Origin of the sequence: Novosphingobium sp. 18050, assembly GCF_902706195.1 — a bacterium.
Classification (GTDB): domain Bacteria; phylum Pseudomonadota; class Alphaproteobacteria; order Sphingomonadales; family Sphingomonadaceae; genus Novosphingobium.
In genome coordinates, this window is record NZ_CACSJO010000004.1 from 55,460 (window position 1) to 110,555 (window position 55,096).

Annotated in this window: 58 protein-coding genes and 1 tRNA gene (2 of these 59 cut by a window edge); 39 read left to right on the plus strand and 20 right to left on the minus strand. The window is 64.6% G+C overall.

Annotated elements, in window-relative coordinates; all coding sequences use genetic code 11:
- A protein-coding gene (locus GVL61_RS06030; protein WP_159978032.1) for a phosphoenolpyruvate carboxykinase crosses the window boundary here: on the minus strand, nt 1–756 show its beginning. The gene continues 846 nt to the left of window position 1, outside the view; 756 of the gene's 1,602 nt are visible here — the first part of the coding sequence; its start codon is at nt 754–756; its stop codon lies off the left edge, out of view.
- Between the two features lie 281 nt (nt 757–1,037).
- Here GVL61_RS06030 and GVL61_RS06035 point away from each other — a divergent pair, with 281 nt between their 5' ends.
- The 8 genes from GVL61_RS06035 (at nt 1,038) to GVL61_RS06070 (ending at nt 6,954) form a co-directional block, all read left to right on the plus strand.
- The gene (locus GVL61_RS06035; protein WP_235037545.1) at nt 1,038–1,847 is read left to right on the plus strand and encodes a response regulator transcription factor; all 810 of its coding nucleotides are present in this window, start codon (nt 1,038–1,040) and stop codon (nt 1,845–1,847) included.
- Nucleotides 1,840–3,441 carry an ATP-binding protein gene (locus GVL61_RS06040; protein ID WP_159978034.1) on the plus strand — a complete coding sequence of 534 codons (1,602 nt, stop codon included), beginning with the start codon at nt 1,840–1,842 and terminating at the stop codon, nt 3,439–3,441. The genes GVL61_RS06035 and GVL61_RS06040 overlap by 8 nt, the downstream gene beginning before the upstream one ends.
- Nucleotides 3,438–3,878 (plus strand): HPr kinase/phosphorylase, encoded by a 441-nt coding sequence (locus GVL61_RS06045; RefSeq protein ID WP_159978036.1) that lies wholly within the window; start codon nt 3,438–3,440, stop codon nt 3,876–3,878. Before GVL61_RS06040 ends, GVL61_RS06045 begins: the two co-directional genes overlap by 4 nt.
- Before the next feature lie 88 nt (nt 3,879–3,966).
- Complete coding sequence (gene rapZ / locus GVL61_RS06050) at nt 3,967–4,893, plus strand: RNase adapter RapZ (RefSeq protein WP_200844866.1); 927 nt, start codon at nt 3,967–3,969, stop codon at nt 4,891–4,893.
- A 48-nt stretch (nt 4,894–4,941) separates the two neighbouring features.
- On the plus strand, nt 4,942–5,346 hold the full coding sequence (locus GVL61_RS06055) for a PTS sugar transporter subunit IIA (protein WP_159978040.1): 405 nt from the start codon (nt 4,942–4,944) through the stop codon (nt 5,344–5,346).
- Nucleotides 5,343–5,621 (plus strand): HPr family phosphocarrier protein, encoded by a 279-nt coding sequence (locus GVL61_RS06060; protein ID WP_159978042.1) that lies wholly within the window; start codon nt 5,343–5,345, stop codon nt 5,619–5,621. Before GVL61_RS06055 ends, GVL61_RS06060 begins: the two co-directional genes overlap by 4 nt.
- 19 nt (nt 5,622–5,640) lie before the next feature.
- On the plus strand, nt 5,641–6,477 hold the full coding sequence (locus tag GVL61_RS06065) for an RNA methyltransferase (RefSeq protein ID WP_159978044.1): 837 nt from the start codon (nt 5,641–5,643) through the stop codon (nt 6,475–6,477).
- Between the two features lie 66 nt (nt 6,478–6,543).
- Nucleotides 6,544–6,954, plus strand: a complete 411-nt coding sequence (locus GVL61_RS06070) for an META domain-containing protein (protein ID WP_159978046.1) — start codon at nt 6,544–6,546, stop codon at nt 6,952–6,954.
- A 189-nt stretch (nt 6,955–7,143) separates the two neighbouring features.
- Here the strand turns inward: GVL61_RS06070 and rmuC are convergent, their stop codons facing one another.
- From rmuC to recR, 3 genes are all read right to left on the minus strand, one after another.
- On the minus strand, nt 7,144–8,694 hold the full coding sequence (gene rmuC, locus GVL61_RS06075; RefSeq protein WP_159978048.1) for a DNA recombination protein RmuC: 1,551 nt from the start codon (nt 8,692–8,694) through the stop codon (nt 7,144–7,146).
- A gap of 81 nt (nt 8,695–8,775) precedes the next feature.
- The gene (gene def / locus GVL61_RS06080) at nt 8,776–9,345 is read right to left on the minus strand and encodes a peptide deformylase (RefSeq protein ID WP_159978050.1); all 570 of its coding nucleotides are present in this window, start codon (nt 9,343–9,345) and stop codon (nt 8,776–8,778) included.
- A gap of 77 nt (nt 9,346–9,422) precedes the next feature.
- On the minus strand, nt 9,423–10,019 hold the full coding sequence (recR, locus tag GVL61_RS06085; protein ID WP_159978052.1) for a recombination mediator RecR: 597 nt from the start codon (nt 10,017–10,019) through the stop codon (nt 9,423–9,425).
- Between the two features lie 60 nt (nt 10,020–10,079).
- Between recR and fmt the strand changes: the two genes are divergently transcribed.
- Nucleotides 10,080–10,988, plus strand: a complete 909-nt coding sequence (gene fmt, locus GVL61_RS06090; RefSeq protein WP_159978054.1) for a methionyl-tRNA formyltransferase — start codon at nt 10,080–10,082, stop codon at nt 10,986–10,988.
- Between the two features lie 3 nt (nt 10,989–10,991).
- Here the strand turns inward: fmt and GVL61_RS06095 are convergent, their stop codons facing one another.
- Complete coding sequence (locus tag GVL61_RS06095) at nt 10,992–11,516, minus strand: cupin domain-containing protein (RefSeq protein WP_159978056.1); 525 nt, start codon at nt 11,514–11,516, stop codon at nt 10,992–10,994.
- A gap of 100 nt (nt 11,517–11,616) precedes the next feature.
- On the opposite strand from GVL61_RS06095, the gene truA reads away from it, so the two are divergent.
- Entirely contained in the window at nt 11,617–12,363 is a 747-nt protein-coding gene (truA, locus tag GVL61_RS06100) for a tRNA pseudouridine(38-40) synthase TruA (RefSeq protein WP_159978410.1), read from the plus strand.
- Between the two features lie 6 nt (nt 12,364–12,369).
- Here truA and GVL61_RS06105 read toward each other — a convergent pair whose 3' ends face one another.
- The 3 genes from GVL61_RS06105 to GVL61_RS06115 all read right to left on the minus strand — a co-directional run bounded on the left by GVL61_RS06105 (nt 12,370) and on the right by GVL61_RS06115 (nt 16,130).
- Nucleotides 12,370–14,223 (minus strand): PAS domain S-box protein, encoded by a 1,854-nt coding sequence (locus tag GVL61_RS06105; RefSeq protein ID WP_159978058.1) that lies wholly within the window; start codon nt 14,221–14,223, stop codon nt 12,370–12,372.
- A 134-nt stretch (nt 14,224–14,357) separates the two neighbouring features.
- Nucleotides 14,358–15,350, minus strand: coding sequence for a cobaltochelatase subunit CobS (gene cobS / locus GVL61_RS06110; protein ID WP_159978060.1), 993 nt, complete (start codon nt 15,348–15,350; stop codon nt 14,358–14,360).
- Nucleotides 15,351–15,413: 63 nt separating this feature from the next.
- On the minus strand, nt 15,414–16,130 hold the full coding sequence (locus tag GVL61_RS06115) for a winged helix-turn-helix transcriptional regulator (protein ID WP_159978062.1): 717 nt from the start codon (nt 16,128–16,130) through the stop codon (nt 15,414–15,416).
- A 106-nt stretch (nt 16,131–16,236) separates the two neighbouring features.
- Between GVL61_RS06115 and GVL61_RS06120 the strand changes: the two genes are divergently transcribed.
- The 10 genes from GVL61_RS06120 (at nt 16,237) to GVL61_RS06165 (ending at nt 21,775) form a co-directional block, all read left to right on the plus strand.
- Complete coding sequence (locus GVL61_RS06120) at nt 16,237–16,665, plus strand: VOC family protein (RefSeq protein ID WP_159978064.1); 429 nt, start codon at nt 16,237–16,239, stop codon at nt 16,663–16,665.
- 29 nt (nt 16,666–16,694) lie between these two features.
- A complete protein-coding gene (locus tag GVL61_RS06125) occupies nt 16,695–17,393 on the plus strand; it encodes a glutathione S-transferase family protein (protein ID WP_159978066.1) in 699 nt (232 codons plus the stop codon).
- A 2-nt stretch (nt 17,394–17,395) separates the two neighbouring features.
- Nucleotides 17,396–17,767 (plus strand): DUF1428 domain-containing protein, encoded by a 372-nt coding sequence (locus GVL61_RS06130; protein WP_159978068.1) that lies wholly within the window; start codon nt 17,396–17,398, stop codon nt 17,765–17,767.
- A 2-nt stretch (nt 17,768–17,769) separates the two neighbouring features.
- Entirely contained in the window at nt 17,770–18,585 is an 816-nt protein-coding gene (locus tag GVL61_RS06135; protein ID WP_159978070.1) for a VOC family protein, read from the plus strand.
- A gap of 78 nt (nt 18,586–18,663) precedes the next feature.
- Nucleotides 18,664–19,290 carry a glutathione S-transferase family protein gene (locus GVL61_RS06140; RefSeq protein ID WP_159978072.1) on the plus strand — a complete coding sequence of 209 codons (627 nt, stop codon included), beginning with the start codon at nt 18,664–18,666 and terminating at the stop codon, nt 19,288–19,290.
- Nucleotides 19,287–19,781 (plus strand): VOC family protein, encoded by a 495-nt coding sequence (locus GVL61_RS06145; protein ID WP_159978074.1) that lies wholly within the window; start codon nt 19,287–19,289, stop codon nt 19,779–19,781. Before GVL61_RS06140 ends, GVL61_RS06145 begins: the two co-directional genes overlap by 4 nt.
- A gap of 8 nt (nt 19,782–19,789) precedes the next feature.
- Complete coding sequence (locus GVL61_RS06150; protein WP_159978076.1) at nt 19,790–20,188, plus strand: VOC family protein; 399 nt, start codon at nt 19,790–19,792, stop codon at nt 20,186–20,188.
- Entirely contained in the window at nt 20,185–20,838 is a 654-nt protein-coding gene (locus tag GVL61_RS06155) for a glutathione S-transferase family protein (RefSeq protein ID WP_159978078.1), read from the plus strand. The genes GVL61_RS06150 and GVL61_RS06155 overlap by 4 nt, the downstream gene beginning before the upstream one ends.
- Nucleotides 20,839–20,849: 11 nt before the next feature.
- Nucleotides 20,850–21,299, plus strand: coding sequence for an SRPBCC family protein (locus GVL61_RS06160; protein ID WP_159978080.1), 450 nt, complete (start codon nt 20,850–20,852; stop codon nt 21,297–21,299).
- Nucleotides 21,296–21,775 carry a GFA family protein gene (locus GVL61_RS06165; protein ID WP_159978082.1) on the plus strand — a complete coding sequence of 160 codons (480 nt, stop codon included), beginning with the start codon at nt 21,296–21,298 and terminating at the stop codon, nt 21,773–21,775. The genes GVL61_RS06160 and GVL61_RS06165 overlap by 4 nt, the downstream gene beginning before the upstream one ends.
- 1 nt (nt 21,776) lies before the next feature.
- On the opposite strand, the gene GVL61_RS06170 is transcribed toward GVL61_RS06165, so the two are convergent.
- Nucleotides 21,777–22,367, minus strand: a complete 591-nt coding sequence (locus GVL61_RS06170; protein WP_235037547.1) for a J domain-containing protein — start codon at nt 22,365–22,367, stop codon at nt 21,777–21,779.
- 40 nt (nt 22,368–22,407) lie between these two features.
- On the opposite strand from GVL61_RS06170, the gene GVL61_RS06175 reads away from it, so the two are divergent.
- The 8 genes from GVL61_RS06175 (at nt 22,408) to GVL61_RS06210 (ending at nt 31,008) form a co-directional block, all read left to right on the plus strand.
- Nucleotides 22,408–22,680: a BolA family transcriptional regulator gene (locus GVL61_RS06175; protein WP_200844867.1), complete on the plus strand. Its 273-nt coding sequence runs from the start codon at nt 22,408–22,410 to the stop codon at nt 22,678–22,680.
- 215 nt (nt 22,681–22,895) lie between these two features.
- Entirely contained in the window at nt 22,896–23,549 is a 654-nt protein-coding gene (gene hisG, locus GVL61_RS06180; protein ID WP_159978088.1) for an ATP phosphoribosyltransferase, read from the plus strand.
- A complete protein-coding gene (gene hisD, locus GVL61_RS06185) occupies nt 23,549–24,841 on the plus strand; it encodes a histidinol dehydrogenase (RefSeq protein ID WP_159978090.1) in 1,293 nt (430 codons plus the stop codon). Before hisG ends, hisD begins: the two co-directional genes overlap by 1 nt.
- The gene (gene nusB, locus GVL61_RS06190) at nt 24,838–25,293 is read left to right on the plus strand and encodes a transcription antitermination factor NusB (RefSeq protein ID WP_159978092.1); all 456 of its coding nucleotides are present in this window, start codon (nt 24,838–24,840) and stop codon (nt 25,291–25,293) included. Before hisD ends, nusB begins: the two co-directional genes overlap by 4 nt.
- Nucleotides 25,294–25,447: 154 nt before the next feature.
- Nucleotides 25,448–26,407, plus strand: coding sequence for a thiamine-phosphate kinase (gene thiL / locus GVL61_RS06195; protein WP_159978094.1), 960 nt, complete (start codon nt 25,448–25,450; stop codon nt 26,405–26,407).
- A 248-nt stretch (nt 26,408–26,655) separates the two neighbouring features.
- On the plus strand, nt 26,656–28,755 hold the full coding sequence (locus GVL61_RS06200) for a sodium-translocating pyrophosphatase (RefSeq protein WP_159978096.1): 2,100 nt from the start codon (nt 26,656–26,658) through the stop codon (nt 28,753–28,755).
- Nucleotides 28,756–28,951: 196 nt separating this feature from the next.
- A complete protein-coding gene (locus GVL61_RS06205; protein ID WP_235037548.1) occupies nt 28,952–30,148 on the plus strand; it encodes a GNAT family N-acetyltransferase in 1,197 nt (398 codons plus the stop codon).
- Entirely contained in the window at nt 30,145–31,008 is an 864-nt protein-coding gene (locus GVL61_RS06210; RefSeq protein ID WP_159978098.1) for a transcriptional regulator, read from the plus strand. Before GVL61_RS06205 ends, GVL61_RS06210 begins: the two co-directional genes overlap by 4 nt.
- A 4-nt stretch (nt 31,009–31,012) precedes the next feature.
- Here the strand turns inward: GVL61_RS06210 and GVL61_RS06215 are convergent, their stop codons facing one another.
- Together GVL61_RS06215 and GVL61_RS06220 are read right to left on the minus strand one after the other, a co-directional pair.
- Nucleotides 31,013–32,302 carry a cyclopropane-fatty-acyl-phospholipid synthase family protein gene (locus GVL61_RS06215; RefSeq protein WP_159978100.1) on the minus strand — a complete coding sequence of 430 codons (1,290 nt, stop codon included), beginning with the start codon at nt 32,300–32,302 and terminating at the stop codon, nt 31,013–31,015.
- A 57-nt stretch (nt 32,303–32,359) separates the two neighbouring features.
- A complete protein-coding gene (locus GVL61_RS06220) occupies nt 32,360–33,736 on the minus strand; it encodes a deoxyribodipyrimidine photo-lyase (protein ID WP_159978102.1) in 1,377 nt (458 codons plus the stop codon).
- Between the two features lie 41 nt (nt 33,737–33,777).
- On the opposite strand from GVL61_RS06220, the gene GVL61_RS06225 reads away from it, so the two are divergent.
- Entirely contained in the window at nt 33,778–34,533 is a 756-nt protein-coding gene (locus tag GVL61_RS06225) for a phosphatase PAP2 family protein (RefSeq protein ID WP_159978104.1), read from the plus strand.
- Here GVL61_RS06225 and GVL61_RS06230 read toward each other — a convergent pair.
- From GVL61_RS06230 to GVL61_RS06240, 3 genes are all read right to left on the minus strand, one after another.
- A complete protein-coding gene (locus tag GVL61_RS06230; RefSeq protein WP_159978106.1) occupies nt 34,481–35,458 on the minus strand; it encodes a metal-dependent hydrolase in 978 nt (325 codons plus the stop codon). The two genes, GVL61_RS06225 and GVL61_RS06230, sit on opposite strands and share 53 nt — an antisense overlap.
- A 128-nt stretch (nt 35,459–35,586) precedes the next feature.
- Nucleotides 35,587–36,630 (minus strand): 2-oxoacid:ferredoxin oxidoreductase subunit beta, encoded by a 1,044-nt coding sequence (locus tag GVL61_RS06235; RefSeq protein WP_159978108.1) that lies wholly within the window; start codon nt 36,628–36,630, stop codon nt 35,587–35,589.
- A 22-nt stretch (nt 36,631–36,652) separates the two neighbouring features.
- A complete protein-coding gene (locus GVL61_RS06240) occupies nt 36,653–38,632 on the minus strand; it encodes a 2-oxoacid:acceptor oxidoreductase subunit alpha (RefSeq protein WP_159978110.1) in 1,980 nt (659 codons plus the stop codon).
- A 297-nt stretch (nt 38,633–38,929) separates the two neighbouring features.
- Between GVL61_RS06240 and GVL61_RS06245 the strand changes: the two genes are divergently transcribed.
- A complete protein-coding gene (locus GVL61_RS06245; RefSeq protein WP_159978112.1) occupies nt 38,930–39,412 on the plus strand; it encodes an RNA pyrophosphohydrolase in 483 nt (160 codons plus the stop codon).
- 146 nt (nt 39,413–39,558) lie between these two features.
- Here the strand turns inward: GVL61_RS06245 and GVL61_RS06250 are convergent, their stop codons facing one another.
- From GVL61_RS06250 to GVL61_RS06265, 4 genes are all read right to left on the minus strand, one after another.
- Nucleotides 39,559–40,101, minus strand: a complete 543-nt coding sequence (locus GVL61_RS06250) for a hypothetical protein (RefSeq protein WP_159978114.1) — start codon at nt 40,099–40,101, stop codon at nt 39,559–39,561.
- Nucleotides 40,102–40,115: 14 nt separating this feature from the next.
- A complete protein-coding gene (locus GVL61_RS06255) occupies nt 40,116–41,288 on the minus strand; it encodes an RsmB/NOP family class I SAM-dependent RNA methyltransferase (protein ID WP_159978116.1) in 1,173 nt (390 codons plus the stop codon).
- Between the two features lie 126 nt (nt 41,289–41,414).
- Nucleotides 41,415–42,872, minus strand: a complete 1,458-nt coding sequence (gene guaB, locus GVL61_RS06260) for an IMP dehydrogenase (protein ID WP_159978118.1) — start codon at nt 42,870–42,872, stop codon at nt 41,415–41,417.
- A 74-nt stretch (nt 42,873–42,946) separates the two neighbouring features.
- On the minus strand, nt 42,947–44,410 hold the full coding sequence (locus tag GVL61_RS06265; protein WP_235037549.1) for a M28 family peptidase: 1,464 nt from the start codon (nt 44,408–44,410) through the stop codon (nt 42,947–42,949).
- Nucleotides 44,411–44,707: 297 nt separating this feature from the next.
- Between GVL61_RS06265 and GVL61_RS06270 the strand changes: the two genes are divergently transcribed.
- From GVL61_RS06270 to GVL61_RS06280, 3 genes are all read left to right on the plus strand, one after another.
- Nucleotides 44,708–45,583 carry a neutral zinc metallopeptidase gene (locus tag GVL61_RS06270; RefSeq protein WP_159978122.1) on the plus strand — a complete coding sequence of 292 codons (876 nt, stop codon included), beginning with the start codon at nt 44,708–44,710 and terminating at the stop codon, nt 45,581–45,583.
- A 101-nt stretch (nt 45,584–45,684) separates the two neighbouring features.
- A complete protein-coding gene (locus tag GVL61_RS06275) occupies nt 45,685–46,326 on the plus strand; it encodes a hypothetical protein (RefSeq protein WP_159978124.1) in 642 nt (213 codons plus the stop codon).
- A gap of 108 nt (nt 46,327–46,434) precedes the next feature.
- Entirely contained in the window at nt 46,435–47,211 is a 777-nt protein-coding gene (locus tag GVL61_RS06280; protein WP_200844868.1) for a hypothetical protein, read from the plus strand.
- A 12-nt stretch (nt 47,212–47,223) separates the two neighbouring features.
- Here GVL61_RS06280 and uvrC read toward each other — a convergent pair whose 3' ends face one another.
- Nucleotides 47,224–49,185, minus strand: a complete 1,962-nt coding sequence (uvrC, locus tag GVL61_RS06285) for an excinuclease ABC subunit UvrC (RefSeq protein WP_159978126.1) — start codon at nt 49,183–49,185, stop codon at nt 47,224–47,226.
- Nucleotides 49,186–49,222: 37 nt separating this feature from the next.
- Nucleotides 49,223–52,246, minus strand: coding sequence for a TonB-dependent receptor (locus tag GVL61_RS06290; RefSeq protein WP_235037550.1), 3,024 nt, complete (start codon nt 52,244–52,246; stop codon nt 49,223–49,225).
- A gap of 424 nt (nt 52,247–52,670) precedes the next feature.
- On the opposite strand from GVL61_RS06290, the gene infA reads away from it, so the two are divergent.
- From infA to GVL61_RS06320, 6 genes are all read left to right on the plus strand, one after another.
- Entirely contained in the window at nt 52,671–52,922 is a 252-nt protein-coding gene (gene infA / locus GVL61_RS06295) for a translation initiation factor IF-1 (RefSeq protein ID WP_059150355.1), read from the plus strand.
- 58 nt (nt 52,923–52,980) lie between these two features.
- Entirely contained in the window at nt 52,981–53,550 is a 570-nt protein-coding gene (locus GVL61_RS06300) for a nucleoside triphosphate pyrophosphatase (protein WP_235037551.1), read from the plus strand.
- Nucleotides 53,543–54,517 carry a ribonuclease gene (locus GVL61_RS06305; RefSeq protein ID WP_159978132.1) on the plus strand — a complete coding sequence of 325 codons (975 nt, stop codon included), beginning with the start codon at nt 53,543–53,545 and terminating at the stop codon, nt 54,515–54,517. Before GVL61_RS06300 ends, GVL61_RS06305 begins: the two co-directional genes overlap by 8 nt.
- Nucleotides 54,514–54,705 carry a DNA gyrase inhibitor YacG gene (locus GVL61_RS06310; protein WP_159978134.1) on the plus strand — a complete coding sequence of 64 codons (192 nt, stop codon included), beginning with the start codon at nt 54,514–54,516 and terminating at the stop codon, nt 54,703–54,705. Before GVL61_RS06305 ends, GVL61_RS06310 begins: the two co-directional genes overlap by 4 nt.
- A 100-nt stretch (nt 54,706–54,805) precedes the next feature.
- Nucleotides 54,806–54,881: transfer RNA gene (locus GVL61_RS06315), tRNA-Phe, on the plus strand.
- A gap of 66 nt (nt 54,882–54,947) precedes the next feature.
- Nucleotides 54,948–55,096 carry the 5' portion of a hypothetical protein gene (locus GVL61_RS06320; protein ID WP_159978136.1) on the plus strand. Its footprint extends 139 nt past the window's final position, so 149 of the gene's 288 nt are visible here — the first part of the coding sequence; the start codon lies at nt 54,948–54,950; its stop codon lies off the right edge, out of view.

Below are 55,096 nucleotides of genomic sequence, written 5' to 3' on the forward strand. Positions count from 1 at the left end.
GATCAGCGTGCGCGAAGCGTCGGCCGAGAGCGTCGTCTTGCCGGTGCCCGACAGGCCGAAGAACACGGCGGTATCGCCGTCCGGGCCGATGTTGGCCGAGCAGTGCATCGGCATCACGCCCTTGACCGGCAGCAGGTAGTTGAGGATGCCGAAAACCGACTTCTTCATTTCGCCCGCATAGGACGTGCCGCCGATCAGGATCAGCTTCTCGGAGAAGTTGACCGCGATCACCGTCTCGCTGCGCGACCCGTGACGCTCAGGATCGGCGCGGAAGCTGGGCAGGTCGATGATGGTATATTCGGGCGCGAAGCCTTCCAGCTCGTCGCTGGTGGGACGAACCAGCAGCGTCTTGATGAACAGGTTGTGCCAGGCGAATTCGTTGATCACGCGCACGTTCACGCGGTGCTCGGGCTGCGAACCGCCATACAGGTCGGCAACGTAGAGCGTGTCCTTCTGCGCGACGGCAGCAAGGAAATCCTCCTTGAGCGCGGCGAAATGCTCAGGCGTCATCGGCACGTTGGTCTTGCCCCACCAAACCGTCGATTCCGTCTCGGCGTCTCGGACGATGAACTTGTCCTTCGCCGAACGTCCGGTGTGCTTGCCGGTGGCGACGACAAACGGACCGTCGGCCGAAAGCACGCCTTCCCCATTCTTCACCGCATGTTCGACCAGGGGGGCCGTGCCGAGATTCGCGAAGATCGTTGCCTTCGTCTGAATGCCCTGTTTGTCGAGCGGATAGCTAAGCGAAGTGGTCAATGTCATCTCCTCCAAAAGATGGCGACCTACGGGTATTCCCGAGGCCGCATTCGCGATTCCTGCGCAAGAATCGGGCCACGAATAGGCAGATGTCTCTTTTCCGTCAATTTGGGGGAAATTGGAACCGTCAAGGTCCTATGCTCGGGAGCTTTATCGCGCAGAAGAAACGGACTGGACGACTTGCAGCGCCGCTGTGATACGCCCGCACCGCAGATTGTCATCCAGGCGCGCAGCCGCTAGGAAAACCACCCCATGCAGCAAAAGGGAAACTGCGCGCGCCCATGGCCGATGCATCCACTCCCCCATCCCCACCCGGCCCTGCGGCAGACGATGCTGCGTTACCTTCGGGCACGTTACCGATCGTCGCTCCGGCTGCCCCGCGCCAGCACACGATCGCGCTGGTCGACGACGATCGCAACATCCTCACCACGCTGTCCATCAGCCTCCACGCCGAAGGGTTCGCCACGCGCGTCTACGCCGATGGAGAGACAGCGCTGAAGGCCCTGCTGGACAACCCGCCGGACCTCGCCATCTTCGATATCAAGATGCCGCGTATGGACGGTCTGCACCTGCTGCAGGCCCTGCGCGCGCATTCGAGCCTGCCGGTGATTTTCCTGACCTCAAAGGACGAAGAGCCCGACGAGGCGCTGGGCCTTGCCATGGGGGCGGACGACTACATCGCCAAGCCCTTCAGCCAGCGCCTTCTCGTCGCCCGCATCCGCGCCATCCTGCGACGCAGCGAACTGGCGCGTACACCGCCCGAAGACGAAGCACCGGCCAACCTCCCGGATCCGGTGATACGAGGACGGCTGATGCTCGATCCCGCGCGCCATCAGGTCACCTGGGACGGCCGCCCGGTCTCGCTCACCGTCACCGAGTTCCTGCTTCTGGAGGCGATGGCAACCCGCCCCGGCGTCGTCAAAAGCCGCAACCAGCTGATGGACGCGGCCTACAGTGAAGACGTCTATGTGGACGACCGCACCATCGACAGCCACATCAAGCGCCTGCGCCGCAAGTTCCGCGCGGTGGACCCGGAATTCGGTGCGATCGACACCCTCTACGGCGCCGGATACTCCTTCGCCGATGGCTGAAAAGTCACGTGCCAAGCCGCGCCCGCGCGTTGCCGTACGTCTCGGCCTGTCGTGGAGCATCTCGCTCACCGCGCGCATTCTGGCGGTAAACGTAATTGCGCTTGCGCTGCTGGCGGGCAGCCTGTTCTACATCGACAGCTATCGCAACGAACTGCTCGCCGAACGCTATCGCCTTGCCAAGTCCGAGGCCGAGATCACCGCCGACGCCCTGGCCGACGAAGACGCGGCCGGCCGCCTCTCCTTGATCGCCCGGATCGGACCCACGCAAGACCTGCGGCTGCGCCTGTTCGATCCCGCCGGCAATCTCTCCGGCGACAGCTTCGTGCTGGCACCGCCCGCCTACCGGCTGATCGACCCCGCCAGCGAGCCCTGGTTCCAGGACGCCGCGCGTATGCTCGACCGGGGCATGGATTTCGTGCTCGGCGCACCGCCCATCCCGGACTACCGCGACCCGGCCCATGCCGGCGCCTCGGCATGGCCGGAAATCGCCGCAGCACTGGCCGGCAGGGAAACCCGGATCAACCACAAGGCAGCACCGGACCGCACCCCCGTGATCATTGCCGCCACCCCGGTGGGCCAGGACGGCTCCGCGCTCCTCGTCACCCGCAACGCGCGCGACATCACTGAGAACGTGCGCATGGCCCGCCAGACGCTGGCGATCATCGTCGGCGGCGCACTGGGCGTCTCGATCCTGCTCTCGCTGTTTCTCGCCCGCACCATCGTCGAACCGCTGCGCAAGCTGGTCCGCGCTGCCGTTCGCGTGCGTCTGGGCCGTGATCGCAGCGTCGTCGTCCCCCGTCTGCCCGACCGCCGGGACGAGATCGGCCTGCTTGCCCGCGCCATCTCCGACATGAGCGGCGCACTGCGCCAGCGCATCGACGAAGTGGAGAGCTTTGCCGCGGATGTCGCCCACGAACTCAAAAACCCGCTGACCTCACTGCGCAGCGCTTTGGAAAGCCTCGAACGCGTGGAGGCGCCGGACCTGCGCCACCAGCTCCTCGGCATCGCCCAGGACGACGTGCGCCGGATCGACTTCCTCGTCACCGAGATCGCAGATGCAAGCCGCATCGACGCGCAGATCAGCCGCACCACCTTCGAACCCTTCGACATGGGCACGCTGGTCCGCGGCCTTGTCGCCGAGCGGGGCCAGCGCGGCGTCAACGGCGGCTGCCCGGTCTCGATCCTGCGCGAAGACGGCGGTGACGGCATTGCAAGCAGCACTGACCTGACCGTTGCCGGGGACGCGCCCCGGCTCGAACGCGTATTGCAGAACCTGCTGGACAACGCCGTCTCCTTCTCACCGCCGGGGAGCCCGATCGAAATCTCGCTCTCACGGGTCGGCAGCCGGGTGAAGATCGCCGTTGCCGATCACGGCCCCGGCATCCCCGCAGCCGCCCGCGAACGCATCTTCGAGCGCTTCCACTCGCTGCGCCCGTCGCGTGAGGAATTCGGCAAGCACAGCGGCCTCGGCCTCGCTATCGCGCGCACTATCGTCGAGGCCCACTTCGGCAAGCTTATCGCGACCGATCGCACCGATGGCGCCCCAGGCGCGCGCCTCGTGTTCTCGCTTCCCGCGTGGCAGAGCGAGGGATGACCCAGACCGCGCCTTCCCCAGGGCAACGCCAATCGACATGCGTCGCCATCGCCGGGCGTGCGGTGCTGATCGAAGGCGCCCCAGGCACCGGCAAGTCCGCCCTCGCCCTCGCCCTCATCGATCGCGGCGCGCAGTTGGTGGGCGATGATTCGGTGCTGCTCCAATCGGACGGCGCGCAGCTTCGGGCCCGCCCGCATCCGAACACGCGCGGAATGCTGGAAGTCCGCAACCTGGGCATTCTGCCCTTTCCCTGCGTCGATGAAGCTCCGGTGGCCCTCGTGCTGGCACTGGACAGCAATGCGCCGCGCTACATCGAAGTGTCCGAAAGTATCACGATCGGCGGAATCGAACTCCCCCTCGTCCGCCTCTGGCCCCAAGGCGGATCGCTGGCACTCAAGGCCGAACTCGCGCTGGGCCGTTACGGATTACCGCGATAGCAGTCCCAACAGGGCACAGCTTCTTTCGCCCTCTTTCCTTTCCCGCCGGCTGCGCGCAGATAGAGCGGCTATGGGGACCGAAGCGGGAATGAGCACCGATCAGCCGTCACGCCAGCGTGTATTGCTGGTGACGGGGATGCTGGGCGCCGGCAAGACCACGGCACTGCGCGTGCTGGAGGATCTTGGCTGGGAAATCGTCGACAATTTTCCGATCCGTATGCTCGACGCCTTGCTCGACGCCGGCTCCGACGGCGCGGACAACGATCCAACCCCGCTCGCAATCGGTTTTGATTCCCGCACCCGCGGCTTCAATCCCGAGCGCATCATCGCGCAGGTGAAGGGCCTGACCGAGCGTCGGGACATCGAACTCACAACCCTGTTCCTCGATTGCGGCAGCAATGAGCTGGAGCGCCGTTACAACGAGACGCGTCGCCGCCACGTCCTTGCCGGCGATGCGCCTGTCTCCACCGGCATCCGCGCCGAGCGCGAACTGCTCGCGCCCCTGCGCCGCTGGGCCGACCTGCTGATCGACACCACAGAATTCACCTCCAACGACCTGCAACGGGTGATTCGCGAACGCTTCGCCTCCAGCGAACCGGGCGAACTGACCGTCACTGTCTCCAGCTTCGGGTTTTCGCGCGGAATGCCGCCGGTGGCAGACCTCGTCTTCGACATGCGCTTCATCGAGAACCCGCATTGGGATCCCGTGCTGCGCCCGCAGACCGGGCAGGACCAGGCCGTGGGCGACTACATCCGCAAGGATCCTGCCTACGAAGAGGCATTCACGCGCATCCGCGATCTGCTCCTGCTGCTGCTCCCGCGCTACCGGACGCAGGGCAAGGCCTACGTGCATATTGCATTTGGCTGCACCGGCGGGAGGCACCGCTCTGTATTTACTGCAGAGCAAATGGGAGCAGCCTTGCGTCAAGCAGGATTTTCGCCCACATTGTTGCACCGCAACCTGGGCTCGCGGGCAGCAGACCTTCTCGAAGGAGGGCTGCTACGTGAAAAATGAAAACGGCGCCCGGGCGCGATTGCAGGAATTTCGGAGCGCATTCCCGACATGATCGGCATGATTCTGGTTACTCACGGCAATCTCGCCGAGGAGTTTGTACACGCGATGGAACACGTCGTTGGCGATCAAGCCGACGTCGCGACTATCTGTATCGGCCCGAACGACGACATGGAACAGCGCCGCTCCGAAATCGCCGACGCCATCACCAAGGTCGACAGCGGTGAAGGCGTCATCGTCCTCACCGACCTGTTCGGCGGCACGCCTTCCAACCTCGCGATCTCGCTGATGCAGGCGGGCAAGGTCGAAGTGATCGCCGGCATCAACCTGCCGATGCTGATCCGTCTCGCCAAGGCGCGCAGCTGCATGCCAGTGCGCGAAGCCGTCGCCGCCGCGCGCGATGCGGGCCGTAACTACATCACGATCGCCAGCGAATACCTGGGGCAGGACGCATGATCGACTGCCGCGAGACGGTGCTGATCGTGAACAAGCGCGGCCTCCATGCCCGCGCCAGCGCCAAATTCGTAAACCACGTCGCCGAACTGCCTGACACCGTGAAGGTCAATGTCACCAAGGACGGCGGCAGCGCCGAGGGCGGTTCGATCCTCGGCCTCATGATGCTCGGCGCAGCCAAGGGCGATTCGATCGAGATCGCCTGCTCGGGCGATGGCGCCGAAAACGCTCTCGCTGTGCTGACGGGCCTCGTGCGCGATGGCTTCGGCGAAGAATAATACAGGCGGGCTGAACTAAGTGTCTTCATATGACGAGCCCTGGGACGGCGGTTCACGCCGAACCATCACCGGCTTTTCCAACCCACTGGTCAAGTTCCTGCGTTCGCTCAGGGACAAGAAGCATCGTAAGCGCGAAAAGCGCTTCCTGGCCGAAGGCCTGCGCCTGCTCACCGACGCCCGCGAATGCGGCATTGTCCCGGAAATGCTGGTCATGGCGATCGGCCGCGATCCGCATCCCCTGCTCGATGCTCTCGAAGACGCGGTGGCGGCAGCGGGCGGCGAAGTCGTCGAGATGGACGTCGAAATCCTTGCCAAAGTCACCGGCAAGGACAATCCGCAGGCCGTCGCAGGCGTGTTCGCCGAGTTCGACACCAGTCTCGCCAGCCTGGACCGCGCATCGGCGCCGATCTGGCTGGTGGCGCAGGCACTGCGCGATCCCGGCAATCTGGGCACGATGCTGCGTACCGGCGATGCCGTGGGCGCAGGCGGCCTGATCCTCATCGACGACTGCGCCGACCCATTCTCGGTCGAAGCAGTGCGCGCCAGCATGGGCGCGATCTTTACCCAGAAGCTGGTTATCGCGCGCTGGGACGAATTCATCGCCTGGCTGCGCGCCGGAGAAGGCCAGCTTGTCGCTGCCTCGCTGCGCGACCCGACAGACTACCGCGAGGCACCTTACGCCGATCCGTGCTTCCTCATGGTGGGCAATGAATCGCAAGGACTCCCCGCTGAGTACGAAGATGCCTGCGATCTGCGCGTCACGATCCCGATGCTAGGCCGCGCAGACAGCCTGAACGCCGCCGTTGCCGGTGCAGTTCTTGCTTACGAGGCGCTTGCGCACTTGCGGCGGGCCTGATTCCGTACAACCTGACCCTGCGCGTTCATCCGATCCTCACATCCGCCATGGCAGGGTGTACGGACAATGCGTCGAATCAGTATTTTCCTGATAGCCCCGGCCCTTTTGGCCGGATGCTCCGAAAGCGGTAACCGCTCGCGCCTTGCCGAGAGCAGCTGGCGCTTTGACCGTATCGACGGCGAACGCCCCATGTCCCAAGCCTCGGGAATTACCTTCGAAGACGGCAAGATCGGCATCGAAGTAGGGTGCAGCAGCCTCGGCGGCCCTTGGCGCATGGATGCCGACCGCCTTGTCGCCGGCCCGCTCGATCAAAACGAAACGACCTGCCCCGACCCATCATGGCATCAAAGCAGTGCAGTCAACGCCCTGCTCGTCGCCACGCCGCGCGTGGCAGTGGAAGGGAACCGGATGACCCTGCAATCGAGCGGGCACACGGCGGAACTGGTGCGGGTCGACAATCAGGTATTTCATCGTTGATTTGAAGGGAAGATCTGGGGCCATTGCCCCAGACCCCGATAATGTCGAGGTCACGCGCGCAGCCTCGTTTGGCGCCCACGGTGAGTTGGAAGCCTTGATAGCCTACGGCAGCAAGGGGTCCGTGATGCAGCTACGTGCACAACGATGACAGTAAAGGGGTCTGGGGCGATGGCCCCAGGTCTTCCCTATCTATTCCGCCACTTCCACCTGTTCGCCCAAGATATCCTCGACCTGCCCCGCAGTGTCCGAAAAACGCGGTGCAGACTCCACCAGCGGCACTTCGTCGGAAATTTCGCGTTTGCCGATCTTGATGTGCTTTTCACTCAGGCGCCGTGCCCGGCTCATCACATTTCCCTCATAAGTCCGCGCGAAGTCGTTGAAACTGTTGACTGCGCGTCCGAGATGCACGCCCACCTTGCCGAGATCGTCCTGCGTCTTGGCAATGCTGTCGTAGAGGTCGCTGCCCAGCTTGCCGATCTCCCGCGCTTCACGGGCAAGGCCTTCCTGCTGCCATACCTGCGCGATGGTGCGTGCGATGGCAACGAGGTTGGTCGGGCTGGCCAGCAGCACCCGGCGATCAAAGGCGTAGTCCCACAAGCCCGAATCGTGGTCGAGGGCAGCGGCAATGAAATGTTCGCCGGGTACGAACATGATAACGTAGTCCGGCGCGTTTTCGAACTGGCTCTGGTAGCTTTTGGTGCCCAGTGTCTGGATGTGATTGCGCATCGAGGCTGCGTGCGCGTCGAGGAAGGCCGCGCGCTTTGTTTCATCCTCGGCCTCGAAGGAATCCTGATAGGCGTTGAGCGATACCTTGGCGTCGATCACCAACTGCTTGTTGCCCGGGATACGCACGATTGCATCGGGGCGTAGACGCCCTTCTTCCGTATTGACGGACTGCTCGGTAACGAAGTCCGTGTGTTCGGTCAGCCCGCATTGTTCGAGGACGTTCTTGAGTTGCTGCTCGCCCCAGCGACCCCGCGCCTTCGGGGCATTACGCAGTGAATTGCCGAGACGCACGGCTTCTGCCCGCACCTGTTCCTGCCCCACGCGCAGCGCTTCGATCTGGCCGCCCAACTGGCCGAACGCATCGATCCGCTTGGCCTCCAGCGCCGAGACCTGCTCTTCGTAGCTCTTGAGCCGTGCGCCGACAGGAGCGAGCAGCGTGGCTATGCGCTCTGCGTTGGTCTTTTCGCTCTGCTCGAAGCGGGCGCTGGCGCGGTTGAGGAATGCCTCTTGCGCACCGGCGAGCACTTTAGCTCCGGCATTTTCGAATTCCTTACGCAAGGCTTCCTGCGCCTGGATCAGAAGTCGCTTCTGTTCGTCAAAATTTGCCGACTTTTCGCGCAATGTCGCCAATTCGGACGCTAGTTCCCGCTGTTCGCGGCGCAAAGCATCGACCTGTGCGGCATTGTCGGCGCGGGTTCTGTCAAGAATCGCTGACATTTCACCGCGCGCACGGTCGAGCATGGCGGCGCCGTGCTGCCGCAATCGTTCGCTTACGACTTCATGCTCGCTGCGGGCGCGGTCCAGTTCCTGGGCGAGAGCATCGGCCCGGCTTGCCCGTTCGCGCGCTGCTTCGAGATCGGCGAAGGCGCGCAAATACTTCGCATCGCCTTCGCGCACCTCACGCTCACGCCCCTCGGCCTGCGCCCGCCACTGCGCGGCGGGGCGCGAACCGAAAAACCAACCGGCAGCAAGGCCGATGACGAGGGCGAGAATCGCGGCGACAGCAAGGTCCATCGCCTGAGACTAAACAGAACGTTTAGAGAACACCAGCCCCGCAGGCCAGATTTTCGCACCCCGTATCACCGGGGCGCGAGATCACGCCGCGCGGCGCAGTTTTTCCAGCTTCTTGAGCGCCATCTGGCGCTTGAGGCGCGAAAGGTGGTCGATGAACAGTACGCCTTCGAGGTGGTCCATCTCGTGCTGGAGGCAGATCGCCATCAGGCCTTCCATCTCTTCTTCATGGGCAGTGCCGTCAAGGTCCTGCCAGCGCGCACGGATGCTCGAAGGGCGTTCGACATCGGCAAAGATATCGGGAACCGAGAGGCAGCCTTCCTGATAGGCGATGAAATCGTCCGAAGGGTCCAGAATCTCGGGGTTGATGAAAACCCGCGGTTCCTTCTTCGTGGGCTGATGCGTGTGATGGTGATCGCCGTGCGCGGTGCAGGCCTCAGGCTCGGCATCCTCGTCGTCGGGCTGGAGATCGATCACCAGCACGCGCAGCGGAACACCGACCTGAATCGCTGCCAGGCCGATGCCGGGTGCGTCGTACATCGTCTCGAACATGTCGGCGACGAGGGTACGCAAATCGTCGTCGAACTTGTCGACGGGGACCGATATCTGCTTGAGGCGCGCATCGGGAACTTCGAGGATTTCAAGAATAGCCATGTCGGGCAGATAATCCCGATGGAGCGATTTCGCAAGAATGCGCGCGTCGATCAGTCTGATCGATACATAGCGCTGTTTCAGCCGACCGGGCGGCGAGCCCGGATCGCCTGCGCCAAGGTGCCTTCATCGAGGTAGTCCAGTTCTCCGCCGACCGGCAGGCCGTGGGCCAGCTGGGTGACGCGCACCGGGAAAGTTTCAAGCCGCTCGGCGATGTAGTGGGCCGTCGTCTGCCCTTCGAGGGTGGCGTTCATGGCCAGCACGATTTCGTCGATGCCGCCCTCGCCGACCCTGCGCAGCAGGCTATCGATAGCCAGATCCTCGGGCCGCACGCCGTCCAGCGCCGAAAGCCGGCCGCCCAGCACGTGATAATGCCCGGTGAACAATCGCGCGCGGTCCAGGGCCCAGAGGTCGGCCACCTCCTCCACCACGCAGATCGAGCGGGCGTCGCGGCGGGTGTCGACACAGATGCCGCAGGGGTTGGTTGTATCAATGTTTCCGCAGGTCTCGCACTCGACAAGGGCTTCGCGCACCTCACCCAGCGCGTCGAGCAGTTGGACAAGCGCCGTCTCGCGCCGCTTGATAAGCCACAACACGGCGCGCCGCGCCGAGCGCGGGCCAAGGCCGGGCAGGCGTGACAGGGCTGCGGTCAGCGTCTCGATCTCTTGCGATGCCATGGATGGGGAGATAGGGCCTGCGCCTGTCCTTAGGAAGCCCGTCGGAGAGTTCCCCACATCATGCGCATCATCTTCATGGGAACGCCCGATTTCGCCGTCCCCGCGCTCGTCGCGCTGATCGAGGCGGGTCACGAAGTCGTGGCCGCCTATTCGCAGCCTCCCCGGCCCGGTGGCAGGCGCGGCAAAGAGCTGACGCCCTCGCCCGTTCACCTCGAAGCGCAGGCGCGCGGGATCGAGGTGCGCCATCCGGTTTCGCTCAAGGGCGCCGAGGAGCAGGCCGCCTTTGCCGCGCTGGAAGCCGACATCGCAGTTGTCGCCGCCTACGGACTAATCCTGCCGCAAGCGGTGCTGGACGCACCACGTCTGGGGTGCCTGAACATCCACGCCTCGATCCTGCCGCGCTGGCGCGGGGCGGCGCCGATCCAGCGAGCGATCCTGGCCGGTGATCCAACGACGGGAATCACCATCATGCAGATGGAGGCCGGGCTCGATACCGGACCGATGCTGGCGACACTGCGCACGGTGATCGAACGCAAGACCGCCGGCGAACTCACTGCCGAGTTGGCCGATCGCGGCGCACAGTTGCTGATCGGCACCTTGCGCGACCTTGCCGTGCACCGCGCGGTCCGGCAGCCCGAGGACGGCGTCACGTATGCGAAGAAGATCGACAAAGCCGAGGCCCGGCTCGACTTCACGCAAAGCTCCGAAGCGGCCGAACGACAGGTGCGCGCTTTCATGCCCGCGCCGGGCGCCTTCTTCGAGCTGGAGGGCGAGCGCTACAAGGTGCTGGCTGCGGACGTGGTCGAGGGCAGCGGCGAGGCCGGTGCGACACTCGACGATTCGCTGACCGTCGCCTGCGGTTCCGGCGCCTTGCGGATCACCCGCATCCAGCGCGCAGGCAAGCCGGCGATGGCGAGCGGCGACCTGCTGCGCGGGCGGCCCGTTCCGGCCGGGACGCGGCTGGGCTGAACCTCAGGCCTTCTCGGGCATCCGGCGTACCGGCGGCTGCTCGTCGGCCCAGCGGGCGTGGCCTTCTCGCAAGGTGCCTGCCAGCTTCTCCCAGGCTGGGACGGGCTTGTCCCTGACCTTGATGTTGAAGCTGTCTGTGGTGCGAAATTCTAGCACTTCGGCGCCTTCGGGGCCTGCGGTATAGGCATAGGGCACTTCGCTGCCGACGAAGAATCCGTCACCTGCCGCGAGCGTTTCGGTGCCCATGCGGATCGAGCCCGCGACGATGTAGTAAAGGCAGTCGCAGTCGTGGCTGTGCAGGGGTAACGGAAAGCCGCTTTTCACCCACAGGCGCGCCAGGCTCATGCCCTCGCGTCGATAGGGAACGTCGGCATATTCGCCGCGCACCTGCATCGCGTCCGCCAGCTGCGACTGGGCGGCGACCAGGTTAGGCGTCTCGCCTTCGTAGGTCATGCAGGCGCAGTCGTCGAGCGTGGGGGCATCGGCGCCGCGGAATATCTCGAAGCGGGGTGGCTGCGTTTCGGCCATTTTCGGCTCCTTTCCCGATCAGGAATGGATGATGCCACCAGCGCCGGTCGCCGCCAAGCCCATTGCATGGCCGCGCCAGTCCTGTATCGGCGGGGCGAATATGACACGCTTTGCGCTTACCCTGGAATTCGACGGCGGCCCCTACATGGGGCTGCAACGCCAGTCTCACGGCCCCTCGGTTCAGCAGGCGGTCGAGGATGCCGCCTTTGCCGTTACAGGCGAAAAGGTCATCATGTATGCGGCCGGGCGCACCGACGCCGGGGTCCATGCGCTGGGGATGCGGGCGCACATCGAGGTCGAGAAGCCCCTGGCCCCGTTCCGGCTGATGGAAGCGCTCAACGCCCTCCTCCGCCCGGCGCCGATCGCGGTTCTGGACTGCAAGGTCGTGACCGAGGACTGGCACGCCCGCTTCTCATGTCTGGGCCGCGCCTATATCTACCGCATCGCCAATCGCCGCGCACCGCTGACGCTGGAGCGGGGCAAGGCGTGGCAGGTTACCAAGCCGCTCGATGCTGAAGCGATGCACCGCGCCGCGCAGGTTCTGGTCGGGCTGCACGATTTCACGACGTTTCGCTCGACACACTGCCAGTCGGCATCGCCGCTCAAAACGCTGGACCGGCTTACCGTGCGCCGCGAAGGCGAGATGGTGCTGATCGAAACCGAAGCGCGCAGCTTCCTGCACCATCAGGTCCGCTCGATGGTGGGCTGCCTCGCGCTCGTCGGCATGGGGCGCTGGCGAGAGGAAGACGTAGTCGCAGCGCTGGCAGCAAGGGACCGGCAGGCACTGGGCCTCAATGCGCCGCCAGACGGTCTGTATTTCGTGCGGGCGATCTACCCGGAAACCTGAGCTACCTCAGGCTTCTTCGATGACGCTGCGGTCCGCCTGCAGGGTCCAGCGAACGCCGTCCGAAAGATAGGACAACACGCCCTCCCCGCCCAGATCCGAACGCAGGCCATTGGTCATCAGGCGAGTGCCGAAACCCTCCCGGGTCGGCTTGGATACCATCGGGCCGCCTACTTCCTGCCAGACGACTTCGACGACCGGACGTCCTTCGGCGTCGCCATAGGCCCAGCGCATATCGACATACCCCTGGTCTTTCGACAGCGCGCCGTACTTGATAGCGTTTGTAGTCAGCTCATGCAGCGCCATCGCCAGCGCCAGCGCAGCACGCGGCTTGAGCGCAACATCCGGGCCCGAGAGGTGAACCCGGCCCTTATGTGCCCCGGCGACGGCGACCGCGCCCTCGACGATCGAGACCATCGGTGCGGCGATCCAGCTTGTCTGGGTGAGCAGATCATGCGCCCGGGCCAGCGAGGCCAGCCGGTCGCCGATGGCGTCGCGCGCCTGCATCGGTGTAGCGGCCGTACGCAGCGACTGGCTGACGATGCCCTGTACCACCGCCAGAGTGTTCTTGACCCGGTGCTGAAGCTCGTTGGTGAGCATCTCCCGGTGCTCTTCCGCCTGCGCGCGCGCGGTTACGTCACGCACGGTGCCGACCAGACGGGCGGGCTGGCCGTCACTCTCGATCAGTCGTCCCCGCGCGTGGATGCTGCGGAACTTGCCGCCTGGGGCGAAGACCCGGTATTCGATGTCGAGCCGGTTGTCCGCACCCTCTTCGAGGGCATAGGCGACGGCGGCCGCAACGCCGCCCCGGTCGTCAGGATGGATGACTTCCGTGAAGGACTTGCCGAATTCGAGCGGATGGTCGGTCCCTACGCCGAGAAGTTCGCGCGTGCGCGCATCCCATTCCAGCTGACGCAGCGCGGGCACGGCCTCCCAGGTGCCCAGTTCCGCCGCCTCCACAGCCAGTTCGAAGCGCCGCTCCGTGGATTCCAGCTTCTCGCGGCTCAAACGCTGCTCGGTCCGGTCACGCAGGATTTTCAGGAAACCGACGGGAATGCCGTCGTCGTCCACCAGCGGCATCATTTCGCCGTTGGCCCAGAAACGCTCGCCATCCTTGCGCAAGTGCCAGCGTTCGTCGGTGCCGAAGCCAGAGCGCAGCGCAGCGCCCATTTCCTTGGCAGGCTGGCCCGCCTCACGGTCCTCGGGCGTGAAGAATTCGTCGCAGAGGCGGCCGCACATCTCTTCCTCGGCCCACTGCAGGATGCGGCGGGCGCCTTCGTTCCAGCTGGTGATGCGGCCCGAAAGATCCATGGTGACGATGGCGTAGTCGATCGCGCTGTGCAGAATCTGGCGATGGCGCGCCTCATCGGCCTGCTGCTGGGCCAGCAACCGGCGATGCTCCATTTGCGTCATGACCTGGCGGGCCAGCGCCAGCAGCGCGGAACGCTGGTCTTCGGTTAGTTGATGGGGCTTGCTGTCCAGTACGCACAGGGTGCCCAGGGGAAAACCGTCAGGCGTTTCCAGCGGCGCACCGGCGTAGAACCGAAGGGAGGGATCGCTGGTGACCAGCGGGTTTTCCGCGAACCGGGGATCGCGCGAAGCGTCCTGCACTTCGAACACACCAAGCTGGTGAATGGCATGGCCGCAGAACGCCCACTCACGGGGGGTCTCACCGGCAGCGAGACCGAGCTTGGCCTTGAACCATTGCCGTTTGTCGTCGAGCAGGCTGACGAGGGCCATCGGAACGCCGCAAATCTGGGCGGCGATGCGCGCGATATCATCGAAATCCGCCTCACTGGGCGTATCCATGATCTTGTAGCGTTCAAGCGCATCCAACCGATCCGCTTCGGTCCAACGCCGCATATTCGCTTCTCTTCGAACCTCTGAATTGTTTTATGCCCGAGGCATAGGGGACAGTCGATGCGATGTCACCAAGCAGTTTTAGCGCCCCGCTGGCGACACATGCGACAGCGGGGAAGCCATAATCTGGAGGCAGCTCAGGCCTTGGCGACGACGCTTTCGGGCAGGTCCTGCCCAAACACGCGCTGGTAGTATTCGGCCACCAGCATCCGCTCGGTCTCGTCGCACTTGTTCAGGAACGAGAGACGGAAGGCGAAGCCCACGTCGTTGAAGATCGAAGTGTTCTGCGCCCAGGTGATCACCGTACGCGGGCTCATCACCGTCGAGATATCGCCGTTCATGAAGCCCTGGCGCGAGAAGTCCGCAACCTTGACCATCTGGGCGATCACGCCGGAGCTGATCTGCGGCACCTTCTTGGCGACGATCGCTGTCTCGGTTTCGGCCGGGAGGTAGTTGAGCGCGACGACCATGTTCCAGCGGTCCATCTGACCCTGGTTGATCTGCTGGGTGCCGTGATAGAGCCCCGAAGTGTCGCCAAGGCCGACCGTGTTGGCGGTGGCGAAAAGGCGGAAATGCTTGTCCGGGCGGATCACGCGGTTCTGATCGAGGAGGGTCAGCTTACCCTCGGTCTCAAGGATGCGCTGGATCACGAACATCACGTCCGGGCGGCCCGCGTCGTATTCGTCGAAGACCAGCGCGACCGGGTGCTGCAGCGCCCAGGGGAGCAGGCCCTCACGGAATTCGGTCACCTGCATGCCGCCGCGCAGGACGATCGCATCGCGTCCGATCAGGTCGATACGGCTGATGTGCGCGTCGAGGTTGATGCGGATGCAAGGCCATTTCAGGCGAGCCGCGACCTGCTCGATGTGGGTCGACTTGCCGGTGCCGTGGTAGCCCTGCACCATGACGCGGCGGTTGTAGGCAAAGCCCGCCAGGATCGCGAGAGTGGTGTCCGGGTCGAACACATAGGTCTCGTCCAGGTCAGGCACGCGCTCGTCCGCGACCGAGAAGGCCGGGACCTTCATGTCGATGTCGATCCCGAAGGTTTCGCGCACATCGACTTCGATATCGGGAGCGGCCAGCACGGTGGCGTCGCGGTTCTCGGCGGTCAGGTTCTTGGATTCTGTCATTGCGGGGTATCGACTAATGGACGCAGGCCTGCATCGCAATAAGGTTTGGACGGGTGGCCCCGCTTAGCTGGCGCATTTGGGAGGTAGGCTGAACAGGTCGATGAACTTTTGCGCCAGAGCCGGGTCGCCTTCGATCCGCAGCCCGGCTGCCTCGGGAGCCCACTTACCATAGAACGCGGCGAGAAACGGGAGGCCGGCCTCGGCGGCAAAACGCAAGTCCGGCATAGGATCGCCATCGCCAGCGGGCCGGATGGCGATTTCCCCGGACTCCAGCCGCGCCGTGAAATGTTTGTCACCCACGTCGAGCGCGGCCGTCACGCGCAGATCGCCGATCCTTTCGGCCACGATCATCGTGCGCATCGAGAGCATCAGCGAGACTGGCGTGATCGGCAGTGTCGGGTCATGCAACGTCGATCGCACTGCCCAGCGCCCCATCTCCTGCATAACCGGCTCCAGCGCCAGACCCCACTCCGTCAGTCGGTAGACCTGCACAGACGCAGGTGGCGGCAGGGTTTCACGGCAGACGATGCCGGTGCCCTCCAGTCTTTCCAGCCGCTCGGTCAGCGTCTTGGCGCTCAGCCCCGGCAGTTCGGCGCGGATTTCACCGAAACGGCGTGCACCCAGCATCATCTCGCGGATGATGGGAATCGCCCAGCGCTCCCCGATGAGTTCCATGGCAAAGGCCGCGCCGCAGGCATCGCCGTACCAGCGGCCATGAGTCCTGGGACTTTCACCATCCACCGCAGATTCAACCCGATTAGTTTCTTTTTGTAACTTCATGGTTGCTTTTAGTTACCACCAGCGTCACCTTCGGGCAAGAGGCGATTCGGGACACCCCCGCCAGCGCCCGGCCAAATAAGTGCCCGATCAAAGGAGAGCTTCTGCGATGACCCGCATGCTGTTCGTGAACTTGCCCGTCACCGACCTGACCCGCGCCAAATCGTTCTATTCCGCGCTCGGCTTCGTGAACGAGCCGCGCTTTTCCGACGATAGCGGTGCCTGCATGGTCTGGTCCGACGCGATCTTCGTGATGATCCTCACCCATGACAAGTGGCGCACATTCACCAGCCGCCCCATCCCCGATACCGGCTCCAGCGAGGTCATGCTGTGCCTTTCGTGCGAGAACCGCGACGAGGTGAACGCGCTGACCGAGGCGGCCGGCAGCAATGCCGGCACTGCCGACATCAATCCTTCGCAGGACTATGGTTTCATGATGAGCCGCAGCTTCGCCGACCCGGACGGGCATGTCTGGGAAGTGATGTGGATGGACCCGGCGGCCGTTTCGGGCGAAGCTCCCAGCCAAGAGACGGCCTGAGCCGCCTAACAAGACAAGCGAGAGAGACGATGCCGATCGATCCGAACGCCGCCCTTGAAATCACCGCTTTCGAATGGGTGCCACCCTTCGCGCAAGGGATGGTCCGCGACTTGCGCCCGCGCTGGGCCTGCGAGGAATATGGCCTGCCCTACAAGGTACGCCTCATCAACGCGGTGGAGCGGCCCACCTGGTACTTCCAGGACCAGCCGTGGGGGCAGGTCCCCTTCGTGCGTGACGGCGAAGTGGGTGTGTTCGAAAGCGGCGCCACCCTCCTCCACATCGCCGAGAAGGCGGGCGCCCTGCCCCCTGTCGGCTCACAGGAACGCGCGAAAGTGCTAAGCTGGCTGCTGGCCGCGTTCAACTCGGTCGAGCCGCTCGTGATGGAGTTCGTCAACTGCACGGTCTTCTCCCGCAAGGAAGACTGGGCACAGCTGCGCAAGCCCTCGCTGGTAGAGGCACTCGGCGGGCGGCTGTCCAAGCTCGAAACCGCGCTGGGGGATAGTGAATGGCTGGCGGGTGAATTCTCGGTCGCCGACATCGCCATGACCACCGTCCTGCGGGCCCTGCCCGACCCCGCCCTGCTGGCCGAGCGCCTGGCGCTTGCCGCCTATGTCGAACGCGCGACGGCCCGCCCTGCATTCACGCGCGCGCTGGAAGCCCAGCTCGAACCCTTTGCCGAACATGATCCCAAAAAGCAGAAGGCCAAAACGCAGAAGGAAGGAGTTTGACCATGACCTACGTCGACGGATTCGTGATCGCCGTCCCCAAGGCGAACAAGGACAGGTTCATCGCCCATGCCCGGCTGAACGACGAGATTTTCATGGAACACGGCGCCACCCGCGTCGTCGAATGCTGGCAGGATGACGTCCCCGCAGGCAAGCAGACCGACTTCTTCCGCGCTGTCGCCTGCAAGGAGGACGAAGCGGTGGCCTTCGCGTGGATCGAGTGGCCCGACAAGGAAACCCGCGAAAAGGGCATGGCCACGGTAACGCAGCTCATGCAGACCGACCCCCGCCTGACCTCCGAGGACAACGCCATGCCTTTCGACGGCATGCGCATGATCTACGGCGGCTTCACCCCCGTCGTGACTTTAGGAGAATAGCCATGGGCAATCCTGTAGGCAGCTTCATCTGGTATGAACTGATGACCAGCGATGCCGACGCCGCAGCCGCGTTCTACGCCGGCGTCGTAGGCTGGAAGTTCGGCGCCAACGTCATGCCCGGCGGCGGCATGGACTACCGCATGATCGAGCGTATCGACGGCGGCGGCGCGGGCTGCGGCTATTCCGGCGGCGTCCTCGCCCTTACCGACGAGATGATCGGCGGCGGCGCGAAGCCCGGCTGGCTCGGCTACATCTACGTGCAAGATGTCGATGCCGAAGTGGCCGCGATCGTGGCCGAAGGCGGCGCAGTCCACATGCCCGCCACCACCATGGAGGGCGTGGGCCGCATGTCCATGGTCACCGATCCGCTCGGCGGCGCTTTCTACCTCATGACCCCTCAGCCGCCCGAGGACGATCCCGACGCGACCAGCGACGTCTTCACCGTCGACAAACCGCAGACGATCCGCTGGAACGAACTCGTCACCCCGGACGACGACGCGGCGGTGGCATTCTACACAAAGCACTTCGGCTGGACCCAGGAAGGCGCAATGCCGATGGGCGAACTGGGCGACTACCGCTTCATCCAGAACGAGGGCGTGCAGATCGGCGCGGTGATGAAAAAGGCCGATTTCATGCCGGTCGCAGGCTGGACCTATTACATCGGCGTCGACGACATCGACCGCGCGCTTGCGGCGGTAAAAACCGGCGGCGGAAAGGCGATGGGCGACCCTCAGCAGATCCCCACCGGCGAGTACACGGTTCATGCCTTCGACCCGCAAGGCGCCTATTTCGGACTGGTTGGGCCCAAGGCGGGATGAACATCGGGGCGGCAGTTGACGTCGCCCCGATGTTCCATCAATGTTCCACCGATTGACATGCACTGCGGGAGACAGCCGATGGCCGACTACACCTTCTTCACCAACCCCATGTCGCGCGGCCAGATCGCCCGCTGGGCCTTGCACGAAGCCGGCGCGCAGTACGAACAGGTACTGGTAGACTGGAAGGACAAGCCCGATGCCTTCCTCGCCGCCAACCCGATGGGCAAGGTGCCCACCATCGTCCACCACGTAGAGGGCGGCGACCGCGTGGTGACAGAAGCGGCCGCCATCTGCCTCTACCTCGCCGAGATGCACCCCGAAGCAGGCCTGCTACCCAATGATGGCGAGATGGCGGACTACTACCGCTGGACCTTCTTCGCCTCCGGCCCGATCGAGCAGGCGATCACCTCGCGCGCGCTCAAGTTCGAACCCAAGCCAGATCAGGAGATGATGGCCGGCTGGGGCAGCTTCGAGCGTACCATCCACACCATCGACGAAAAACTGACCGCCGACACCTGGGTCTGCGGCGAACGCTTCACCATGGCCGATGTCTACGTCGGCAGCACGATCGACTGGGGGCTGACGTTTGGCATCATGCCGCCCCTCCCCTCGCTGGTCGGATATGCGGAGCGTTGCCAGGCCCGCCCCGCCTACAAGGCCGCAAAGGGCATCGACGGCAAGCTGATAGAGGAGATGAAGAAATGACGGGTGTGACAAAAGCCCGCGTCTGCCTTTGGTACAATGGCGATGCGGAAGATGCCGCGAACTTCTACGCTACGGTATTCCCCGATACCCGCGTGATTTCCGTGCAGCGTTCCCCCGCCGACTATCCCGACGGCCTGCTGGGCAATGTGCTGGTGGTCGAATTCTCGGTTATGGGGATAGAATGCATCGGCCTGAACGGCGGCGACCAGTTTCCGCAGTCCGAGAGCTTCTCGTTCCAGATCGCCACCGACACTCAGGAAGAGACCGACCGCTACTGGAACGCCATCGTCGATCATGACGGGCAGGAAAGCATGTGCGGCTGGTGCAAGGACAAATGGGGCCTCAACTGGCAAATCACGCCCCGCGCCCTCACCGACGCGATGTCCAGCCCCGACCGCGCGGCGGCGGCGCGCGCGATGCAGGCCATGATGACGATGCGCAAGATCGACATAGCCCGCATTGAAGCGGCTTTTGCGGGCGAAACGGCCTAGTCCCCGCCATGGGCGTCGAATTCAACCACACGATCATCTGGTGCCGCGACCGTCATGTCTCGGCGGACTTTTTTGCCGCGATCTACGGATTGGCGGAACCGGTCGATTTCTATCACTTTTGCGTGGTCAGGCTGGCGCACGGCGTCTTCCTCGATTTTGCGGAGAAAGACGGCCCGATAGCCCCCCAGCACTACGCAATGCTGGTCGATGAGAGCACTTTCGACGCCTTGCTCTCACGCATCGAAACCCGCAGACTGACGTACTGGGCCGATCCCATGCGCAGCCGCGCAGGCGAAATCAATCACAACGACGGTGGACGCGGCCTATACTTCGAAGATCCCGACGGGCACATCCTCGAAGCGCTGACCGTGCCATACGGCGGATTTACACGAAAGGTTGAGGGATGACCCTTGCACTCTACGGCCACCCCTTCTCGTCCTATACCTGGAAGGCCCGGATCGCGTTGCTCGCGGCCGATCTTGAACACGAATTCCTCATCATCGACGCCGACCACCCCGAACACGCGGAAGTAATCCGGTTTGCAGGCCCGCAAGGTAAGTTCCCGGTGCTGCGCGACGGCGAGAACCTGCTGTTCGAGGCTACCTCGATCATCGAATACCTTTCGATCCACCACACCGCCACCGACATGCTGGTCCCTTCGGACCCGGACGCGGCGATCGGCATGAGGATGATGGACCGGGTCTTCGACAACTACGTCATGGGCCCGATGCAGGACGTGGTGAACGAATACCTGCGGGACAACGAAAACCCCGATATGGCGCGCGTTACCGAAGCCCGCGCCCGGCTGGAACGCAGTTACGCATGGCTGGAAGGCTGGCTGCAGTTCTATCCCGAGATGGACCATGTAACCCTGATCGAATGCGCCGCCGCGCCTTCGCTGTTCTACGCCGACTGGGTCCACCCGATCCCCGAAGCCCTGCCCCGCCTGCGCCGCTGGCGCGCCCATCTGCTCAGCCTGCCAGCCGTCCGCACATGCGTCGAGGAAGCCCGCCCCTACCGCACAGGCTTCCCGCTCGGCGCGCCTGACAGAGACTGAAGGAGAAACCGATGTCCAACGAACTGTCGATCACCCGCCTCATCGCCGCGCCTCCGGCAAAAGTCTGGGAAGTCCTTGCGGAGCGACAGAACGAATGGTGGTGCCCTACCCCGTGGCGCGCCGAAGTCGACCAGCAGGATCGCCGCCCCGGCGGCGTATGCAAGATGACGATGTACGGCCCCGACGGCGAAGTGATGCCGCAGAACGGAATGTACCTCGCCTATGACGAAGGCCGCCGCTTCATCACCACCGACGCGGTGGTCGACGATTTCCAGCCGAACGGCCCGTTCATGATCGGCATATGGGAAATCGCCCCCGAAGGCGAAGGCACCCGCTACACCGCCACCGCCCGCCACTGGACGGAGGAAACCATGAACCAGCACGCCGAAATGGGCTTCGCCGAAGGCTGGAACGCGTGCGCCGACCAACTCGCCGCCATCTGCGAGCAGGAAACGGCATGACGGCGCTTGAGGGTGGCTGTGCCTGCGGTGAGGTCCGATATCGCCTGCTTGCTGCGCCGATCGTCGTGCACTGCTGCCACTGCCGGTCGTGCCAGCGCGAATCGGGAGCGTCCTTCGCCCTCAACGCGGTGATCGAGACTGACCGGGTGGAAACCCTCACCGGCGCGGCCGAACGCATCGACACGCCTTCCGAAAGCGGCAAGGGCCAGGCGATCTTCCGCTGCCCTTCCTGCCGGGTCGCACTGTGGAGCCACTACGGCGGCGCCGGTCCGGCTGCCAGCTTCATCCGCGTCGGCACGCTCGACGACCCCGATACCTGCACCCCGGACACCCATGTCTTCACCCGCAGCCGCCAGCGCTGGGTGCAAATTCCCGAAGACGCCGAAAGCTACGACATCTTCTATTCCGGCAAGGATGTGCCGCGCATCTATGGTAAAGACGGCGCGGCCCGCTGGCGCGCCGTTATGGGCGGCTAGATCACTCGAAAGCAGCGGCCTTACGCAGTAGTTGATACGCCTCGACCACGCCCTGCAGCTTCACCGCATGACTGTGATCGCCGCCGTTGTGGTCCGGGTGGTATTGCCGCAGCAACCGCGTGTAGCGCATCCGCAGGGTCTTGCGGTCTATGCTCGCATCCAGCCCCAGCAACTCAAGCGCCTGCCGCTCGGCGGGCGAAAAGCCTGCCTTCTCGGCCTGCATTTCCGCCCGGCGCCGGTTGACATGGGCCTTCGCCCGCGCAGAAATCGCCTCCAGCGGATCGGCGTAGTCCCGCCACCTCGGCGCCTCGTCCACGCCTGCATCCGGGCGGAAGGCGCGGGTCTGAGTCTCCCAGCCATGCAGCGGGGACTGCGCGCGCAGGATCTCCTCGGTGTCCATGCCGTCGAAATAATCATAGCCGGAATTGAACTGCCGAACATGCTCGAGGCAGAACCAGCGGTAATCGCCCGGCCCATCGAAACCGGGAGGCCGGCCCCCCGGCGCGCGGAACTCGCCAGCTTCCTCGCACCCCGGCCAGGTACACTCGCGACCGCCGGATTCGATCCGTCCATGAAATCTATGCTGTCTCACCGGCTTCCAGATGGGCGATGAAATGCCTATTGTGAAGCCCATGACCGGACCACTCGCTCTCGAAATGCGGCAATTGCTGACCGCAGCCTTCACCCCCACCGCGCTCGACGTGGTCAACGATTCCGCCAGCCACAGCGGCCACAGCGGCGACGATGGCAGCGGCGAATCGCATTTCACGATCCTGATCGAGAGCGAAAAATTCGCCGGCGTCTCGCGCCTCCAGCGCCAGCGCCTGGTGAACGCAGCGCTCGGCGACATCCCCGGAAACCGCGTCCACGCCGTCGCCATCAAGGCCCGCGCGCCCGGAGAATAACGGGCGACCGGCCCACTATGCATTGTCAACGCGAACGCCGGCGAAGGAACCCGGAGCGGTCTTTCTCGCCCCAGGTTCCCTCGCCGGCTTTTCATCGTCGCAATGCCGAACAGGCCGTGCAATCACAGAGTATCAAACCGGGCGATTACCCTGATCGCGTTTTCGCGATCCATCACGGTTGCCCTTTGCGGCCTTCCCGCCTAAATGCGCGCACCATGCCGACACCCCTGACTTTCGCCGTGCCCAAGGGCCGTATCCTCGACGAAGCGTTGCCCCTGATGGCGCGCGCCGGTGTGGCGCCCGAGGCAGAGTTCCACGACAAGAAGTCGCGCGCGCTCTCTTTCGCCTGCGAAAACAGCAACATGCGGCTGATCCGCGTGCGCGCTTTCGACGTCGCGACTTTCGTTGCGCACGGCGCAGCGCAAGTCGGCATCGTCGGTTCCGACGTGGTAGAGGAATTCGCCTACTCCGACCTCTACGCGCCGGTAGACCTTAACATCGGTCATTGCCGCCTCTCGGTGGCGGAACTCGTGGGCGAAACCGGCGGGCCGCTGCCCTCGCACCTGCGCATCGCCAGCAAATACCCCAGCCTCACCCGCCGCCACTTCGAGAAGCTGGGCGTGCAGGCAGAGGTGGTGAAGCTGAACGGCGCGATGGAACTGGCGCCCATGCTCGGCCTGTCGAGCCGGATCGTTGACCTCGTCTCCACCGGCCGCACGCTGAAGGAGAACGGCCTGGTCGAAACGAGCCGCATCCTCGACATTTCCGCGCGCCTGATCGTCAACCGCGCCGCGCTCAAGACCGACGACCGCGTTGCCGCGCTGGTCGAGGCGTTCCGCGCCCTCGTGGCCGAGAAGGCCCCGGCCTGATGCTGCGCCTGTCCAGCAGCGATCCCGATTTCGTCGAGGCGTTCGCCCGCGTCGTCAGTGACCGGCGCGAAAGTGCGGTCGATGTCGCAGACGATGTCGCCGCGATCATCAAGGCAGTGCGCGCACGCGGCGACGAGGCGCTGGCCGAGTACACTACGAAATTCGACGGCCACGACCTCGACGTTACCGGCTGGCAGGTCGATGCACGGGCCTGCAAGGCCGCCTTCGACGACCTGACGCCAGAGCTTCGCAGCGCCCTCGAACTCGCCGCGACCCGCATCCGCGCCTACCACGAAGCGCAGCTTCCCGAAGACCGCGACTACACCGACGCTGCCGGAGTCCGGCTCGGCGCGACCTGGAGCGCGGTCGATGCCGCAGGTCTCTACGTTCCCGGCGGGCGGGCGGCCTATCCGTCTTCGCTGCTGATGAACGCCATTCCGGCCAAGGTCGCAGGGGTCGAGCGCCTCGTCGTCGTCACCCCGACGCCGAAGGGCGAAGTGAACCCGCTGGTCCTCGCGGCCGCGCACCTTGCCGGCGTGGACGAAGTGTGGCGCGTGGGCGGCGCCCATGCCGTCGCCGCACTCGCCTATGGCACAGGCCGCATCGCGCCCGTCGATGTGGTCACCGGCCCCGGCAACGCCTGGGTGGCCGAGGCCAAGCGCCAGCTTTACGGCGTCGTTGGTATCGACATGGTAGCCGGTCCCAGCGAAATCCTCGTCATCGCCGACGCGAAGAACGATGCGCGCAGGATCGCCGCCGACCTCCTCAGCCAGGCCGAGCACGACCCGACCTCGCAGTCGATCCTCATCACCGACGACAAGGTCTTCGCGCAAGCCGTTGCCGAGGCCGTCGAAGTGGAACTGGCCGCTCTCACCACGCAGGAAACCGCGCGGACCAGCTGGACCGACAACGGCGTCATCATCGACGTCGCCAGCTTCGACGAAGCCCCCGCGCTCGCTAACGCGCTCGCCGCCGAACACGTCGAGATCGCCACCGACGACCCGGAAAGCCTGATGCGCCGCATCCGTCACGCAGGCTCGGTGTTCCTTGGCCGCATGACGCCCGAAGCGGTCGGCGATTATGTCGCCGGCCCCAACCACGTCCTGCCCACCGGGCGGCGTGCGCGGTTCTCCTCGGGGCTTTCGGTTCTCGATTTCATGAAGCGCACCAGCTTCATCCAGCTCGACCAGGCGGCTCTGGAGGCCATCGGCCCCGCCGCCGTCGCCCTTGCCGATGCGGAAGGGCTTCCCGCGCACGCGCGCTCCATTTCCATAAGGCTCGGCCAGTCATGACCACCAGCAAGACCCAAGCAAAGCAGGCGCGCGCAGCCGCCCGTCTGTCCGCCGTTCAGGCGCTCTACCAGTTCGACATGGAAGGCACCCAGCTGCCCATCCTGCTCGACGAATTCCATCGCCACCGCCTCGGCATGGAGATCGACGACGCGCAGTTCGCCAAGGCCGACGTCGCGTTCTTCGATGACGTGGTGAAGGGCGTGGTCGCCCGCCGCGACGAGATCGACGAACTGCTGTCGTCCAAGCTCTCCGAGGGCTGGTCGCTTGGCCGTCTCGACAAGACCATGCTCCAGATCCTGCGCGCGGGCACCTACGAACTGATGGCCCGCCCCGACGTGCCGACGGGCGCCGCGATCACCGAATATCTAGACGTGTGTCACGCCTTCTTCGACTCGCGGGAGGCGAAGTTCCTCAACGGCGTGCTGGATTCGGTGGCGAAGTCGGTTCGCTGAGGCGGCGCCGAGGCTAAACTGAAGGAAACCCGTTCCGGCTGAGCTTCGACAAGCTAAGCCGGAACGGGCTTGAGAGTTTTATTGCCCTCCGCTCACCCACACAGGGTGAGCTTGTCGAATCCCCCTGATCGGGACACACTTGGCGCGAACAGTCATGCCCTCTGAATTCGCCCTCATCCACGCCCTGCGCGCGATAGCGACGGACCCCGCCGCACGCGCGCTGGCGGACGATGCCGCCGTGCTCGCAATTGGCGGCGAGAAGCTGGTACTGACGCTCGATACCGTGGTCGAGGGCGTCCACTACCTGCCTGACGACCCGCCTGCAGATGTGGCTTGGAAGCTGGTGGCGGTGAACGTCTCCGACCTTTCCGCCAAGGGCGCCCTGCCGCTGGGCTGCCTCTACTCGCACGCCCTTGGCGAGGATGAGTGGGACCGCGCCTTCCTCGAAGGGCTGGACGAAGCCTGCCGTCATTTCGGTATACCGCTGCTCGGCGGCGACACGGTTCGAATGCCAAAAGGCGCGGCGCGGAGCTTTTCTCTGACGGCGCTGGGCACCGGCCCCAAGGATTGCCCCGTACCCTGCCGCACCGCCGCCAAAGCCGGCGATCAGGTATGGGTCAGCGGGACCATCGGCGATGCCGGACTGGGCCTTGCCGCCGCAACCGGCATGCTAACCGGGCCGGCGGAACATCTGGAGGCTCTCACCGCACGCTATCGCCGCCCCATGCCGCAGCCGCGCCTCGGCGTGGCGCTCGCGCCGCTGGTTCATGCCATGATGGACATATCGGACGGTCTTCTCGTCGATGCGGCGCGAATTGTCGAAGCAAGCGGCGTGGCAATCAACATTGAGGCTGAGGCGGTGCCGCTCTCCGTCGCTCTGCAAGCAGTATCGGGCGACACGATCGACGCTCGCATCGCCGCGATGACGGCGGGCGACGACTACGAACTGCTGTTTACGGCTCCCCCTGAGAACGCCGCCCACATCCGTGAGGCTGCAAAAAAGCTCGGCCGCGACGCAACAGCAATTGGCACAGTCGATACTGGCGGCAGGCTGACCCTTGCTCATGCAGGTAGGCTGCTGCCCTTGCCCGAGCGCTTGGGCTACCAGCACTAAGCGATGATATCCCCCTCGTCCCGGACTTGATCCGGGCCGCTGGCAATACTTCAGGTCGAGGCTCGCGGATACGCGGGCGCAGCCCGGTCAGCACTCCCGAATCAAGTCCGGGATGATAAAACCATACCTCCTGCCACCGCCCGGATTCCAACCTGCTTGCCAGCCCTCTGGCTTGTCTATAGCCCTTGTGCCTTCGAGCGGGAAAAACTCGCCGAAACAACATAAACCCATTGGGAAGGGGGCGCTCAGTGAACTTGATCACGATCGCAATTGTCTTGGGACTACTCGCCATAGTCTATGGCTTCGTCACCTCTCGTCAGGTCCTCAGTTCTCCGGCAGGCTCTGAAAAGATGCAGGAGATCGCCGCCGCCATACAGGAAGGCGCTCAGGCCTACCTTAAGCGGCAGTACTCCACCATCGCCGTCGTCGGCGTCATCGTCGCCATCATTCTCGCGCTGACGCTGGGGCGGATTTCGGCCACCGGCTTCGTCATAGGAGCGATCCTCTCGGGCCTTGCCGGGTTCATCGGCATGAACATCTCGGTGCGCTCGAACGTGCGCACCGCCGCCGCCGCGCAGAAGGGTCTTCAAGCAGGCCTGACGCTGGCATTCCGCGCTGGCGCAATCACCGGCATGCTGGTGGCGGGGCTGGCTCTGCTCGCGATTTCGGTGTTCTTCTGGTATCTGACCGCGGTGGCTGGCCATACCGTGGGCGGTGAGGACCGCACCGTGGTCGAGGCGCTGACCGCCCTCGCATTCGGCGCGTCGCTGATCTCGATCTTCGCGCGTCTGGGCGGCGGTATCTTCACCAAAGCCGCCGACGTGGGCGCGGATCTGGTCGGCAAAGTCGAAGCCGGCATCCCCGAGGACGACCCCCGCAATCCCGCCGTCATCGCCGACAACGTGGGCGACAACGTCGGCGACTGCGCCGGCATGGCCGCCGACCTGTTCGAGACTTACGTCGTCACCGTAGGCGCGACGATGGTGCTTTCCGCGCTGCTGGTGAAGGATCTGGGCGACGCCCTGATGACCTTCATGACGCTGCCTCTGCTGATCGGCGGCGTGTGCATCGTCACCTCGATCATCGGTACGTATTTCGTGCGGCTGGGATCGAGCCAGAACATCATGGGCGCCATGTACAAGGGCTTCCTGGTCACCGCGATCCTCTCGATCCCGGCGATCTACGGGTGCATCTGGGTCGCCCAGCAGGGCGACATGGCCTCCCTGATCGGCAACCAGGCCTTCTCCGGCATGGACCTGTTCTGGTGCTCGCTGCTGGGCCTTGCCATTACCGGGCTGATCATCTGGATCACCGAGTATTACACCGGCACCCAGTACCGCCCGGTCCGCTCGATCGCCAAGGCTTCTGAGACGGGCCACGGCACCAATGTGATCCAGGGCCTTGCGATCAGCCTTGAGGCTACCGCGCTGCCGACCATCGTCATTGTGGCGGGGATCATCATCGCCTACCAGCTCGCCGGATTGCTGGGCATTGCCTATGCAGCCACCGCGATGCTGGCGCTGGCGGGCATGGTCGTCGCGCTCGACGCCTATGGTCCGGTCACCGACAATGCCGGCGGCATTGCCGAAATGGCCGGGCTGGACGATGACGTCCGCGCCAAGACCGATGCCCTCGACGCGGTAGGCAACACAACCAAGGCCGTGACCAAGGGCTATGCGATCGGTTCGGCGGGGCTTGCCGCGCTGGTACTATTCGCCGCCTACACCACCGACCTGCGTGAGTTCTTCCCGCAACTCGATGTCGATTTCAGCCTGGAGAACCCTTACGTCATCGTCGGACTCCTGCTCGGGGCGCTGCTGCCTTATCTGTTCGGGGCAATGGGCATGACCGCCGTGGGCCGTGCGGCGGGCGACGTCGTCCTCGACGTGCGCGCACAGTTCCGGGAGAAGCCGGGCATTATGACTTACACGGAAAAGCCCGACTATGCCCGTACAGTCGACCTCGTCACCAAGGCGGCGATCAAGGAGATGATCGTGCCCTCGCTGCTGCCGGTGCTGGCACCGATTGCGGTCTATTACGTAATCGGCTGGGTCGGCGGGCAGGCCAACGGCTTTGCGGCCCTTGGCGCGCTGCTGCTGGGCGTGATCGTCAGCGGTCTGTTCGTGGCGCTCTCGATGACATCGGGCGGCGGCGCGTGGGACAACGCCAAGAAGTACATCGAAGACGGCCACCACGGCGGCAAGGGTTCCGAAGCCCACAAGGCCGCAGTAACCGGTGACACGGTGGGCGATCCCTACAAGGACACCGCAGGGCCTGCGGTGAACCCGATGATCAAGATCACCAACATCGTCGCGCTGCTGCTGCTGGCGGCACTGGCGGCCGGGTGATCCACTGAACACCGTGAAGCCCCGCCGGCATGACGCCGGCGGGGTTTTCATTGATTGCCCCGCGCATCTCCGCGCTGTAATGAGAAGCGGATCCAGCGCTTCATCCCCGGCATCGCAGCGTTAGCATTTCCTTGATGGATGCCCGCTATCCTGCTGATGAACAGGCAATCCTTCAGCAATCGGGAAATCCGCCCAAGTGGCATTCGAGGCACACGACGCGATCGCGCCTGCGGCATCCGATGCCCTCGCTGCATTTCCGCGCCGGGTGCCTGACCCCATGCCTGGGCGCCTGACCTGCGTCCCCTGGCGCGACCTTGAGGCCGAGGTCCCCGCCTGGGACAACCTCGCCCGGGTCGCCAGCGAACCCAATCCTTTCTTCGAGAGCTGGTATCTTCTGCCCTCGCTGCGCCATCTCGCGCAAACCGATCCCGTCCGAATCTTGCGTTTCGAGCAAGACGGCGTACTGGCCGGGCTCCTGCCTGTAGTCCGCGCCGGGCGTTATTACCGCTGGCCGGTGCCGCACCTGTCGAGCTGGCTGCACACCAACTGCTTCTGCGGTGTTCCCCTAGTCGCGAAGGGCGCCGAGAAGGCGTTCTGGCAGGCCGTACTGCGCTGGGCGGACGACGAGCCCGGCGCGGCCCTGTTCATGCACTTGCGCGGCATCGTGCTCGGCGGTCCGCTTCACGCCGCGCTGGAAGCCGTCGCCGCCAATGACGGCCGGCTGATCGAAGTGGTCCATACCGAAGCCCGGGCGATGCTCGCCTCCGATCTCGCGCCCGAAGCGTATCTCGAAGCCTCTCTCTCGAGCAAGAAGCGCAAGGAACTGCGCCGCCAGGCCAACCGCCTTGCTGAAGAAGGCGCAGTCACCTTAGATCGCCGTACCGACGCGGACGATGTCGCCCCATGGTGCGAGAAATTCCTCGCGCTTGAGCGCGCAGGCTGGAAAGGCGAGGCCGGTTCTGCGCTCGGCTGCGACGAAGGCACCGCCCACCTGTTTCGCGAGAGCCTGAACGGCGCCGCCACACGCGGAAGGCTGGAGCGCCTCACCCTCACCCTCGACGGGCAGCCTCTGGCGATGCTGGCAACGTTTCTGACCGCGCCCGGTGCATATTCCTTCAAGACCGCCTTCGACGAGAACTTCGCACGCTTTTCGCCCGGGGTCCTGCTCCAGCGCGAGAACCTAGCGATGCTGGACCGCGAAGGCATCGCATGGAGCGACAGCTGTGCCAGCGCCGACCATCCGATGATCGACCATTTCTGGCGCGAACGGCGTGCCATCGGCCGGCTCTCCATCGCCATCGGCGGAACCTTGCGCCGTGCCGCGTTCCGCCACTTCGTGCGCGCCGAAACCGCGCGCCGCCCTGCCGGCCAGTCCCCTAGAGAGCAACCATGAACGCGTCTCCCAACCTCAGGCCCGGTGCCGTCTTTCCCGATGACGCGCGTGGGACTTTTGCCGCGAACTACCCGGAAGTACCACATAAGCTGACCCATACACTGCGCGCGCATCCGCTGATGGAGCTGGAAGCGCTGGCGGCATTGGCCGAAGCGCTGCCCGCGGCCTCGATCGAATACAACGCTGCCGACCAGCCCATCGGAGTCGATGGCAAGCCCGCGGCTACCGGCATACCGATCGGCCGGACCATCCGCGAGATCGAGACCACCCGGTCCTGGGCCGTCCTCAAGAACATCGAGCAGGACCCCGCCTATGCCGCGCTGCTCGCCGACCTACTCGCCGAAATTCGCCCTGCAATCGAGGCGCGCACCGGCAGGATGCTCAAAACGCAGGGTTTCGTCTTCGTAACTTCGGCAGGCGGCGTCACCCCCTACCACTTCGATCCCGAGCACAACATCCTGATGCAGGTGCGCGGCTCAAAGGTCATGACACAGTTCCCCGCCGGCGAGGCTTCCTACGCCCCCGACGAGATCCACGAGGCCTATCACACCGGCGGCGGACGCGAACTCAAGTGGCGCGAAGACTTGCTGCCAGGCGGGCGCGAATTCCCGCTGGAGGCAGGCGAGGCGCTTTACGTCCCTGTCATGGCCCCGCATTTCGTGCGCAACGGGCAGAAGCCTTCAGTCTCGCTCTCGATCACATGGCGCTCGGAATGGAGCTTTGCCGAAGCCGATGCGCGGGCCTTCAATGGCCTTCTGCGCAAGCTCGGCGTCAAGCCATCTCCGCCGGGCCGCTGGCCTGCCACGAACCGGGCCAAGGCGCTGGGCTGGCGGATCGCACGAAAGCTCGGCGTCGGCTGATCCCTCAGCCTTTCACCAGCGTCACTTGCGAGACGTCGATGCCACCGCCGAGAAAGCCGCCTTCGCAGTACATCAGGTAGTAGCGCCATAGCTGCACGAAACGCTCATCGAAGCCGTCAGGCAAGCGCCCCTCCTCCACCGCGACGTCGAAGTTGCGCCGCCACTCGCGCAAGGTACGGGCATAGTCGCCCCCGAAATTGTGCTGGTCTTCCCACGAAAGCCCACGCTCGGCGGCAAGAGCGCGGAACTCGCTCTCCTTGATGAGCATTCCGCCGGGGAACACATATGTCTGGATAAAGTCCGCGCTGGCGGCATAGCTCTCGAAGATTTCATCGCGGATCGAGATGTACTGAATACCGGCGCGCCCGCCGGAACGCAGGTTACGCGCCAGGCAATCGAAAAAGTCGGGCCAGTAGTCACGCCCGACCGCTTCCACCATCTCGACCGAGGCGATCGCGTCGTAGCGGCCGTGAACGTCACGGTAGTCCTGCTTGCGGAAGTCCACGCTGCCGGCGTCGAGCTGCCAGTAGGCGCGGGCATAGGCCAGTTGTTCGTCCGACAAGCTGATGGCATCGACCTCGACGTCCCGGTGGCTGGCTAGGAACGCTGCCAGCGTGCCCCAGCCGCAACCAATCTCCAGTACCTTGTCGCCCTGTGCCAGTTCCAGCCGCTCGATCATCGCGGTGACCTTGCCCGACTGCGCGCGGTCCAGTTCGGTGACGACCTGGCTCTCGGCGTTGGCGCGGCACTTAGGTGCTGAATAAAGCGCGCTGGAATAGATCATCGTCTCTCCCAGCCAGGCTCGGTAAAAGTCGTTGCCGAGATCGTAGTGGGCGTGAATATTCTTCAGCGAACCGGAGCGGGAATTGCTGTTGAGCCGGTGCAGAACCTTGCTCAGGAGCCGCCAGGGACCATGGGCGCGGGCGGCTCCGCCCAGCGCAGTCGCATTGGCCATGAACAGCGCGAACAACGGCACCGGATCGGGACTTTCCCATTCCTCCGCCGCCCAGGCCTGATACCAGCCCACCGAGCCGGCCGTCGCCAACCGCAGCAGCGCACGCCAGCTCTTGAGTTCGACCACCGCGTCGAAACCGGCATTGCGACCGCCCAGCAATCTCGACTGTCCGCCAGGCAATGTCGCCATGATCGAACCGCTGTGAAGACCCCGATCGATGCGGTCGAGAATCTTGTTAACCCCGCCCGACCAAAGACGCGCAAGCCATTGCGGCCCCGCGCCGATGGCCCGTCCGCCTTCAACAAGATCGCCGCCTCGCCCCGATGCCCGCGCATTCATAGCGCATGATATGGACTCGAATCGACCGCCCGGCAATTGCCCGAGGATGAAACTTCGCTAACCTGCTTTCGCGTTCTGCCAAGCCGCCAAAGCGCGCTCCCTTGCCTTCCGATGATCGACCAGCCGATCAGGATACCCCTTCGGCCGGGCCATCGGCGACGGATCGTGGATTTCGCCATCAGCCAGGTCGGACAGTTCGGGCACCCATTCACGTATATAGCCTGCGGAGTCGAACTTCTCCGACTGCGAGAGCGGCGCCATGATCCGCACGAACATATTGGCATCCACGCCCGAGCCCGCAGTCCACTGCCAGTTCACCGCATTAGAGCCATAGTCGGCATCGACCAGCGTGTCCCAGAACCACTGCTCGCCCTCACGCCAGTCCACCAGCAGGTGCTTCACCAGGAAACTGGCGGCGATCATACGCACGCGGTTGTGCATCCAGCCGGTGTGCCAAAGCTGGCGCATCCCGGCATCGACGATGGGATAGCCGGTGCGGCCCTGTTGCCACGCGGCTATCTGCGCGGTCACGTCGCCTCCGCTGCGCCACGGGAAATCGTCGAAGGGTTCGCGGGCCGATTTGGCGCCATAGTCCGGGTACTGGAGGATCACGTTCTGCGCATAATCGCGCCAACCCAACTCCCCTAGGAAAGTGCCTACCGAGCCGCCTGCATCTGCCACCGCGTGCCATATCTGCGCTGGCGAGATTTCTCCAAAATGCAGGTGCGGCGAGAGCATCGAGGTGCCCTCCACGCCCGGCAGGTTGCGCTGGCCTTCGTAGGCAGCCGCTTCTTCGATGAAGGCGTGAAGCCGCTTTTTTGCCCCCGCCTCGCCGGGCTCCCACGTATCGCACAGACCGCCCGCCCAGTCGGGTTTCGTGGGGAGCAGCGCCCAGTCCTCAAGGCTGTCTGACCGCGGCCACGAAGCCGGTGCGGCAATCACCTGCGGGCGGCGCTCCGGCTGCGGGGGCGGCAGGCGTTCGCGCAAGGTTCGCCAGAACGGGGTGTAAATCTTGTAGAGCCCGCCGGTGCCCGTCGTCACCGAACCGGGAGGGGCGAGATAATTGCCGTGGTGCAAGCACAGCTCAGTCTGCTTCGCCACCGCTTTCTCGGCATTGCGCCACCATGGTTCATAGTGATGCAAAGCGTGGATTTCCCTGGCGCCGGTTTCCTCGGCCAGGCGCGCCAGCACCTCCTCGCTCTTCCCCCTGCGCAAGATCAGCTGCGAACCCTTCTCCCGCAGCGCGGCATCAAGCCTGGCAAGCGAGTGATGCAGCCACCAGCGCGAGGCGCCGCCCATAGCACGGTGCCGGGGCGTCTCGTCGTCGAGAACGTAGACCGGGATCACGGAGCCTTTTCGAGCGGCCTCCGCGATGGCAGGCTGGTCGGAAAGGCGCAGGTCGCGCCGCAGCCAGACGATAACAGGGGAATTCATGGACACGCAACGCCTCTTGAAGAAGCGCGTTCCCTAAACCAATGGTCGTGGCTTCCGAAACCCTCACGCTGCCGAAACGCGGCTACCGTATCGATCCGCGCAAGGCGCTGGTGTGCGCCGGACTGTGCTGGCTGGGCGCGGCCATCACCGCATGGGCAGTGCAGAGCGGGCATGTCGCGGCGCTCGACCGCATCGGACTGCTATTCTGGCGCGATGATACCCTCCAGCCCGAGGGCCCCGCAGGCCTGCTGGAAGCCGTTCGCGACGTTACCGCACTGGGCGGCGTAGTCCTGCGGAACATTTTCGCGATCGCAGCCGTAATCGCACTGCTCTTCCTGCGATTGCGGCGCGAAGCCGCGCTGCTGGCGCTGACAGTCATCGGCGGGTGGGTGGTCAACAGCGCGCTCAAGGGACTGGTCGGCAGGCCCCGGCCGCAGATCGTGCCGCACCTCATGGAAGCGGGCGGCAACAGTTTCCCAAGCGGGCACAGCTTCAATGCCGCTGTAGTCTATATCGCCATAGCCCTGGCCTTCGCCGCCCTTGGCAACCGCGCGTCGGTGCGGGCGACCGTGATTGGCGGTGCCATGGCGATCAGCCTCGTCATTGCCTGGAGCCGTGTCTGGCTTGGCGTCCACTGGCCGAGCGACGTCGTTGCCGGATGGCTGGGCGGTGCCGGCTGGGCTTTCCTGGCGAGTGCCCTGCTCTACCGCCCGGCCAAGGCTACGGTCGACGCGGCCGAGGACATCAGCGAGCCGGACAACCGGGAACGAGCGTCGGAACCGTCGCGGAGACATTGAAGTTGCGGCTGAGCGCCGGGCCGGAAAAGCGCGCGTCGCCGAACGTCACCGTCGTCTGGCAGCCGTGCGGTTCGATCCGGGCTACCGGCATCTGGGACCAGGCGAGGAATTTCACGACTTCTGGAGTCGCCACGGCAGCGCGGCGGACCAACGGGTCGGCCATGTTGTCGGCCACGGGCTGACCGGCTTCGACGAGGGCAGTGAGCCCATGCAAGGGGTCGTAGCGCCCTTGCGTGATCGCTCCCCGCTCCCGCCAGATCACATCGCGGCGCCAGAACAGCAGCGGTTCGGGCGAGGCGAATATGCGGTCGGGGTTTGCCCGAAGCGGAGAATTGCCCGGTGCCTGCCACGCGAGCGCGGAGATGCCGATGTTCGCTGCGATGAAACCGATCACCCCCGCCAGCGCAGCAACGGCAGGCTTTCCCGCCGATCTGGCCCGGCGCTTCCAGCGCCCCCGCGCCAGCCACAGGCCGGCTCCCAGCATTGCCAACAGCCAGGGCGAGATGATGAACAGCCCATCGGTATGGAACCAGCGCGCGCTCGACGGTGACAGCAACTGGATTGCATAGATGTTCTGCAGGTCGAGCAGCGGATGGGTCAGCGCTCCCATATAGCAAAGCAACAGCAGCCATCCGGCGTTCATCGGCAGACCGCTTTTAAACACCGCGCCCCGGCGAATCTGCCAGTGGTCGAGCAACAGCAGTAGCCCTGCCAGCAAGGGCGGCATCAGCAACACCCCGCCGACAAGGCCATGGGTAAAGCCCCGGTGGGTGGCGAGCGGCACCCACGGCGCCCAGCCGAAAAATACGTCGATGTCCGGCATGTTGGCGGCAAGAACGCAGGCGGCCAGCCCTTTGCGGGTGCGGCGCTTCAGCCCCGTTTCGGCCAGAGCCCAGCCAACAAGGCTGTGGGTGAGATTATCCATGATCTACGGGGAGTTGCATCGCGCAGTACTATCAACTGCACAATGCGACATGGCAACCCGCGGCGTCGTAACTACGCTTGGGGTTTCATCCTATGCTGGCAATGACGGGCTCAAGGGCATGGAGCGCATCAATCCATCAAACCGTGTTTGTCACTCGGTGCCGCCACCGTCCACGTTTGTCCTTTAGACAGCAGTTTGCCGAGATCCGGCGTCTTGCCGGCGATCAGGGTGGCACGTTCCGCCACCACGGCGCTCTCGAACGTCGGCGCGGGATCGTCGTAGATCACCCCCAACGCCATAGGAAATGCGCCGAAAGGCATCTCCACCAGCATATGCGCCAGCCCCCGATTGCGCGGATTGTGAACAGCCACTCCTGCGGCTTGCCAATTCCCATCCACAACATCGACGACCTTCAGCGAAAGTGTCTCAAGATCTAGTGACAGTCCCTTGGTTTCCTTGGCGAAAAGCAAAGGTTCACCGTCCTTGCACATAATCTGGTTATCGGACGCAACCGCCTTGGCGGTGAAGTCGTCGAAGCGGTCCTTGTTGTAGACGATGCAGTTCTGGAAAATCTCGATGAAGGCCGCACCCTTATGGCGGTACGCGGCGATGAGGACTTCGGGCAGGTCCTTCGACACGTCGTACCCCCGGGCGACGAACCGCGCGCCCGCACCCAGCGCGAAGGCGCAAGGCAGCGCCGGACGGTCGACCGATCCGATCGGCGATGTCGGCGAAGGAGTGCCCACCCGGCTTGTCGGCGAATATTGCCCCTTGGTCAGGCCGTAAATCTCGTTGTTGAACAGCATGATCTGGCAGTCGAGATTGCGGCGCAGGATGTGCATCGTGTGGTTGCCACCGATCGACATACCGTCGCCATCGCCCGTCACCAGCCAGACGTCGAGTTCCGGGTTGGCCAGCTTTATCCCCGTCGCAAACGCCGGTGCGCGGCCATGTATGGTGTGGAAACCGTAGCTCTCGATATAATAGGGAAACCGGCTGGAGCAGCCGATGCCCGATACGAACACGGTGTTCTTCGGGTCCGCGCCGACCATCGGCAAAGTGCGCTGCACCGCCTTCAGGATCGCATAGTCGCCGCAGCCGGGGCACCAACGCACTTCCTGGTCGGTTTCCCAGTCCTTGAGGGTGGTCTGGATCGGGGTCATATCGTTCATGATGGGGCTTCCGTCCTCTCGCTCAAGGATGTTCGATTTCGGGGGCGGGGAGCTGGGTGTCGTTGACCGCCACCTCCCCGCCCTCGTTGCCGGTCACGCCGTTGAAGAAGCTGGCGATGGCCGCCTCGATTTCGGCGATGGCGAAAGGCTGGCCACTGGTCTTGGCCAGCGGCACCGCGTCGATCAGGAACTGGTCGCGCAGTACCGTCTTGAACTGGCCGGTGTTCATTTCCGGCACCAGCACATGCTCGAACCCACCAAGTAGTTCGCCCAGGTTCGCCGGCAATGGCCAGACATGCCGAACGTGGACGTGGCTCACATCGAGCCCTCTGCGCCGCGCCCGGCGCACGGCCTGATGGATCGGCCCGAAGGTCGAGCCCCAACCCAACACCGCCAGCCTGCCACGGGCCTCGCCCAGCGCCACGTCCTGCGGCGGGACATCATGGGCCAGCCCGTCGATCCTGGCTTTGCGCGCGTCCGTCTGCGCCTGATGGACGTCGGGGGCATAGTCGATATTGCCGGTGTCGATGGCCTTCTCGATCCCTCCGATGCGGTGCATGAGCCCGGGCGTGCCCGCCTTGATCCACGGCCGCACCCCGCGCGCGTCGCGCTTGTAGGGCAACACCTTGCCGCCGGGGTTGTTGCTTTCATCAAGGAAAGCCACCGGGAACGGCGTAAACGAGGCCGGATCTGGCACTTTCCAGGGTTCGGAGGCATTGCCAATGTAGCCGTCCGTCAGCAGGATCACCGGGGTCATATATGCTACCGCGATACGGCAGGCCTCGATCGCGCATTCGAAAGCGTCGGCGGGAGAGCGCGCGGCAATCACCGGCAGCGGCGCATCGCCGTTGCGCCCATATATCGCCTGATAGAGATCCGACTGCTCGGTCTTTGTCGGAAGGCCGGTCGAGGGGCCTCCGCGCTGCGAATTGACAATTACCAGCGGCAGCTCGGTCATGATCGCCAGCCCCATCGCCTCACCCTTGAGTGCGATGCCGGGGCCGGACGAGGATGTGACACCCAACTGCCCGGCATAGGACGCTCCGATCGCTGCACAGATCGCCGCAATCTCGTCCTCGGCTTGGAAGGTGGTAACGCCGAACTCCTTCATCTTCACGAGGTTATGAAGGATCGCCGATGCCGGAGTGATCGGATAACCGCCGAAGAACATCGGCAAATTCGCCAGTTGCGCCCCCGCGACAAGGCCGAGGCTGACCGCCTCCGCCCCTGTGATCGTGCGATAAAGGCCCGGCTCGCTGGCTACCGGATCGACATGCAGCTTCCTGAGCGGCCCGGCCAGTTCGGCGGTCTCGCCGTAAGCATGGCCCGCGTTGAGCGCAGCGATGTTCGCCTGAGCCAGCACCGGGCTTTTGGCGAACTTGGCGTTCAGCCAGTCGACCAGCGGCTGGCGGTCGCGGTCGAACATCCATAGCGCCAGCCCCAGAGTCCACATGTTCTTGCAGCGCAGCGCCTCCTTGTTGCCAAGGCCGAAGGGCTTCACCGCTTCCAACGTCAGCGCGGAGATATCGAAAGCCAGAACATCCCACCTGGCAAGGCTGCCGTCGTCCAGCGGACTGGCCTCGTACCGGGCTTTTTCGAGGTTGCGCCTTGTGAACTCCCCGGTGTCAGCGATCACGAGGCCACCGGGCTTCAGCGCCTGAACATTGGTCTTGAGTGCGGCCGGGTTCATCGCCACCAGCACGTCGGGAGCATCGCCGGCAGTGGTGATCTCGCTTGACCCGAAATTGATCTGGAAGGCGGAAACGCCGAACAGCGTGCCTTGAGGGGCCCGGATTTCGGCAGGAAAGTCAGGAAACGTGGCGAGGTCGTTACCGGCAAGTGCAGTGGACAGGGTGAACTGACCCCCGGTCAACTGCATCCCGTCACCAGAGTCGCCCGCGAAACGGACGACGACCGCTTCGGGAGAGGCTTCGTGTACGGATGCCTGCGCATCCTGCCCGGCCCCTTCCGCAGAACCGTATTGGGCAGATCGTGTCGCCATTTTCTGATCCTCTCCGGCAGTTTTCTGCCTGAAATTCCTCTCTCCCGAGGCTGCTCGCTCCTGCCATGGCTGGCAATTTAGAAAACTCTCGCGCAGACAAACCTGTCATTTGTCCGTCCGCATTAGCGGTCCGTTAGTGATGTGGACCACAATACCTGCTAGTCAAGAGGACTACCGTAGGCCATTCTTACCTGCCATGGTCGATGGCCCGGTGAAGCCGCTTTGGAATTCCTCTCAAGCACGTTCCCGTAAGCCCCTTTTGGCCTTGTTCCTTCAATTTCGGAAATACGCATCTCGATGAATGACTTTTCGTCCCTGCCCTACCGCCCCTGCGTGGGTGTCATGCTCGTAAATGCCGACGGCAAGGTTTTCGTCGGCAAACGAATCGACACGCGCGAAGGCGACTGGTGGCAGATGCCCCAGGGCGGCGTCGACGACGGCGAAGACCTCAAGGCTGCTGCTTTCCGCGAGCTGTGGGAAGAAACCGGCGTTACCAAGGAGCACGTCAAGTTGCTCTCGCAGACCAAGGAAGAACTGCTCTACGATCTGCCTGAGGAGCTTCTCGGCAAGCTGTGGAAAGGCAAGTACCGCGGCCAGCGCCAGCACTGGTTCCTCGCCCGATTTGACGGCAACGACGATGGCATCGACCTCGAAGCACACAAGCCGGCCGAATTCTGCGACTGGAAATGGGTGGACGCCGAGCTGCTGCCCGACCTCATCGTGCCATTCAAGAAACGGGTCTACCGGGCTGTTCTGGAAGAATTCCGCGCGCTGATCTGAGGCACTGCGACAACGCCCTTCGACAAGCTCAGGGTAAGCGGAGGTCAGTTCGAACTGTGATCGGGAGGGTCAGTTTGAACTGCCCCTCATCCCGCTCAGGCTGAGCCTGTCGAAGCCCGCTCACGCAGGCACAGGCGTTGTCGAGATTAGTTCTCCGAAACCACCGGCTTGGTCGTCACCGCATCAGCGCTGACCATGCGCGGCGAAGGCCCCTTGGCGATCGCTGCCGCCAGGTTCTGCGTTTCCGAGCAGGACTTGCCGCAAAGCGTCTGCAGTCGGGCCAGGTTGCGGTTGGCCTTCTCGGTCGCGCCTTTTTCGGCCAGCGCCATGCCCTCACCCGCGATGGCGACGAGATTGCGCGGATCGTTGTTCAGCGCGACGCGGTAATAGTGGAGCGCCTTGCCCTGCATGCCCTGACGACGCGTGGCTTCGGCAAGGCCCAGCAAAACCGTGACACTGCCCGGCTCCACTGTGAGCGCTGATTCATAAGCATCCACCGCACCATCGATCTGTCCCGCCGCCAACGCGCTACGCCCTTCGGCGATCAGCGCGAGTGCACGCGGGTCGAGCGCCTGGGCCGATTGGGAATGCGAGACGCTCGATGAAATGACCGCAATAAGGGAAAGAGCAACAGCAACGGGCATATAGCGCATCAGCAGGTCCTTGGCCGAGGTCTTCGTCCTCATCATAGCCTTTGACGCTATCACAGCCGGACGAAGCGTGCGACGAAAAAGCCGTCGGTTCCGTCATGATACGGAGACAATCTGAGGCCCGCTCCGCGCTGAGTGCCTGCCGGCAACACCGGGGTTTCAGCGCGAAAGCCGGGATTGCGGGCAAGGAAGTCCTCTGCCTGCCGCGCGCCTTCCGCATCGAGCAGCGAGCAGGTAACGAACACCAGACGCCCGCCCGGCCGAACCAGCCTCGCCGCGATGTCGAGCAGACGCGACTGGATCGAGCCATAGCGGACCAGCTGCTTGTCGGTCAGGCGCCAGCGTGCCTCGGGGTTGCGCCGCCAGGTGCCGGTGCCCGAACAGGGCGCATCGACCAGCACTGCATCGGCCTTGTCCTCGAAGGGGGCAAGCGCCTCCATTTCGCGATTGGCATCGAGCAGCAGGGTCTCGATGCCCGTCGCCCCGGCGCGTTCTGCGCGGGGTGCCAGGCGCGAAAGGCGCGCGCGGTCGGCGTCGGCGGCGATCAGCCTGCCGGTATTCTCCATTGCAGCGGCAAGGGCGAGGGTCTTGCCTCCTGCCCCCGCGCACAAGTCGATCACCGTCTCACCGGGACGCGCGGCAACGACTTCGCAGGTGAGCTGCGAGCCGGTGTCCTGCACTTCGACCATGCCTTCAAGATAGGCGCTGGTCTGTTCGATCCGGGTTTCGGGTGGATATCGCCAGCCATTGGCAGCGACGGTGCGCTGACCGCCCTCGGGCAGTTCCAGCGTACCCGCTCGCAGCGTATTGACGCGAATGTCGAGCGGAGCGCGGTCCAGCAGCGCTTCTGCCTCCGCCGCGTCGATGCCGCTCTCGGCAAAACGCTGCATGAGCCATGCCGGGGCGACGCCGCCCGCAGCGGCCCGCTCCCCCGCCCCAATGGCTGCGGGAGCATGGCGCGAGCCATCGAATAACGCGGAAACCTGAGGATCTTCCCCGGCAACGCGCAGCATTGCCGCGCGGCCGGTTTCGGGCACTTCACCACAGAGGCGGATCGCGCGGTAGGCCAGTTCGCGCACGGCGCGGCGGTCACCGCTGCCGGCGAAGCGGCGCGTGCGGAACCAGTCGCCGATCAGGCGATCGGCCGGCGCGCCGTTCGAACGTGCGGCCTCGATCACAAGATCGAGGACTTCGATCGCGGCCTGGACGCGGGCGGCGGGGGTCATGAAATTCTTACCCGGTACGGAAAGGCTGCTCGCAAGACGACGAGGGGGCACGCGGTTTCGCGCGTACCCCTCCACCATCGCTGCGCGATGGTCCTCCTCCCCGCTTCGGGGAGAAGCACCTGATTATCAGCGCGTGGGATAGTTCGGCGCTTCGCGGGTGATCGTCACGTCATGGACGTGGCTCTCGCGAAGGCCCGCATTGGTAATACGGATAAACTTCGAATTGCGGCGCATGTCGTCGATGGTCGGCGAGCCGGTGTAGCCCATCGCCGCCTTGATACCGCCGACCAGCTGGTGGATCACGTCGCGCGCCGGCCCCTTGTAGGCGACCTGACCTTCGATGCCCTCGGGAACCAGCTTCATCTGGTCCTTGATGTCGCCCTGGAAGTAGCGGTCGGCCGAACCCCGGCCCATCGCGCCCACCGAGCCCATGCCGCGGTACGACTTGTAGGCGCGGCCCTGATACAGGAACGTTTCGCCCGGCGCCTCTTCGGTTCCGGCCAGCATCGAGCCGACCATGATCGTCGAGGCACCGGCGGCAAGCGCCTTGGCCGCATCGCCCGAAGTGCGCAGACCGCCATCGGCGATCACCGGAACCCCCGACTTGTCGGCTTCCTCGGCGGCTTCCATGACGGCGGTGAGCTGCGGCACGCCGACGCCGGCAACGATGCGCGTGGTGCAGATCGAGCCGGGGCCGATGCCCACCTTGATGCAGTCCGCACCGGCATCGATCAGCGCGCGCGCTGCTTCAGCGGTGGCAACGTTGCCGGCGATGACCTGCGCCGAGTTGGACAGGCGCTTAACGCGCTCGACGGCCAGTGCCACGTCCTTGTTGTGACCATGCGCGGTGTCGATGACGACCACGTCGCACTCAGCGGCGAGCAGCGCCTCGGTGCGCTCGAAGCCCTTGTCGCCCACGGTGGTAGCGGCGGCAACGCGCAGACGGCCGGCACCGTCCTTGGTGGCGTCGGGGTAGGTAACGGCCTTCTCGATGTCCTTGACGGTGATGAGACCGACGCAGTGGAAGCTGTCATCCACGACCAGCAGCTTCTCTATCCGGCGGTGGTGCAGGAGGCGGCGAGCCTCTTCCTTGCCGACGCCGATCCCCACCGTGGCGAGGTTCTCATGCGTCATCAGTTCGCGCACCGGCTGCATCGGGTTGTCGGCAAAGCGCACATCGCGGTTGGTGAGGATACCCACCAGACGGCCCGAAGCCTCGACCACCGGGATGCCGCTGATCTTGTTGGCGAGCATCAACGCCTGCGCCTGGCCCAAGGTGGCATTGGGATCGATAGTGATGGGATTGACCACCATGCCGCTCTCATAGCGCTTTACCTGGCGGACGGCGGCGCACTGCTCTTCAATGGTAAGGTTGCGGTGAAGCACGCCGATGCCGCCCATCTGGGCCATGGCAATCGCCATGTCGGCCTCGGTCACGGTGTCCATGGCCGAGGAAATGACCGGGATGTTGAGCCCGATGGTGCGGGTCAGCATGGTACGCGTATCGGCCTGGGTAGGCACGATGTCGGACTTTGCTGGACGCAGCAACACGTCGTCGAAAGTAAGTCCGAGCTGGATATCCATGTGCGCCACCAATGCCTTTACGGGGAGAATCGTGGCGGCCCATGTAATCAAAGGCACCCCCGGGCGCTAGGGGGTCATTTCGCGGGTTGGGGAGACTTTACCGCGGTTTTGGTGGATGGACCAGCAACGGGCACCCTGCGGGTATCCGCAAACCAGCGCCCCAGGGCGGTCAGCATCTTCACATCGTCGACCGCGCCCTGGAGTTGCAGCGGGCGTGAAAGGTCGTCGCTGGGCCGATGGTAATCGCTATCAAAAAAGGCGCGCATCCGGTCGATATCGCCGTAAGCCGTGGTGACCATTACCGCCGGAATATCGTGCTGGAGCAAGGCCCAACCGTCCTGTCGCTTGACGAATTCGTTGGCCTTGTCGTCCTCGCGCAGTTTGAAGCCTTCGGCCTTGGCGACACGGGCGATGTCCTTGTCCAGCCCGGTCATGCCGCGCCCGACGATGGCAAAAGGCGTCTTGTGCGGAGCGATGGCGATCGAATCGATGTTGAAGGCCGCGACGATCTTTTCCAGCGGGAGCGGCGGTTCCTCGGCAAAGGCATGGGCGCCCAGCAGGCCCAGTTCCTCACCCGTGGTGGCGAGGAAATAAACGTCTCGGTCCATCTGCGGAGTACGTGCCAGGCGGCGGGCGATCTCGGTCAGCGCAGCAACGCCGCTGGCGTTGTCTATCGCGCCGTTGCAGATCACGTCTTCGGCCGGAGCCTCGCCGCATTCTCCGAAATGGTCCCAATGGGCCACGAACATCACGGCCCCAGCCTGCTTGTTACGGCCCGGCAGCTTACCGATGAGGTTGTGGGTGCGGATCGTCGTCTCATTCGTACTGGCTTCCAGCGAGGCGGTGACGTCCAGCATGATCGGCACGAAATCGGGAGCGGCGGCCGCCGCTTCCAGCGACGCGAGGCTATGTGCGGTGCCCTTGAGCAGGGTTTCCATGGTTGCGCGGCTTACGAACGCCTCAAGGTCGCCGCCCAGCGAATCCTCGGACAGGGCATAACCGGTGCGCTGGCGCCGCGCAGTGACCGCTTCAAGACTGCGCTCCCCGTCGAGGACGGTCAACACCGCCGAGGCACCCTGTGTCAGCAGGTTGTTCTGCCGGGCGCTGTCCGGCGTATCGCCGTCAAGCACGACCGCGATGCGGCCTGCCAGTTCGGTGCGGGTAAAGTCCTGGCTGCGCGCCTTGCCCACGAACAGCAGCGGCGCATTGCGCACCAGACTGCGCTTGCCGGAAGTCAGGACCAGCACATCCCTGGGTGCGATCGTCGTGCGGTAACCCCGGCGCAGGAATTGGGCAGTGCCCGTCTCCGGCTGCCGAGCAACAAGGGTAACGGGAGCAAACCACTCGTTCCCGGGATCGTTGGTGCCCGAGACGAGACCGATGTCGAACCACTGCCGGGCGAGATAGCGCAAGGTCTTTGCCTCACCCTCGGTGCCGGGTTCGCGGCCGTCAAAATCGTCGCTGGCGAGCATCTCGATGTGCGCGCGCAGAAGGGTCTCGATCTCACGGTCGGCGCGGCTGACGCTGGCGGCAATCATGGACACAGGTATCAGGGCAGCCGCAAGCGCCAAGCCTGCAGCCGTTTTCCACACCCATGCCCCTACTGTAAAAGCACCCGCCTTCATCGTCCGACACCTATACGACACAAAATCGGCAGCGGTTGAAAAATCTCCGCAGCTGTGGGCACTTCAGCACATTTTTAGAAACTCCGCCCGCGATATGGCGCCTGTGCGCAACACCCATGCGGGTAGAGGAACTCGCGCAGCCGTTGCGAATTGATCTGCTCGCTGCGACAAGACTGGGACGGCAGAAACACAGGGAAGGACTATTCACCGATGCGGCTCACCAGGTTCGATCCCTCCAACATCCGCGTGACCGGGGGCGGTGGCGGCTTTCCCGGCGGGGGCGGCGGCAAGATGGGCTGCGGCACATTGGTGATCGTGCTGATCGGCGCGCTCGTCTTCGGGGTCGATCCTGGACAGATGCTCGGCACGATCCAGGGCGTTCAGCAGCAGTCCTCGGCACCTTCGCAGAATTCCGCTCAGAATTCCGAACTGAAGAGCGTGGAAGAACTTTGCACGGCCAATGCTTATGCGACCGAATCGTGCAATGCGCTCGATTCGCTCAACCGCACCTGGCAACCGCTGTTCCAGAAGTCGAATATCGCCTTCGACCAGCCTACCCTGCATTTCTACACCGGCGGCACTCAAAGCGGCTGCGGCGCGGCGCAAAGCGCGATGGGCCCATTCTACTGCCCCGCCGATCAGGGCATCTACATCGACACCAGCTTCTACGACCAGCTTGAGCGCCAACTAGGCGCCGGGGGCGATTTCGCGCGTTACTATGTGATCGCTCATGAGTATGGCCACCATATCCAGAAGCTGACCGGCATGAACACGCAGGTCCGACAGGAACAGCAGCGCAATCCCTCGCAGTCCAATGCGCTTCAGGTAAAGATGGAACTTCAGGCGGACTGCTATGCCGGGGTCTGGGCCGGAAAGAACGGCAATCTGATCGACCCGGGCGACATGGAGGAAGGTCTCACCGCTGCCAGCGCCATTGGCGACGATACCCTCATGAAGAACGCCGGCCAGGCCGTCAGTCCGGAGAGCTTTACCCACGGTTCCAGCGCCGAACGCATGCGCTGGTTGAAGCGCGGGCTCGATACCGGGAACGAGGACGCCTGTGACACGTTCACGTCAGTGAAATGAAATTGCGCAGGTCCGGTCGACCTGCGGGCACGACGGCGCGGTTCGATCGGGCAACTCCACAGTGGAGGTCGCCGCGCCGGAACGGAAAAAAGGATACAGGGATGCGCAAATACTGGCTCAATGCGGTCGTGGTCACGGGAATTCTCGCGACTCCCGCAATCGCCCGGCAGGACGACAAGGCAATCACCAACCGTGATCCAGATGCCGTGGACGTCGCTAAGACTCCGATCAACGATCTCAACGTGGGCCGGGACGGCGAGATACCGGCCCTGCTGGTGAAGGCAACCGCGGAACCCTATGCCATGGCGGGACTGGGCAAGTGCCGCCAGATCGCCGGCGCAATCCAGGAACTCGACGAAGTGCTCGGCCCGGACATCGACCTGCCCCAGGCCGAGCGTGATCGCATCAGCGCCGGCCGCGTCGGCAAGTGGGTGGTCGCTTCGTTCATCCCTTTCCGCGGGCTGATCCGCGAAGTGTCGGGCGCGAATGCACAGGACCGCAAGGTCAATGCAGCGATCCAGGCCGGCCTTACCCGGCGCGGCTACCTCAAAGGTCTGGGCCAGGCGAAGGGATGCCGTTATCCGGCGTCACCCGCGCCGGCCAGCGTCGTCCAGGCGCGTCTCGACGAGATGAAGGCTATGGAAAAGAAGGACGGCAAGGACGGCAAGAAAAAAGGCAGGGAAGATGACGAACTGGCCTTCAAGTCCGAACCCGACGTAAAGCAGCCCGCGCCTAAGAACTGAGGCGCTGCTCGGGCGCTCGTCCGCCGCCCCCGCAGGACGACGGCCCCGGCTTTCCCGTTGTCATGGCAGGCCCAACATCTCGGCCGGGATGATGAGGAGAATTGCCGGATGAGATTTCCCAACCGCCTCGCACTACCGCTGGTCGGCGCGTTCGCCCTTATCGTCTCCGGTTGCGGCGGCAGCGGCGAGCAGCCCGCACCAGCTCCCTCCAGCGACGCTGCCGTCCAAAGCGCCGATACTGCGACGAGCGAGGCGGCCTCGCCGGTATCTGCATCGACCCTTGCTGCCGAACAAGGCCCAGCGCCCGCTACTCAGGCGCCTTCATCTTCCGGCCCCATCTCCTGTGCTGCAGACATCGGTGAAAGCGCCGCGCGCAAACTGGTCGCGCAGTGCCGGGAAGTTTCGCCGGCCACGCGGCCGCCGTGCAATGCGGAAAACTCCTGCGCCATGATCCGTAACGAAGTCGCCCGCGGCTGCGCCATTCTTGGCGAGGATTTCGCCAAGACATCCGCTTGCGCATCCGATCCGATCGGCCGCGAAGCCGCAGCCGATGTCGTCCGGCGCTTTTACGAAGCCGTCAACGCGCGTGATTATCCCGCAGCATGGTCACTGTGGGGCCCTGGCGGCAATCCCATGCAAACGCTTGGCCAGTTCGCCAGCGGCTATGCCCATACCCGCCGGACCCATGCCGAGATCGGCAAGGTTTCGAGTGTAGAAGGCGGGGCCGGTTCGATCTATGTGACGGTGCCGGTGACCATCGACGCCGAACTCGACGATGGCAAACACCAGCGCTTCACTGGCAGCTATGAACTGCGCCAGATCAACCGCGGCATGGGCGTCTCGCAAGGCTGGCACATCACCACCGCTAAGCTGCGCCCTGTCTGACGGGAAGGGGTTTCACCCGCGCGGGTGATAAAAGTCGTAAATCGTCTGAGCGACCGCAGCGCTCACCCCAGGTGCGCGCTGGAGGTCTTCCAGGCTGGCTGCACGCACTTTGCCCGCCGTGCCGAAATGTAGCAGCAGCGCGCGCTTCCTTGCCGGACCGATGCCGGGGATTTCGTCCAGCGGACTGGCGCTGATCGCGCGGCTGCGCTTGGCCCGGTGGGCCCCGATGACGAAGCGGTGGACCTCGTCGCGCAGGCGCTGAAGGTAGAACAGCACCGGGGAATTGACCGGCAGGATCTTTTCGCGGCCATCAGGGAAGTGAAATACCTCGCGCCCTTCACGACCGTGATGCGGGCCCTTGGCGATGGCGATGAGCGCCACGTCTTCGATGCCCAGTTCCTCCAGCGCGTCCTTCACCGCGTTCATCTGGCCCTTGCCGCCATCGATCAGGACCAGATCGGGCCAGGTTCCGCCCTGCCGTTCCGGGTCTTCCTCCTGAACGCGGCCGAAGCGGCGGGTCATGACCTCGCGCATCATCGCGAAGTCGTCGTCGCTCTGCGCGGTCTTGATGTTGAACTTGCGGTACTGGTTGGTGATGAAGCCCTCCGGCCCGGCGACGATCATCGCGCCGACGGCCTTGGTGCCCTGAATGTGACTGTTATCGTAGACCTCTATCCGCTGGGGGACATCCGACAGTTCTAGGAACTCCGCCATTTCACGGTGAGTCTTCGCCTGCGTTCCCCGCTCGGCAAGGCGACGCTCCAGGGCCTCCACCGCGTTGCGCGTGGCCTGCGCAACCAACTGGCGGCGACTGCCGCGCTGGGGGACCGAGATTTCCACCTTGCCGCCCGCGCCTTCGCGCAAGGCTTCGGCCAGAAGATCGGCCTCGGGCAGTTCGCGGTCGATCAGGATGCAGCGCGCCGGAGGTACTTCCTCATAGAACTGGGCAAGGAAGCTCTGCATGACTTCCTCCTCGCTCAGCCCCTCAGTGTGAGAAGGGAAGAAGGCGCGGTGGCCCCAGTTCTGGCCGCCACGGATGAAGAACGCCTGCACGCCCACCTGCCCGCCGTGCGTCGCCATCGCAAAGATATCGGCATTGTCGACGCCTTCGGCATTGATCGCCTGACTGCCCTGAATGAACGTGGCCGCACGCAGACGGTCGCGCAGCATCGCCGCGCGCTCGAAATCGAGATCCTGCGCGGCCTCGGCCATCTGCACCTCGATCTTGCGCTGTACCGCATTGGACTTGCCGCCGAGGAAATCTTTCGCTTCGCGCACGAGTTCGTCGTAGTCTGCCTCGTCGATGCGGCCCACGCAGGGGGCAGAACAGCGCTTGATCTGGTAAAGCAGACAGGGCCGGTCGCGCCGGGCAAAGAAGCTGTCGGTGCAGCTGCGCAGCAGGAACAGCTTCTGCAGGGCATTGATCGTGGTGTTCACCGAACCGGCACTGGCGAACGGACCGTAATAATTGCCCTTCAGCCGCCGCGCGCCGCGATGCTTCATGATGCGCGGATATTCGTGGTCGGTGCGCAGGAGGATGAAGGGGAACGATTTATCGTCGCGCAGCAGCACGTTGTACGGCGGGCGGAAACGCTTGATGAGCTGCGCTTCAAGCAGCAGCGCCTCGGCTTCGGAATTGGTGGTGACGATGGTCATCGAGCGCGTCTGGCTGACCATGCGCTGCAGGCGCCCCGGCAGGCGTTCCCACTGGGTATAGTTGGCCACGCGGTTCTTCAGCGCCCGCGCCTTGCCGACATAAAGCACATCGCCGCGCGCGTCCTGCATGCGGTAGACGCCGGGCTTCACCGGCAGGGTGCGCACGGTGTCGCGGATCACCTCGACCCCCGCCTGGAGATCGGGTTGCTCCGAGCCGCGTATGCTCGAAACCGCGCGCTCCTCGTTGAAGCGTTCGGTGCCATTGGGGGTGTCGGGAGTGCCGGCAGGTGTTCGCGCCATGCCCGTCAGATAGGGCATGGCGCGATGGATCGGTAGACCCGCCGGTCCTATATCCTCAGAACATCTTGCGGAAATCGATGCCGACCACGCGGCCCTGCGGATTGCGATAAGCGCGCTGGTAGGCAAGCGGCACCGCGCCGTTCTCGTCAGTGACACGCTGACGCGAATCGAGGAGGTTGTCGGCCACGAACGAAAGGCGCGTCCCCTTGAAGAACGGCATCTTCGAGACCAGCGCCTCGTTTCGGCCCAGATCGGCGAAGATGCGCAGCGAAAGGTCGAACGTGCTGCCGAAGCGTAAGTCCGAACTGCCCGGCTGCCCCGAGCCATTGACCTTCGCCGGCGCTTCCCACTCGGCCTTCAGGCGCAGGCCGTAGCCGTTCTTGAACAGACCGCCTTCCGCCTCGATCGCGTGACGGGGTGTACCGCCCGCGCCGATGGCATCGCCATTAAGCTGGTCGAGGATCGGCACGCCCGGCGCGATGCGGACCGTGTCGGTGAAGCGCCAGGTATGATAGACCGCGATATTCCAGCGGCTGCCGGGCCCGCGTCCGCCGGGGCCCATGCCCATGCCGCCGCCGGGGCCACCAGGACCGCGCGGGCCAGCCCTGTCGCCGGAACCTTCCGCGCGGGTTCCGCCCGGACCGCTGGCTTCCGCTGGCGGAGGACCGCCCGCAAAGCGCATCTCGCGCATCGCATCGCCCGGCTGGGTGGGCGCACTGCCCTGCCCGCCCGCATCGGCGCCGCAGAAGCGTTGGCGCAGCTGCGTCAGCCGCTCGGGATCGACCTTGCCATCAGCGCCCATCAGCCGCTCACGCATGCGGTCGGGCAGGCTGGCGACGTCCGGCGGACCGCTGCCGCCCGCGCATAGCGCGGTACGGATGCGCTCGAAGCGCTGCGGATCGGGTACACCGCCCTCGCCCGGCCCGGCAGCACCCTCGGCTGCGCAGGCCCGCGTCTTGAATTCGGCCAATTTGGCCGGGTCGATCTTGCCGTCCGCGCCGATGAGACGCTCGCGCATGCCTTCGGGCATCGTCGACAGATCGGGCTCGCCTGAACCCGGCGCGCAAAGCTGCTGACGCATCGCCGCGAACCGCGACGGGTCGAAGCCCGGGCGCGGGCCCTGCGACGCCGAAGATTGGCCGCCCAGCGTCTGAACGCCCGGCATCGGGCCGGTTGCCCCGACCACCGGGCCGCCATTCTCCGCGCTACGCGGCGCCGAAGCGCCCTCGGAGCCGCCCCTGGTTGACCCTCCGCCAGAGCCGGATGACGAAGCCCCGCCAAGGCTGCCCGACAAGTTGATGCCCCAGCGCAGCGACGAAGTTTTGACCTCGTCGAACGTCACCGCGCGGCGGTCGATGGCGATCAGATTGCCGTCACCGTCGCGGGTCACGCGGCCGGGAAATGCAGATTCGATCGCCGGCGTCAGCAGCGGGAACGCCTGCGTCACGTCACTCGAACGGTTGCGGAAGTATTCGACTAGCAGGTTGGAGCGCTGCAGGAACGGCAGCTTCCACTGCGCCGAAACCTTCCAGTCGCGCTGAGTTTCCTTCTTGAGGTCGGGATTGCCGCCGCTGGTCACGTTGACCAGCGCACTGGTCGCCTTGGTGAAATCATAGACGGCAACGTTGTAGGTCAGGATCGTCGGCGCCGCGAGCTGCGTCAGCTTGGGCGCGGCCTCATCGACGATGTAGCTGGCCTGAAGCGTCAGCGTCTCGGTGGGTGACCAGGTGAGGCCCGCGCTCCAGTCCTTGAGCGTGCCGAAGTCGGAAAGGTGGTCAAGCCCGCCGCTCAGGTTCAGTGTGATATCACCTACCGCACCGAGGAAATCCTCGCCCTTGCTGGTCAGCGGCAAGGCCAGGTTGACACCGCCCAGCACATCGCCGCGCTTGAGGGTGACGGCGCCGAAATCGGTGCGGGTATCCTCGCTTACCGAGCGGTCGAAATCGTAGCCCGCCTTGACGGTCAGGTTGGCCTCGCCTGCGGGCATGCGGAACGGCTTGCCCGAGATCGTTGCGAGGTTGGACAGCGTGAGCTGGCGCGTGGTGGCGACGTCTACTCCGGCGCCCGGAACGAAGGGCAGCACCCCGTCGATCGTCAGCGTTCCTGCATCAATTGCATCCTGCAGCTGTGTCTGGGCATTGATACGCCGCCGGTCGACGCGGGTATTGGTGTCGATGTAAGTAGCGTTGGCCGTGGCACTGACCTGCCATTCCCCGAGCAGCGTAGAGTAACCAAGGCCGCCCTCGAACGTGTCGGATACAGAGCGCGTGGTAAGCGGATCGGGCAGCGTGCGCAGTGCGGTTTGGCCCGCGCCGTTGGTCAGCGTGACGGCGTCGAGGCCCGAAAGGGAAGTCGTTTGCGAGCGGGTATAACCGCCGGTCGCCGTGATCGAACCGCCAAGGCCATTCTCGCCCAGTCCCTGCGTCATCGTGCCTTCCAGCACGAGTTCGGAATCGCTTGCCGCAAGACTGCGATAACGCGCCGGGTCGGGATCACCCGCGACGTTCGAAGTGCGCGAGGCTTCCTGTTCGATGTTGCGCTCGGCTTCGGTCAGCATGGAGGTCTGGTCGAGCTTGGCAGTGACGTTGTAGCGGCGCGGTCCGGCGACTTTGAACAGGCCGGTTTCCAGCTCGTAATTGTCATAGCCGCCGCGCGTCGGGCGGTTGTACTCGTCCGAGGTGGTGACGGCGGCGAACTCGTTCTTGAGGATGATGTTCACCACCCTCTGGTTCGCCGAATAGCCGAAGCGCAGCGCCACTTCCTCGGGCAACACCTCAAGGCGGCGGATCGCCTCTGGTGGGATGTTGCGCATCTCGCGGAAGCTGGTGATGCGCTGGCCGTTGAGCAGCATTACCGGCCGCCCGTCGCCGCGCCCGCGTCCGCTGCCGGTCTGCGGGCTGATCGCCTCGAGCAATTCCTCGATCGAACTCACGCCGTAGGAAGCGATATCCTCCTCGTCGAAGACTTCGATGGGCTGCTGCGGCACATCGATCTGGCCGATGATGCGCGGCGACAGGACGAGGATCTCGTCACCGTGGACTTCAAGCGAATCGTCGTTTTTATCATCTTTCTCGACCATCGGCGCAGGCGCTTCCGTGGCCGTCGCAAGAGCAGGCATGCCCAGGCACGCGACCAGGCTGATCAAAGGTAAGGAACGCAAGTGCAGTCTCCGCCAAGAGCATTTGTTCAAAATTTAATGATCCTCCCTGAACGCCCCATTGCCTTGGCCTCTTTCGAACCACAAGCCGCTGTGCAGTATCATTTTGTCGCAATTGTCTTATGCTGCGACGAACCGGTAAACGGGCATCAAGACGGCGTAACGACGCGCACTTCTTCACGCCTACTTGCGCAAGTATAGTTCGCAGGCGGCCGTGTCGGCGCACTGGCTGATGCCACAAAAACGGGCTGCTGAGGATTTCCGCAGCCTTGCCGAGGCTTCCATTTTGCCCGGGTGCTGGTTATGCCACCTTGCGAAACACAAGAAGATACGGACACGATCGCCGATGGCGAAAGAAGAACTACTGGAGATGCGTGGCCGCGTGGTCGAACTCCTGCCCAACGCGATGTTTCGCGTGGAGCTGGAAAACGGTCATGAAATCCTGGGTCATACTGCCGGCAAGATGCGCAAGAACCGCATCCGCGTGCTGGTCGGCGATGAGGTTCTTGTGGAGTTGACGCCTTATGACCTCTCCAAGGGCCGCGTTACCTATCGGTTCATGCCCGGTCGCGGCGGTCCCGGTCAGTTTGGCGGTTGATCTGCCACCTGGCGGCGCTACAGGCGAAGCCCCTTCCCCGACACTGGTGCCCAAGCTGATGCCCCAACTAGTCCTGGCATCAGCCAGCCCCCGGCGACGTGAACTGATCGCGCGCCTTGGCATAACGCCAGATGCCATCGAAGCCGCCGACATCGACGAAACCCCGCAGCCGCGCGAAGTGCCGCGCGACTATGCCCGCCGCATGGCCCGCGAAAAGGCGCTGGCCGTGTCCGCACCGGATGCCTGCGTGCTGGCGGGCGACACCGTCGTCGCCTGCGGCCGCCGCATCCTGCCCAAGGCCGAGGACGAAGCGACCGCGCGCGCCTGCCTCGCCCTGCTCTCCGGCCGCCGTCACCGCGTGCTCTCGGCCATCGCGCTGCGCAGCCCGGACGGAAACCTGCGCGAACGCCTGAGCGAGACGATCGTGCGTTTCAAGCAGCTCAGTCATGCCGAGATCGAAGCCTACATCGCCGGCGGCGAGTGGGAGGGCAAGGCCGGCGGCTATGCCATCCAGGGCAGCGCCGAGGGCCTCATTGTCTCGATTTCCGGCAGCCATTCGGGCGTCGTCGGGCTCCCCTTGTTCGAGACGCGCGCACTGCTGCTCGCGGCGGGCTTTGCCCTTGGCTGAATGGCTCATCGAGGACGGGATCGGCGAAACCCGCGCGATCCTCGTCGAGGACGGGCAGGTCCTTGCCGCAAGGCTGGACTGGCCGGGCAGCCTTGCCGCCGGTGAAGTGGCCGATGCCGTTCTCGTCGCCCGCCGCGCCGGATCGCCGCGCGGCACCGTCCGCTTCGATTCGGGTGAGGAAGCCCTAGTCGACGGCCTGCCCACTTCCGCCAGCAAAGGCGCTCGCCAGCGGGTGATCGTCACCCGCGCCGCCATGGCCGAAACCGGACGCCTCAAGCGCGCGCAGGCCCGAGCCAGCGATCTGCCGGTCCGCCCGGCCCCGACGCTGGCGCAGTCCCTGCAGGCAAGCGGCGCGCTGGTACGCACCCTGCGGCGGTTTCCCGACGACCCCTGGCCGGAGATCATCGCCGAGGCGCTGGACGGCATCATCGATTTCGAAGGCGGCGCACTGGTCGTCACGCCGACCCCTGCGATGACGCTCATCGACATCGACGGCGTCCTGCCCCCGCGCGCACTGGCACTGGCTGCCGTGCCCGCGATCGCAAATGCCGTCGGGCGGCTCGACCTTGCAGGCTCGATCGGCATCGACTTCCCTTCGCTGGAGCGCAAGGAGGACCGCCGCGCCGTGGACGATGCTCTAGCCGCTGCGCTCGATCACTGGCCGCACCAGCGCACGGCGATGAACGGCTTCGGCTTCGTCCAGCTGGTAGCCCGGCTGGAACGCCCCTCGATCACGCAGCGCGTACGCGCGGCCCCGGCTGAAGCCGCCGCCCGCCTGCTGCTGCGCCGCGCCGAATCGGTGAACGAGCCGGGCGCGCTGCTGCTAACCGCCCATCCCGCAGTGCGCGCCGCCGCTACGGACGACTGGCTCGCCCAGCTTGCCCTCCGTACCGGACGCACGCTTCGCTGGAACGAAGATCGCACCCTTGCGCTGGGCGGGGGATTCGCGCAGGCGCTGTCATCATGACGACAACCGGACGCAAATGCCCCATCTGCGGCAAACCCCGCCAGGCCGAGCATACCCCCTTCTGCTCGAAGCGCTGCCGCGACCGCGATCTCCTGCAATGGCTGCAAGATGGCTACGCGCTGCCCGGCCATCCCGCCGATCCAACCAGCGATGCGCCCGGCTTTGAAGACAATCCACAGGACGATTGAAATTTTCTCGTCATCAAGGGCTTGCCAAGCTCCTCAGGCTTGGCCATAGGCCCGCCACCAACCGCTGGTTACTCCCTTCCGGAGCAGCCAAGCAGACAGTGCCCGAGTAGCTCAGTTGGTAGAGCATGCGACTGAAAATCGCAGTGTCGGCGGTTCGAATCCGTCCTCGGGCACCACTTGCTTATCTAAGCATCTGATCCTCCGATCTTTTCGCTAGGTTGGACATCAACCCGGAAGTTGGGTTGGACATCTGCAAAATCACCCACCCTCGTAGAAAACTTGTCGAGCGCGGTATTAGCGAGACGCGCGCGTCAACCTCCGCGGTGGAAGGTCGCTGCTCCTTGTCACTGGTGATCGCCTGGCCCACCGCATCGGTCTCTCCGCTTTCAAC

What these genes read in the sequence shown, in the direction of transcription:
- GVL61_RS06290 (WP_235037550.1), bottom strand. Translation starts at nt 52,246, where the DNA reads ATGGTCGAGAAAGATGATAAAAACGACGATTCGCTTGAAGTCCACGGT.
- GVL61_RS06235 (WP_159978108.1), bottom strand. Translation starts at nt 36,630, where the DNA reads ATGAACGATATGACCCCGATCCAGACCACCCTCAAGGACTGGGAAACC.
- GVL61_RS06215 (WP_159978100.1), bottom strand. Translation starts at nt 32,302, where the DNA reads ATGAATGCGCGGGCATCGGGGCGAGGCGGCGATCTTGTTGAAGGCGGA.
- nusB (WP_159978092.1), top strand. Translation starts at nt 24,838, where the DNA reads ATGACCACCAGCAAGACCCAAGCAAAGCAGGCGCGCGCAGCCGCCCGT.
- GVL61_RS06245 (WP_159978112.1), top strand. Translation starts at nt 38,930, where the DNA reads ATGAATGACTTTTCGTCCCTGCCCTACCGCCCCTGCGTGGGTGTCATG.
- thiL (WP_159978094.1), top strand. Translation starts at nt 25,448, where the DNA reads ATGCCCTCTGAATTCGCCCTCATCCACGCCCTGCGCGCGATAGCGACG.
- GVL61_RS06125 (WP_159978066.1), top strand. Translation starts at nt 16,695, where the DNA reads ATGCCGATCGATCCGAACGCCGCCCTTGAAATCACCGCTTTCGAATGG.
- GVL61_RS06300 (WP_235037551.1), top strand. Translation starts at nt 52,981, where the DNA reads ATGCCCCAACTAGTCCTGGCATCAGCCAGCCCCCGGCGACGTGAACTG.
- GVL61_RS06150 (WP_159978076.1), top strand. Translation starts at nt 19,790, where the DNA reads ATGGGCGTCGAATTCAACCACACGATCATCTGGTGCCGCGACCGTCAT.
- GVL61_RS06220 (WP_159978102.1), bottom strand. Translation starts at nt 33,736, where the DNA reads ATGAATTCCCCTGTTATCGTCTGGCTGCGGCGCGACCTGCGCCTTTCC.
- GVL61_RS06040 (WP_159978034.1), top strand. Translation starts at nt 1,840, where the DNA reads ATGGCTGAAAAGTCACGTGCCAAGCCGCGCCCGCGCGTTGCCGTACGT.
- def (WP_159978050.1), bottom strand. Translation starts at nt 9,345, where the DNA reads ATGGCTATTCTTGAAATCCTCGAAGTTCCCGATGCGCGCCTCAAGCAG.
- GVL61_RS06035 (WP_235037545.1), top strand. Translation starts at nt 1,038, where the DNA reads ATGGCCGATGCATCCACTCCCCCATCCCCACCCGGCCCTGCGGCAGAC.
- GVL61_RS06160 (WP_159978080.1), top strand. Translation starts at nt 20,850, where the DNA reads ATGTCCAACGAACTGTCGATCACCCGCCTCATCGCCGCGCCTCCGGCA.
- GVL61_RS06265 (WP_235037549.1), bottom strand. Translation starts at nt 44,410, where the DNA reads ATGATTGCCGCCAGCGTCAGCCGCGCCGACCGTGAGATCGAGACCCTT.
- GVL61_RS06275 (WP_159978124.1), top strand. Translation starts at nt 45,685, where the DNA reads ATGCGCAAATACTGGCTCAATGCGGTCGTGGTCACGGGAATTCTCGCG.
- GVL61_RS06060 (WP_159978042.1), top strand. Translation starts at nt 5,343, where the DNA reads ATGATCGACTGCCGCGAGACGGTGCTGATCGTGAACAAGCGCGGCCTC.
- GVL61_RS06135 (WP_159978070.1), top strand. Translation starts at nt 17,770, where the DNA reads ATGGGCAATCCTGTAGGCAGCTTCATCTGGTATGAACTGATGACCAGC.
- hisD (WP_159978090.1), top strand. Translation starts at nt 23,549, where the DNA reads ATGCTGCGCCTGTCCAGCAGCGATCCCGATTTCGTCGAGGCGTTCGCC.
- cobS (WP_159978060.1), bottom strand. Translation starts at nt 15,350, where the DNA reads ATGACAGAATCCAAGAACCTGACCGCCGAGAACCGCGACGCCACCGTG.
- GVL61_RS06105 (WP_159978058.1), bottom strand. Translation starts at nt 14,223, where the DNA reads ATGCGGCGTTGGACCGAAGCGGATCGGTTGGATGCGCTTGAACGCTAC.
- GVL61_RS06140 (WP_159978072.1), top strand. Translation starts at nt 18,664, where the DNA reads ATGGCCGACTACACCTTCTTCACCAACCCCATGTCGCGCGGCCAGATC.
- GVL61_RS06045 (WP_159978036.1), top strand. Translation starts at nt 3,438, where the DNA reads ATGACCCAGACCGCGCCTTCCCCAGGGCAACGCCAATCGACATGCGTC.
- GVL61_RS06145 (WP_159978074.1), top strand. Translation starts at nt 19,287, where the DNA reads ATGACGGGTGTGACAAAAGCCCGCGTCTGCCTTTGGTACAATGGCGAT.
- GVL61_RS06120 (WP_159978064.1), top strand. Translation starts at nt 16,237, where the DNA reads ATGACCCGCATGCTGTTCGTGAACTTGCCCGTCACCGACCTGACCCGC.
- hisG (WP_159978088.1), top strand. Translation starts at nt 22,896, where the DNA reads ATGCCGACACCCCTGACTTTCGCCGTGCCCAAGGGCCGTATCCTCGAC.
- GVL61_RS06225 (WP_159978104.1), top strand. Translation starts at nt 33,778, where the DNA reads ATGGTCGTGGCTTCCGAAACCCTCACGCTGCCGAAACGCGGCTACCGT.
- recR (WP_159978052.1), bottom strand. Translation starts at nt 10,019, where the DNA reads ATGGCATCGCAAGAGATCGAGACGCTGACCGCAGCCCTGTCACGCCTG.
- GVL61_RS06240 (WP_159978110.1), bottom strand. Translation starts at nt 38,632, where the DNA reads ATGGCGACACGATCTGCCCAATACGGTTCTGCGGAAGGGGCCGGGCAG.
- GVL61_RS06230 (WP_159978106.1), bottom strand. Translation starts at nt 35,458, where the DNA reads ATGGATAATCTCACCCACAGCCTTGTTGGCTGGGCTCTGGCCGAAACG.
- fmt (WP_159978054.1), top strand. Translation starts at nt 10,080, where the DNA reads ATGCGCATCATCTTCATGGGAACGCCCGATTTCGCCGTCCCCGCGCTC.
- GVL61_RS06310 (WP_159978134.1), top strand. Translation starts at nt 54,514, where the DNA reads ATGACGACAACCGGACGCAAATGCCCCATCTGCGGCAAACCCCGCCAG.
- GVL61_RS06155 (WP_159978078.1), top strand. Translation starts at nt 20,185, where the DNA reads ATGACCCTTGCACTCTACGGCCACCCCTTCTCGTCCTATACCTGGAAG.
- GVL61_RS06280 (WP_200844868.1), top strand. Translation starts at nt 46,435, where the DNA reads ATGAGATTTCCCAACCGCCTCGCACTACCGCTGGTCGGCGCGTTCGCC.
- GVL61_RS06255 (WP_159978116.1), bottom strand. Translation starts at nt 41,288, where the DNA reads ATGACCCCCGCCGCCCGCGTCCAGGCCGCGATCGAAGTCCTCGATCTT.
- GVL61_RS06175 (WP_200844867.1), top strand. Translation starts at nt 22,408, where the DNA reads ATGACCGGACCACTCGCTCTCGAAATGCGGCAATTGCTGACCGCAGCC.
- GVL61_RS06115 (WP_159978062.1), bottom strand. Translation starts at nt 16,130, where the DNA reads ATGAAGTTACAAAAAGAAACTAATCGGGTTGAATCTGCGGTGGATGGT.
- rmuC (WP_159978048.1), bottom strand. Translation starts at nt 8,694, where the DNA reads ATGGACCTTGCTGTCGCCGCGATTCTCGCCCTCGTCATCGGCCTTGCT.
- GVL61_RS06055 (WP_159978040.1), top strand. Translation starts at nt 4,942, where the DNA reads ATGATCGGCATGATTCTGGTTACTCACGGCAATCTCGCCGAGGAGTTT.
- GVL61_RS06210 (WP_159978098.1), top strand. Translation starts at nt 30,145, where the DNA reads ATGAACGCGTCTCCCAACCTCAGGCCCGGTGCCGTCTTTCCCGATGAC.
- uvrC (WP_159978126.1), bottom strand. Translation starts at nt 49,185, where the DNA reads ATGCCCTATCTGACGGGCATGGCGCGAACACCTGCCGGCACTCCCGAC.
- GVL61_RS06250 (WP_159978114.1), bottom strand. Translation starts at nt 40,101, where the DNA reads ATGATGAGGACGAAGACCTCGGCCAAGGACCTGCTGATGCGCTATATG.
- GVL61_RS06130 (WP_159978068.1), top strand. Translation starts at nt 17,396, where the DNA reads ATGACCTACGTCGACGGATTCGTGATCGCCGTCCCCAAGGCGAACAAG.
- GVL61_RS06270 (WP_159978122.1), top strand. Translation starts at nt 44,708, where the DNA reads ATGCGGCTCACCAGGTTCGATCCCTCCAACATCCGCGTGACCGGGGGC.
- infA (WP_059150355.1), top strand. Translation starts at nt 52,671, where the DNA reads ATGGCGAAAGAAGAACTACTGGAGATGCGTGGCCGCGTGGTCGAACTC.
- GVL61_RS06070 (WP_159978046.1), top strand. Translation starts at nt 6,544, where the DNA reads ATGCGTCGAATCAGTATTTTCCTGATAGCCCCGGCCCTTTTGGCCGGA.
- truA (WP_159978410.1), top strand. Translation starts at nt 11,617, where the DNA reads ATGACACGCTTTGCGCTTACCCTGGAATTCGACGGCGGCCCCTACATG.
- GVL61_RS06165 (WP_159978082.1), top strand. Translation starts at nt 21,296, where the DNA reads ATGACGGCGCTTGAGGGTGGCTGTGCCTGCGGTGAGGTCCGATATCGC.
- GVL61_RS06095 (WP_159978056.1), bottom strand. Translation starts at nt 11,516, where the DNA reads ATGGCCGAAACGCAGCCACCCCGCTTCGAGATATTCCGCGGCGCCGAT.
- guaB (WP_159978118.1), bottom strand. Translation starts at nt 42,872, where the DNA reads ATGGATATCCAGCTCGGACTTACTTTCGACGACGTGTTGCTGCGTCCA.
- rapZ (WP_200844866.1), top strand. Translation starts at nt 3,967, where the DNA reads ATGAGCACCGATCAGCCGTCACGCCAGCGTGTATTGCTGGTGACGGGG.